Genomic DNA, 53,225 nt, shown 5'->3' with positions numbered 1-53,225 from the left:
CTAGCTCGCTTAGCTCGGCCGATGCCCTAGCTATAGCTAGTCTAATCTAAGCTTGGCGCGGACGATCGACCTGAGCAAACGGAGCCGCCGATGGACGCAACTGCTTCCCGGACGGTGGTGGCGGCTTTGCAGGGCGACGGATTGGGCACTTACAGATTGTCCGGAGAACCCCTGCAAAACGATTCTTATGCCCACGATCGGCGACGACACTTGCATTCCGCTTCGTAAAGGTATAAACGTTCCTACCATTGTGGTCGCTCTGGGTTTCATTCTGGGAACCCTCAACGGACCACGGCAGCGATGATAGGGACTGCTTCATGGACCTGCCTGAAAGGCTTGGCGAAATCGCCCTCAATTCGAAAAGGGTAGCCTTTCGCAATGCTAATATCGTTCGTGAACACGATGTTCTATGCGGAGATATTGTAATTGAAGGTGGGACAATCGGCGAGATCGGGAGTGCAACTTCGCGCGATGAGAGATCAATTGATTTCCAAGGGGACCTTCTAATCCCCGGTCTGATCGATTTACACACAGACAATGTCGAGCATCACTTTTTCCCACGCCCGAACGTATACTGGCCATCAGCACTGTCCGCAGTCCTTGCACATGACTGGCAGACACTTGGAGCCGGAGTTACCACGGTATTAGATGCCTTATCGCTGGGTGACTACAGCAGCTCTGGGAATCGCGCGACTGTCCTGAGGTCGGCGATTGATACGATAACCTATGCGCGCTCTTCGGGCTTGCTTCGGGTAGACCACTTTTTTCATTTCCGTTGTGAGCTCTCGGACCCGCATCTGATCGAAATTATCCAGCCTTACTTGCATCATCCGATCCTGCGGCTTTTCAGCGTTATGGACCACACACCCGGGCAACGACAATGGCGGGATCTGTCCATATTCCGGAACTACAGACGTGAGAAAAAGGGTATTGTCTGGACAGATAAGGAATTCGAAATCTATCTCGAACGTTGCCGCCAAACGCAGAGGGAGTGTGTACCAGGATTTCGCAAGGCAATTCACGAGGCCGCAGTCGCGCGAAGTCTCCCGATTGCAAGTCATGACGATACAACGCTCGCCGACGTAGAACAGTCACTCGGCGATGGAGTATCAATCAGTGAGTTTCCGACCACGATGGAGGCGGCGCGCAGGGCACGCGAACTAGGCATGCGCATCGTGATGGGTTCGCCTAATATTGTTCTGGGCGGCTCACATTCCGGCAACGTCAGCGCTGCACATCTTGCTGACGAAGGACTATTGGACATTTTAACTTCGGATTATGTTCCCTCGAGTCTGCTTCAAGCGCCATTTGTTCTTGCTGAGCGGGGCGTCCTTCTTCACGACGCTATCGCTATGGTCACAGCACGGCCCGCCGATGCGCTTCGGTTCACCGATCGCGGTCGAATTTCGCCAGGTCTTCGTGCCGATCTACTGCGAGTGAAACTTGTTGACGGTGTCCCGGTCATCCGGGGCATTTGGGTTGCTGGACAGCAATACCTTTAATCAGGGCAGCGTGATTCACGCGAAAAGAGCGAGGATTTCGGACTCACTATGCAGAATATCTCCGGGGAGGCGACACAACAAGAGCGGTCCAGTTGGATGGGCGTTCTCGCGCGGTCAAGGCGACAGGACATTGAAGATTTCTGGACCGAGCATGGCGATTACTTCGCGGTCGAGTGGCTCCGCAAGCCGCACACCGGTCTCGTGATGGTACGCGGCCGTGCCGGGGGTACCGGCAATCCGTTCAATCTCGGCGAAATGACTGTGACCCGTTGCGCTGTGCGGCTCGCAAACGGGATAGTAGGCCATGGCTATGTTCAGGGTCGCGATCGTCGGCATGCGGAATTTGCTGCCATTCTGGACGCACTCTTACAGCAGAGTGATTGCCGCAAGGATTTATTGGTCCGGGTGATAGAACCCTTGCGAGCAAGGCAAGCAGAACTACGTGTTGAGGGAAGCCGTAAGGCGGCGTCGACCAAGGTCGAATTCTTCACCCTGGTTCGGGGGGAGAACGCGGTATGAAACGCGACCTTGCAGCACCGGAGCTTCGGCCCGCCTTCGCCGATCCGGTATTCGACACTCAGGCCGTATTCCGGACGTTAATGTCGGCAGTAGCCTATCCGGGGCGGATTTTTCCGCTTGATCGGTCGGTGTCTGCACCCCACCCGCTGGACGTGGCAGCAACAGCGCTGTGTCTGACCCTCGCGGATTTCGAGACACCGATATGGCTGGATGGACGAGCCTCGTCGGATGAGGCGCGTTCCTACCTGCGGTTTCATTGCGAAGCGCCGCAGACGACAGACAAGAAGTCTGCACGTTTTGCCCTGATCGCCGATCCGTCATCTATGCCTCATCTGATGGACTTTCACCCAGGTGATGTGGAATTTCCCGACCGCTCCACGACACTGATCGTACAGGTGCCATCGCTGACTGAAGGCCCTACGGCCTCATGGTTTGGACCAGGAATCAATCAGGTGATTAAGCCAGGTATCGCAGGCTTGCCGGACTGGTTCTGGCCGGAATGGAACCTCTGTAGTGAGATCTATCCAATGGGCGTGGACGTGTTTTTCATCTCGGGCGACATGCTCGTCGGCCTGCCGCGTGCAGTTAGGGTGGAAGTGTAGATGGCCTATGTCGCTGTAAAGGGTGGCGAACGGGCCATCATCAATTCCCACAGGCTCATTGCTGAAGAGCGCCGTGGCAATCCCGACCTAGCGGAATTGACCATAAGCCAAATCAGCGAACAGCTTGGTCTGTCCGTTGATCGCGTGATGAACGAGGGCTCGATTTATGATCGCGACCTAGCTGCGCTGGCACTCAAACAAGCGCAGGGCGATGCGGTCGAAGCAATCTTCCTCTTGCGCGCCTATCGCACGACTCTTCCGCGTATCGCAGTCTCTAAACCAATCGACACAACGAGGATGACCGTTCGCCGCCGTATCTCGGCGACATTCAAAGACATCCCCGGCGGACAGGTGCTTGGACCGACCTACGACTACACCCATCGACTGCTGGATTTCGCGCTCGCAGCGGAATGCGGAATCGGAAAGCCCGAAGCAGAGCTCGCTGATGAGCCGCTCGATTCCGTCATTCCCCGCGTCATCGATCTGTTCGATGGCGAGGGTCTGATCGAAGCGGATATCTCCGAAAATGACGAGGAGGTTTTCGATCTGACGCGCGAGCCGATGAGCCTCCCTGCCGGGCGCGACCAGCGTCTCCAAAACCTTGCACGGGGCGATGAAGGCTTCGTGCTTGGGCTCGCATATTCGACCGCTCGCGGATACGGCGGCGCCCATCCCTTTGTTGGCGAGTTGCGCCTCGGTGAGGTTATCATCGAGATCGTGCCGGAAGACCTTGGGTTTCCGATCGAAATCGCTGAAGTTACCATCACCGAATGCCAGATGATAAACCAGTTCCGAGGCACCGCTGAACAGCCTCCACAGTTCACGCGGGGCTATGGACTGACTTTCGGCCATTGCGAGCGCAAAGCTATGTCGATGGCGCTGGTCGATCGCGCATTGAGGGCGCGTGAGCTGGGCGAGGATGTCCGATATCCAGCTCAGGACGAGGGATTCGTCCTTCCCCATACCGATAGTGTCGAGGCGAATGGCTTCGTCACCCATTTCAAGCTGCCGCACTATGTCGATTTCCAAGCCGAGCTCCAGCTCGTGCGTCAGTTGCGCGAGCAGCGTGAAGCAGATCAGGCAAAGGAGGCCGCGGAGTAATGTCCGGTCCTGGAAACAAACAGTGCGACACCGGCGATGGTTACAGCTTCGCCTATCTCGACGAACAAACCAAACGGATGATACGGCGCACTCTCCTAAAGGCTTTGTCGATCCCCGGCTATCAGGTGCCCTTTGGCGGACGCGAGATGCCGCTCGCTTACGGTTGGGGAACCGGCGGGATTCAGGTCACGGCCAGCATCATCGGGCCCGACGATAGGCTGAAGGTCATAGACCAAGGCGCCGACGATACCACCAATGCCGTTTCGATCCGCCGCTTCTTTGAGATCGTATCGAACGTCGCTACGACCGAACAAACCGCAGAAGCGACCATCATTCAGACACGGCACCGAATCCCTGAAGCGCCTCTCCAAGAAGGTCAGATTCTCGTCTATCAGGTTCCCCAGCCCGATCCCCTGCACAAGATCGATCCGCGCGAGAATGAAACTCGTAAGATGCACGCCTATGCAGAGTACGGCGCCATGCAGGTGACCCTTTATGAGGACATCGCCCGCTTCGGACGTATCGCCCGGACGTACGACTACCCCGCCATGGTCAATGCCAGGCATCTGATGTCACCAAGCCCGATTCCGAAGTTCGATAATCCTAAGATGGAAAACAATCCGGCGATCCAGCTGTTTGGAGCCGGGCGCGAAAAGCGCATCTATGCGGTGCCGCCCTACACATCCGTGCGCAGTCTTGATTTCGATGACCATCCCTTCGAGGTCCAGACCTGGAAAGGTTGCTGTGCCCTTTGTAGCTCGACCGTTTCCTACCTCGACGAGGTGGTCACCGACGATCGCGGAGGACGCATGTTTGTTTGTTCAGACACTGACTATTGCAACAAGCGCCAAGCGGACCGGGCGCTGACGACTGAAACCGGTGGGATTGTGGCTCCCGATGAGGGAGCCAAGCTATGAGCGCCGTTCGCAAACTCCAACAAAGGCCGGTGCTTCTGGAAGTTTCTGGAGTGTCTAAATCCTATGGTGGCCAGGTCGGCTGCCTCGACGTTTCCTTTTCCATTCGCCCGGGCGAAGTGCTGGGCATCGTGGGTGAAAGCGGTTCAGGGAAGTCAACGCTACTCGCATGCCTTTCAGGACGTCTTCAGCCCGACACCGGCTCCATCATCTACGACATGAAGGATCGCGGTCCTGTCGACATGCTGTTGCTGTCCGAACCCGAGCGGCGGCGCCTTGCGCGCACTGATTGGGGGATCGTCCACCAAAACCCGCGTGATGGGTTGCGTATGGATGTGAGCGCCGGTGGCAATGTCGGGGAACGTCCAATGGCCATCGGCGCACGCCACTACGGCAACATCCGTGCAGAGGCACAGGACTGGTTGCAGAAGGTTGAGATCGACCTCACACGCACTGACGACAAGCCCAGAACCTTCTCAGGCGGAATGCAGCAGCGACTTCAGATAGCCCGCAATCTTGTGACCAAACCCAGACTCGTCTTTATGGACGAGCCGACCGGTGGGCTCGACGTCTCGGTACAGGCGCGGCTTCTCGACCTGCTACGCGGCCTTGTACGCGAACTGGGCATCGCTGCCATTATCGTCACCCACGATCTTGCCGTGGTGCGCTTGCTCGCCGATCGCCTGATGGTCATGCAGCGCGGCCGCGTCATCGAGGAAGGCCTGACTGATCAGGTGCTCGACGATCCCCATCACCCCTATACGCAACTGCTAGTCTCGTCGATCCTTCAGGTCTGAGCGGCGGGAAGGAGACTTTCATCATGACCATCATCCGTCTTCACGCCAGAGGCCTCTCCAAGACATTCACGCTGCATACGCAAGGTGGAACAACGCTGCCAGTTTTCGAGGACATCGATCTGCAAGTTCGATCCGGAGAGTGCGTTTGCCTGCACGGTCCGTCTGGTGCCGGAAAGTCGACGTTGCTGCGCTCACTTTATGCGAATTACAAGCCGCAGTCTGGCTCTGTCATGGTGCAACATGACGGAGAAATAGTTGATATCACTGCAGCCGAACCATGGAAGGTCGTCGAGATCCGACGCTTCACTATTGGCTATGTCAGTCAGTTCCTGCGCGTCATTCCCCGCGTGCCAGTCCTCGATGTCGTCGCAGAGCCAGCGATAACCAACGGACGATCGGTTGAAGAGGCCCATGCCGCGGCGCGCACGCTGCTTACTCGCCTACGCATTCCCGAACGCCTCTGGTCTCTCGCACCAGCAACATTTTCAGGGGGCGAACAACAGCGCGTCAACATCGCGCGTAGCTTTATTGTCGCCTATCCAATTCTTCTTCTTGATGAGCCGACAGCCTCACTCGACGCCGAAAATCGGAAGACGGTGATTGAATTGATTTGCGAGGCGAAGGTACGTGGCGCCGCAGTTGTAGGTATTTTCCATGATGCCGAGGTTCGCGACGCAGTTGCCGATCGCTTGTTCGAGATCCGGTCTACGCACAGGGAACCCACCGAAATCCCTTGCAAGCCGGTGCCGGACTTACCCACGATTGAGGCGGTTGCGTGAATTCCGACCTATCGTCAGGCATAAGGTATGCCATCTACTATACGCCGCCGGAAAACCACGCGTTGACGCGTGCGGCCGCCGCATGGCTGGGGCGGAACGCTTTCTCCGAGGCGAGTGTGGCCCAGACCACCGTCGGCACAAGTGACTTTGCCCTGACAGCAGAGCCGCGTCGGTACGGATTTCATGCTACCATCAAGGCTCCCTTCCGTCTGAAAGCAGCGTATGAAGTTACTGACCTCGACCAGGCAATTGAGAGACTGGTCTGCACTTCGGCTCCATGCCCGATCGGCCCGCTTCGCATCAGTACACTGGGCGATTTCTTCGCACTTGTTCCATCAAGCCCCACCCCTGCGCTTGGCGAGTTGGCAGCACGAGTTGTGGTGGAGATGGATCGATTTCGGGCACCGATGGAAGAAGAGGAGCGACAACGCCGGCTGAGGACTTCTCTCGATGAGGTGGAGGCTGCGAACATGGCACAATGGGGATACCCCTACGTCTTGGAACGCTTTCGCTTCCATATGACTCTGACTGGTCCAGTGCGGCCTGAATTTCAAGAAGCCGTTTGGAAGCGTCTTACTGATACGTTCGCTCCTCTGCTCGATGAGGACTTCCGGCTCGATGCACTCTCGTTGTTTTCACAGGAAAGTCCTAAGGCCGACTTCGTTGTTCGATCCCGTTTCTTGCTCCAGGCCAAGGCGAGGAAGGTAATGGCATGATCGTCGGGGTAGGAATCACCGGTAGGATGGTGCTAATCGTTGGCCCGAGCGGTTCTGGCAAGGATACATTGCTTGACTATGCTCGGGAGCGGCTGCGACTTCATCCTGGCTTCAGGTTTGTCCGACGGATCATCACCCGGCCCGCCTCTCCGGGCGAAGACCACGAATCCGTTTCCGAGCATGAGTTTCAACGCCTAGTCTCACATAACGCATTCTCCTTGAATTGGACTGCGCACGGTCTTTCTTACGGCCTGCCAGCCGCCGTTGATCAATGGCTAGCAGACGGGACGGTCGTGATTGCGAATGGCTCGCGCGAGGTGCTGCCTCAAGCAAGATTGCGGTTCCCTCGCCTGCAAATCGTCAACATCACTGCACCGTCCGAATTACTTCAGCGGCGTCTAGCCGAGCGAGGCAGAGAGACGGGAAAGTCGATTCGGGACCGTCTAGCCCGGAGCGAAACGATCGAGGTTGTTGGGTCAGATGTTCACAATATCGACAATTCGGGACCTCCGGCTGTAGCTGGAGAAGAGTTCTTGAGGCTCCTCACATTCGGCGCCGATGGCGGAGGGGCGCACCTTGAGAATTCTTAGCGTGACATATCCTGGGCGCGGCAAGCTTGCCGTGAATTGGCGATGCCACCGACAATGCGCGCCCATCCCATGCCCGCTTCGCTCTGATCGCATGTAAGCAACCAGCTGGAGGAACGCATGTATATCGGAGTTGACCAAAACCCCAACAAGGGCCCCCTTTCAGGTATCACCGTCCTGGATTTCTCACGCGTCCTGGCTGGACCGTATTGCACCATGGTCTTAGCGGATCTGGGCGCTCGCGTGATAAAGATAGAAAAGTTCGGCACAGGTGACGACACTCGAGCCTTCGGCCCATTTGTCGAAGACGAGTCGGCTTATTTTATTTGCTTTAACAGAGGAAAGGAAAGCATCGTTCTAGATATTAAATCGCCGCGCGATCGGGAAATTCTAGAACAACTTTTAGACAAAGCGGATGTCTTGGTAGAAAACTTTCGACCTGGGGTGATGGATCGGCTGGGGTACGGTGCGGACCGGCTCGCAAAGACTCATCCGCACATCGTGTATGCTTCGATCTCCGGCTTCGGCCATACGGGACCGTTTAGCGATCTGCCCGGCTATGATATGGTCGTTCAAGCGATGGGCGGGGTGATGAGCCTCACTGGATGGCCGGACGGTCCGCCGGCGCGCGTAGGCACAAGCTTCGGCGATCTTGGCGCCGCACTGTTTGCCACGATCGGAATAGTCTCGGCACTCTACAAGCGGTCGCAAAACGCCCAGGGTACGCGGGTGGACATCGGAATGCTCGATTGCCAGGCCGCGCTCATGGAGACCGCGCTCGCTCGCTACGATGTTGAAGGGACGGTACCAGGCCGAACAGGCGACAGCCACCCGTCGCTCGCACCCTTCGAAAGCTTCGCGGCGAAAGATGGTCGCTTCGTCATAGCGGCGGGAAACGACACTCTATTCATGTTGATGGCCGATGCTCTTGAAGCGCCCCAGCTTGCACTTGATCCATTATTTACTAGCAATAACCTCAGATGCCGGAATCGATCAGACCTGATCAAGGCAATCGAGGCGATTACTTCTATCGAACCTATTCAGCATTGGATAGACAGATTAAACGCTGCTGGCGTGCCATGTTCACCGATTAACACAATCGACAAGCTTTTCGAGAACCCACAGCTCATCGCTCGCAGCATGATCATCCACGTTAAAGGCAATGGTAGTCGCGCCATCCGTACCGCTGGGAATCCGATTAGGTTGGGTGGTTACCCCCAGAACGATCCAGTAACGCCAGTCGTCGCACCTGGTTTAAATGAGCATCGCGAGCAAATACTAAGTGAACTGATGGCATCACTCGGTAGCTACATTTCTCGCGGCGATGATCAAGGCGACGTGTTGACCTAGATCTATTCTCCGCCGCGAGCGCTAAGTCGCCTAGTGTCTATTATCATCCTAAGGAGACTGTGTCATGACCACCGCCAATTCAGCGACTGCTCGTAAAACTGCTGAACCTACTGCTCCCCGCGAAGTCGCTATTGTCACAACGACAGAAAGTCCGGAAACAATTATTGTGGAACGACGTGAACGCGTTGGTCTCATAACACTAAACCGTCCGAAAAGTTTGAACGCTCTAAATAGCCGCCTCGCAGTTGAAGTACTCGCTGCACTAAATGGCTTTGATGCCGACGCTCAGATCGGTGCCATTGTAATCACGGGAAGCCCAAGAGCGTTCGCTGCGGGCGCTGACATTGCCGAGATGGCTGAGAAATCATTTTTCAACTTTTACATGGATGATTTTCTAGCGCCTTGGGACAAAATCGCCGCCATTTCGAAACCGATAATCGCGGCAGTAAGCGGCTTCGCGCTTGGAGGAGGCTGTGAGCTCGCGCTTTTGTGCGACATCATCATCGCCTCGGAGGATGCGCAGTTCGGGCAGCCTGAAATCAAACTCGGCATCCTGCCCGGCATCGGTGGTTCGCAGCGACTAACCCGCGCGGTAGGAAAATCACTCGCTATGGACTTGGTATTGACCGGTCGCACGATCGGTGCGGCCGAGGCGAAGGCGGCGGGGCTCGTCGCGCGCGTCGTTCCTGCGGCAGACCTTCTGCAGACAGCTTTGGAGGTCGCTCACACAATTGCTGCATACAACGCGCCGGCAGTCAAAATGGCGAAGGAAGCTGTCAATCGGGCCTTCGAGGGGTCTCTCGCAGATGGACTTCGTCACGAACGACTTCTGTTCCAATCAGCCTTTGCAACTGAAGGCCAGAAAGAAGGAATGAACGCTTTCGTCAACAAGCGGGCTCCTGTCTTCCGGCATCGTTGACGTTAGCACGCCCGAAGCAAAGACAACTCGCGCCGGTTCACTGCTGGTAGCGAACCGATAAATAACCCGCACAAGGGAGTTTGAGGAGGTGACTTTGACAGGGGGCCGCATACTCGACGGTGAGTACGACTATATCGTTGTTGGCGCAGGCTCTGCTGGTTGCGTGATGGCGAACCGTTTGTCCGCTCTCCCCAACAACCGAGTTCTGGTGCTTGAGGCGGGGGGCAACGATAATTGGATCTGGTTCCACATCCCCGTTGGTTACTTGTTCGCGATCGGAAATCCCCGCTCTGATTGGATGTTTGAAACCGGGAAAGAGCCTGGCTTAAATGGACGATCGCTGAAGTACCCGCGCGGAAAAGTCATAGGTGGATCATCAGCGATAAATGCGATGATCTCCATGCGCGGTCAAGCAGCGGACTACGACCACTGGCGTCAGCTAGGACTTGCCGGCTGGAGTTGGGATGATGTGCTCCCTATATTCAAACGGCTCGACAACCATTTCTTGGGTGACACCGAGCATCATGGCTCAGGGGGCGAATGGCGCGTGGAGCAGCCGCGGTTGCGTTGGGAAATACTCGACACCATCGCGAAGGCGGCCACAGAAATGGGAGTTCCGTGTACACAGGACTTCAATACCGGCGATAACACTGGAGTAGGATATTTCCACGTCAATCAGAGAAGCGGCCTTCGCTGGTCGGCGGCACGGGCATTCCTCAAACCCGCTCTGAAGCGGTCAAATCTACGGTTAAAGACGGGCGCTCTGGTCGAGAGGGTAATATTTAAAGACCGACGCGCTGTCGGCGTGCGCTTTCGTCTAAACGGCCACGTCATCGAGGCCAGAGCAAAGGGCGAAGTGATTCTGGCCGCCGGCTCGATAGGTTCCGCCCAAATTCTTCAACTCTCCGGCATCGGACCATCCGAGTGGCTTTCCCCCCATGGTATTGAGACGATTTTGCACAAGCCCGGCGTGGGCCGCAATCTTCAGGACCATCTTCAGCAGCGGGCGATCTACAAAGTGCGCGGCGTCAAGACGCTCAACGAAGCTTACCATTCCCTCATCGGCCGTGGCATGATGGGGCTCGAGTTCGCGTTGTTTCGACGTGGCCCCCTGACGATGGCGCCATCACAGCTCGGAATCTTCACGACCTCGTCGCCGGATTATGCGCGGGCGAACATTCAGTTCCATGTGCAACCTCTTTCGCTCGACAAATTTGGCGATCCATTGCATCGCTTCTCCGCCATCACAGTTGCAGCGTGTAATCTTAGGCCTGGATCCCGCGGAACAATCCGGTTGGTATCCGCCGATCCTCTCGACAAACCAGCTATTTCGCCAAACTATTTGTCGACCGCTGAAGACTGCCGCGTCGCGGCGGACGCCATCCGCACGACGCGGCGACTCATGAGGCAGCCAGCATTGCAGCGCTTCGCACCCGAAGAACATTTACCCGGACCTCTTGTTGATGACAGTGATAAAGCGCTCGCAAAAGCTGCAGGCGATATTGGAACCACGATTTTTCATCCGGTCGGCACCGCAAAAATGGGCCTTGCAAGTGACCCCACCGCGGTCGTTGACGAGCGCCTCCGGGTGATTGGTCTCAGCGCGTTGCGCGTGATTGATGCTTCAGTGATGCCCACTATCACGTCAGGGAATACAAATACTCCAACAATCATGATTTCTGAGAAAGGAGCACGGATGGTGTTAGAAGACGCAGGGAACATTCACTAAATCGACAACAGGTCGAGCTGTTTAATAGTGTTCCGGCTGCCAGCGTTTTCACGTGCGCGCTGCAACGTTTCGCTAGAAACACTCACGCATTTTTTTGCCGGATCTGCAATCAGCCCGTGGGAGCGATCCGGGTAGCCGCGATCGACCCTATCCCTGCACTCCAGTCGCCACTCGCAAATCCGCCCTCTGTGAGTGCTCTGTATCCATCCGGTGAAGCCTCACCGGAGGGGTACAGTGCTCCTTGCGGATTTGAGGTCTTGCAGGTCCGCCGACGCGCTACGATTACCTGGATCTTAGGTCCGCGGACCTAACTGGACTGTCAATCGGCTCGGATAATCAACAAATGCTGACCAATCCCACCATCGACATGCTGCGCGAACTCGGCCTTTCCGGCATGGCAAACGCGTTCCAGGAACTGGAGACGCAGCCGGAGGCAAGAGCCCTCCAGCACGGCGAATGGCTTGCCCTCCGGCTCGAACGGGAGGCGACAACGCGCCGTCAGAAGCGCTTCGAGGCCAGAGCCCGTGCCGCCAGATTACGTCATGACGCCCAGATCGAGAACGCCGATTTCCGGGCAACCCGCGGTCTTGATCGCAATCTCTTCATGAGGCTGGCGACATGCGACTGGATCAGACAGCGCCATAGCCTGCTCCTGATCGGACCAGCCGGCGTCGGGAAGAGCTGGCTGGCCTGCGCGCTCGGCCACAAGGCATGCCGCGAGGATCTCTCGGTCGCGTACCACCGTGTGTGCCGCGCCTCTTCGCCTCGCTCGCCCTTGCCCGCGGAGACGGCCGTTACGCGAAGCTGCTCAAGAGCCTGGTCAAAACGGACTTGCTTATTTTAGACGATTGGGGCCGGAGAAGCTCAACGACGAACAACGCCGCGATCTCCTGGAAATCGTAGAGGATCGCTACGAGAAGCGTTCCACCATCCTCACAAGTCAAATTCCCGTGGATCACTGGTATGAGCGCCTCTGGGTCTTTTTCGATATTTGTCGACGAACTCGTTTTCGGTCGCGTCCGGTATTCTATCGGAATAGGTGTCCGGTTTCGTCTCGGAATCACTGTCCGGAATCATTGGAATACGCAGCCGCACTCATCAAGCGGCCCCGGTCATCGCTGCTCGTTCAGGCCAAAGGCATGGTAAATCGAGGTGTCCAACTTCATACGGGCCGAATCCGTGCTTTACTCCTCCTTTTTTCGTGGTATATACCAGGCATTAGAAATTGGGGCCTTGGTCGGTTTCATGCGCGATTTACGAACAATGTGATCGAGCATGGCCCAGCATTGAGGCTGACCACGGTTGGGATCTTTTCCCTTAATCCTTCCTGGGCCAATTTGCCCGGCCCCATCGCGAGCATGACTATGATCGACAACGCGTTCGTTTTAACCCTGGCCTGCGAAGACAGAGTGGGCATTGTCGCCGCGGTTACGGCCGAGCTCGTGACGCTCGGTGCCAATATTGCCGAAAGCAATCAATTTTGGGATCGCCAGACCAATCGTTTCTTCATGCGCATCGCCTTCACGATACCCACAAACGTATCTCGAGAAGATATTGAGCGGTTGCTGAAATCGCCAATTGAACGCTTCGACATTAAAACTTCTTTGGCCAGCGAGGCTCGCAAACCAAAACTCATCATTATGGTCTCAAAATTCGACCATGCTCTGCTGCATCTCCTCTACCAGATTCGCGTCGGTCGCCTAAACGCTGAGGTGGCAGCCATTGTTTCCAATCATGAAGACAGCCGGCGTACTGCCGAACTTGAGAGCGTTCCTTACTGCTATTGGCCGGTAACAGAGGATACCAAGGCAGAGCAGGAACAGAGATTGCTCGAATTGGTGAAGGATGTTGGCGCCGACCTAGTGGTATTGGCGCGTTATATGCAGGTCTTGTCCGCGGACCTATCAAAGCGACTCTATGGAAAAGCAATCAACATCCACCATTCCTTCCTCCCCAGCTTCAAGGGCGCGAAACCCTATCACCAGGCTTTCGAACGGGGCGTCAAAATTATCGGCGCGACCGCCCACTATGTCACATCCGACCTCGACGAAGGACCTATCATCGAACAAGAAACCGAGCGGGTCTCGCACGCGATGAGCGCCGAGGATTTCGTCGCCGTTGGTCGGGACATTGAGAGCCGAGTGCTCGCGCGGGCGGTGAAAAGTCACCTCGAGCTCCGCGTTCTAATCAATGGTCACAAGACGGTCATTTTCTGAGAATTCCGCACGGTGTGAAGGTACTGGGGGCATGCACAGTGACTGAAATTATCGATGGGAAAGTGGCCAGCCAGGATGTGGTCGCGGAGGTGAAGCGGCTTTCAGCCGAATTGGCTGTATCTGGCGGAACACCGGGCCTCGCTGTGGTGATTGTCGGTGAAGATCCGGCAAGCCAGGTGTATGTGGCCTCAAAGAGCAGGATGGCCAGCGAATGTGGATTTCATTCTGTCCAGTATAGCTTGTCCTCCGATACTTCCGAGAACGAGTTGGTTGACCTAGTTTGCAAGCTCAACTTCGATCCACAAATTCATGGCATCCTGGTTCAGTTGCCCCTGCCGAGCCAGATCGACACTGGGCGCATTATCCAGGCAATTGCACCTGAAAAGGATGTCGACGGCTTCAACTTCATTAATGTCGGTAAGGTTGGGACGGGTGAGCTGGGAACCGCCTTCATACCGTGCACACCAGCCGGTGCGATGTTGCTGATCGAACGGGTCCGCGGGAAAGACCTTACCGGGCTAAACGCAGTTGTGGTCGGTCGCTCTAATATTGTCGGCAAGCCAATGGCAAGTCTCTTACTTGCTGCGAATTGCACCGTAACGATCGCACACAGACATACCCGCGATCTTGCCACTATTACGCGCACTGCTGACATTCTCGTCGTCGCGGTCGGTAAGCCTGAATTGGTGAAAGGCGATTGGGTGAAGCCCGGCGCCACTGTAATCGACGTCGGCATCAATCGCGTACCGGCGCTGGCGGACGGTACTCGAAGAACAACGCTAGTTGGCGACGTCGATTTTGGAGCAGTTAAGAGATCTGCAGGAGCGATTACTCCTGTACCCGGTGGCGTCGGTCCAATGACGATTGCCATGCTAATGGCTAATACCCTGGTCTCAGCGTACCGCGCGGTTGGAATGGTCGCTCCACGTTTCGATGAGGCGAAACGATCCCATATGGACGACAATCGATTCGATGTTGTTTAGAGATATACATTTTCCTGAAGCTTTAATTCGCCGGTAAACAACGCACGCGGTGTGCTGAGGTTTATCTGCACCTACGGTCCGCGAAGATTGATCATGAGGCCAATATCTCCGTGTCCGGAGTTCTACCTTTGCCACTGCAAGCAGGCGGATGCCCGGCACCGCACTCGCGAACATGCCCCCGCATTGGGGTGGAGCCTCTGAGATCGCCTCGATTTGGGAAGAACGCAGGAACATCCTTTACCCAGTGTGATATCTGGTATATACCAGTACAAGCTTCAATCACTAGGTGAGCATCATGAACGCAGTTCCGGCAAAGTCTCAGGTTGTCATTATAGGAGGAGGGATCGCCGGGTGCTCTACCGCCTACCATCTCGCCCAGTTGGGCTGGACGGACATCATTCTGCTGGAACGTGGGAAACTGACGTCTGGCTCAACGTGGCATGCCGCGGGGATGGTTGGGCAGCTCCGGTCCACCTCCAATATAACGAAGTTGTTGAGTTACTCAGTCGATCTATATGCACGCCTTGAAAAGGAGACGGGGCTTGCAACGGGCTGGAAAGCCAATGGGTCGCTTAGACTGTGTTGCACAAAGGAACGCCGCATTGAGTTTCTCCGGCAGCTAACGACTGCGCGATCGTTCGGGCTGGAGATGGAACTGCTGTCGCCGCGCGAAATTGAGACGCTCTGCCCAGGAATCGTGACATCTGATTTGGACAGTGGACTCTACGTTGCCTCGGATGGCGTTGCAAATCCATCGGATCTGGTGATGTCACTAGCGAAAGGCGCCCGACTGAAGGGGGTGCGCATATTCGAAGATACGCCGGTTTTGGACGTGGATGTTCGAGACGGTCGCGTTCGAGCCGTCACCACCACCGGCGGGCGGATCGAATGCGATGCTGTCGTTGTCTGCGGCGGGATCTGGTCGAGGGAACTAGCCAAGAGTGTAGGTGTGCGCCTGCCGATACAAGCTGCGCACCACCAGTATTTTGTCACTGAGCCGATCAATGGGTTGCGCCGAGAAATGCCATCACTGCGAGACCCGGACAACCTGACCTACTTCAAGGAAGAGGTTGGTGGACTGGTTGCTGGAGGTTATGAGGCAAATCCAATCAGCTACTCTGCAAAGCCATCGTTGAACGACGAGGAGTTCAAACTCTTTCCGGAATTCATGGACCACTTCGAGCAGTTTATGCCAGCAATGATGAGGCGTTTCCCAGCGTTGTCGGGTGTCGGCATAAAGAAATGGTACAATGGCCTCGAATCATTCACCGAGGACACAAATTTTATTATCGGCGAGGCGCCTGAGGTAAAGGGCTTCTTTGTCGGGTGCGGCTTCAATGCAATGGGCATTGCGGCAGGCGGGGGCGCTGGAATGGCGCTTGCTCACTGGGTTGCCCATGGCGAACCGCCATTCGATCTCTGGCCGGTGGACATTCGTCGATTCTCAGCTTTTCACGCCTCCGATCGAAACGTGTTGATTCGGTCGCTCGAGGGGCAAGGGCATCACTACGCAATGCATTGGCCGCACTTCGAGTTTCAAGCAGGGCGCCCATTGCGGCGTAGCGCGCTATATGACCGCCTTACGGAAGCAGGTGCTTGCTTTGGTGGCAAATCTGGTTGGGAGCGCCCCAATTGGTTTGCACCGGTTGGGGTGGAAGCCAAGGATACCTACACGTTTGAACGGCCCAACTGGTTTGAGCAAGTTGCAGCTGAACACCGGGCATGCCGCGAGTCCGCGGCTATCTTTGACCAGTCATCATTCTCCAAGTTCATGCTAGTCGGGCGGAACGCGGAGGAGGCGCTACAACGCATATGTTCCGCGGACCTCGGCCGCCAGCCTGGTCGGGTTACCTATACGCAGATGCTAAACGAACGTGGAGGGGTAGAATGCGACTTGACGATAACGCGGCTGTCGCAAGACAGCTATTACATTGTTACCGGCACGGCAGTTGGCGACCATGATCGCTGCTACATCACCAGCCAAATAAAACAAGATGAAGACGTCCACTGCATCGACGTAACATCAGCTTTTGGAGTGTTAGGATTGATGGGTCCTCTGTCGCGCGCAATTTTAGCGCAAGTGGCGGAAGCGGATCTCGACTCCAAATCTTTTCCCTTTGGACAATACCGGGAAATAATCATCGCGGGCGCTCCGGTTCGCGCGCTCCGAGTGACCTTCGTTGGCGAACTTGGTTGGGAGCTTCATATTCCAACCGAGTACATGGTTACAGTCTATGACGCGCTCAAGAATGCCGGCCAGCAATTTGGTTTGAAAGATGCCGGGTATCGCGCGATCGACTCTTTGAGGATCGAGAAGGGATTTTGCGTTTGGGGCGCCGAGGTGAGCCCGGATGACACGCCTCTGGAGGCAGGACTTCGATTCGCAGTTGCGTTCAACAAACCCACACCATTCACCGGGCGTGAGGCGCTCGTGCACCAACGCCAACGGCCGCTAAAGAGGCGGTTGGCTACCCTCGTCTCGGATTCTCCGGAAGTCATCTTGCTTGGACGCGAAACGATTTACCGAAACGGCGAACCGGTGGGTTGGCTTACAAGTGGAGGCTACGGCCATTCCATCGGAAAACCGCTCGGCTTGGGCTATATTCGCAATCCAGCGGGTGTCACGGACGACTATCTTCTCTCCGCACAATATGAATTGGAGGTTGCCGGCGAGCGCGTCTCGGCCACGATTGTGCTTGGAGCAGCCTATGATCCGAAGAACACCAAGTCTCGAATATAGTCTGCGGACATCTAATTATTGGCTTGTTCAAAATCCGCCGAAATGAGGAACTCAGCTAGCTCAAATCGCCAGTCCTGTCGATCATACGCGAACGGTTCTCCCGTGTGGTCAACCATCGTCTGGGTGAGGACAATTGTCGGCGATCCTTTCGACACGCTTAACAAATCCGCGTCCTCATCGGAGAGGAACGTGCCCCGTAGCGTTGCGTCCGCATGTCCCACGGTGATGCCGTAGACGTCTTGCCATAGCGACAGGATAGAGCCAGTTAATGGATGATCGAGAAAATTAGGAAAGCGCACGTGCGTTAGATACATGGTCTCGATAGCGGCGGGTCTATCACCCAACTGCAAGACCCGCCTTACAAATAGGGCCTCTTCATTTCTCCTCAGCTTCAGCTGCTCACGAGCAAATTCCGGCGGGATAATCTTCTCGGCACCAAGGAGCAACGCACGTGCGTCCCTACCCCGAACGGCCGCACTGTTGATGAAACTCACAGATTTCATTAATGCGAATTGTAGGCGGGCTTCGGCAACGAACCAGCCGCGCCGATGCGAGCGAGATACAAGGCCCTCGCTTTCGAGACGCTCATATATACGGCGGGCCGTCATGCGGCTTATGCGGCGATTGTCGCCCAATTCTCGCTCAGAAGGAAGCTTCGTTCCAGGCGCGGTAGCGCCTGATCTGATTTGTTCTGCAATGTCGTCGCAGATGATTTTGATGATCGGAATGGCATTGCCTTTGGTTGTCAATCTTTAGCTCCGATTTCGACGAAATGCATGAACCTCGCCCAAGCGATCGACGACTGTCTCATGCAACTGCATTTCTTAAGACCCTCCTGGAATCCTAGCACTCCCGCTGACGTTGTGTCACGCCTTTTGGTATAGACCAGATTGCAAGCTGATGGTAAAGACTGCACTGGATTAGCGGTAGGATGATAAGGATGACACCTTGCCCAACGCGATCACTTGAAAAGGCTGGCAGCGTCGCGGAGAGTAGGCATGCACTATTCGTTCGAGGCCTGCCGTGCTGGTCGGAGCCGATAGACCTGATCCCACTTTCTGGCGGGCTAAGCAATGTCTGCTTCAAGGTCGTCCACGGTTCCGCAAGCTTCGTCGCGCGCCTTGGGTGCGATGTGCCTGCTCATCATGTGATCCGTAACCGTGAGCTTGAAGTCAGCAAAGCAGCGGCTGCAGTTGGCCTGTCGCCGAAGATTGCTTACTCCCAACCAGGCGTGATGGTGTTTGATTTCGTCGAAGGCCACACTTTTCGCGAGGAAAACGTCAAGGAAAATATCTCGAGAATAGCCGACATCGTGCGAAACGCTCACCAAGAGCTTTATAAGCACGTCCGCGGCCCAGCATTCCTTTTTTGGCCTTTCCATATCTTTCGCGACTACGCTCAAACCCTGAGAGAAGGCGCAAGTCGAATGATGCCGCAATTGTCAACACTGTTGACGGCAGTTGATCGGCTCGAGAACGACGTGCATCCTACAGATCTTTGCGTCTGCCACAATGATCTGCTTGCGGGCAATTTTATCGACGACGGAAATCGTATCTGGCTCATTGACTGGGAATACGGCGCATATGGCGATCCATTCTTTGATCTAGGCAATATCGCGGCCTTGTCGGACTTCACGCGTGTGGAGGAAACCCGACTGTTGACGTCTTACTTGAACCGAGAACCCACCGAAGCGGATCGCCGGAGGTTCGACGCAATGCGATGTATAGCTCAGTGGCGAGAAGCTATGTGGAGCATGGTCTCGGAACTCCACATGAGCGTCGAAGGCGTCGACTATGTCGCCTATACCAATGATCACCTTGGACGTTTCAATAAAGCGTATGGCAAATATGCCGCGCGCTATCGAGGAACGTGCTAGCTATAGCTAGCGGCCGTTGAGGCTGTCTTTCGGGAGGTCGCCAAAACACAAATGATGCGCTCCATGTCGCGGCCATTCGCAATTCGCGGATAGCTATCGTCGGAGTCGTTGGGATGTCCTGTCACAGCGCAGCAGTCCCGCGGCCAGGCGCGGTCAAAGACCCCCCTTGAGTGGATCCACGATCTGGTATATACCACTCCTGTTGGTATACCCTTGGACATGCACGGCCGAACATGTTCACGGCTTGGGTTTCATTTCCTCACTGATCAACACCGCGAATGTACTACGCGACATGCTCACTTGGCGACCGTCGCCGTTGGATAACCTCACCCAAGGTCAGAGGTTTTGGTGAGACGAAACGTGTGACGGAGACGCGCGATCGGTTGATCTACAATTCAGCCACATGACTACTGAGGTGTGCGACCAAAGAATAAAAGCTGGCCAAACCATAAACACAAGAGGGAAACAATGACGAATATGAGAACAATATTTCGTTTTCTGACGGAGTCGACTACAGCAGTATCAGTTGCCCTTCTGCTGTTGTCGAGCCCATCGGACGCGATCGAGCCGGAGTCTACCGAGCCAATCAAGATCTCTCTCAATGACTGGTCGAGCCAGAACATATCGTCTTATATCCTGGGCGGGGTGCTGGAGAAACAGGGCTACGTTGTCGAGTACGTTCAGGCCGACGCTATGGCCCAATTCGCTGGTTTGGAGACCGGCGACATCACTATGCAGACAGAGATCTGGCCAACCACACAAGGCGATCGGTTTGCAGCGTCAATGGCAACAGGCAATTTGATCGACATGGGGCCGCTTGGTCTTAAGGCCCGCGAAGAATGGTGGTATCCGCTCTATATGAAGGAAAAATGTCCGGGTCTTCCCGATTGGCATGCGCTGTTGAATGAGGACTGTGCAAAAGCCTTTTCTACCCCCCAGACAGCATCTAAGGGCCGATATCTCGGGGGTCCAGTGACGTGGGAGGGTTTTGACGAAGAGCGAATTCATGCTCTCAAGTTACCCTGGACAGTCATCCATGCGGGTACAGATGCAAATCTCTGGGCTGAGCTCGATTCAGCTTACAAACGCAAGTCCCCTATCATGCTTTGGGTCTATTCGCCGCACTGGTGGCCGACCAAATTCCAAGGAGAGTGGGTCGAATTTCCTCCTTATACCGCCGAATGCTACGAAGCCAAGAGATATGACTGCGGAAAGCCTTACGGCGATATTCATAAGGCTGCATGGGCGGGCGGGGAGGCGACTTGGCCTCATGCCTACTCAATTCTGCGGAAAGTGGCTTTCGATGTCACAACCTATGCCGATTTAATCAAATCAGCTGACTTGGACGGCAAACAGGCGAAAGATGTCGCTGATCAATGGATAATGGATAATACCACCGTTTGGAACGAATGGGTGAAATGACCACCTTGATGTCTATTGATGTCTCGGAATATCCTTGCACCTAAACTTTGTTACTCAACGGACTCATCTTGGCCAGCCGACCCGCACGAAGGTGCGGATCGGCTCGAGGTGAGGAATGTGGTTTTGTCTTCTGCCTGCGTTGCGCGTCGGCGCGCGAGCAAGACACATTAATTGCACCAGCGCGGCTGCCTGGATCTCGAACGGCATGGCGGCGGAAGCCCATCCAAATCTGCCGACCCGGCAGAGGCGGTGCCTTGGACCAGCGCGCGCCTCGCGCAGTGGCCGGACCGTCGGCACCAACGCGCAGCAATAAGGAATGGATGAACGCTATATTCAGCGACTTTCGGGATGCGGACAAACGGGCCGCATCGCCGGCCTGATCCCTCGCGCTCAGTATAGCATCCGGAACTCTATCAATCACAGTTTCTCACTGAGCCTAACTGCCTCTTTGGCGGAATCCGGCCTGTCAGAATGAACGCCGGCATGAATCGCAGCTACCATGCTCGTTTTCATATTGCAGACCCGAGGAAGACGGGTTGCAAACTGCTTTCGTTTGTGCTGGTATAGACCAGATTTCTGCTGTAGACCAGACGTTTTGGAGCGTGCAATGACGGTGTTCCCCTCACAAGCGGAAATTGTAGTGATCGGCGGCGGCGTATTGGGGACGTCCATCGCTTTCCATCTGGCAAAGGCAGGCGCAAAAGACGTCATCCTACTCGAAAAAAACGAGCTGACCCACGGCTCGACGTGGCATGCGGCGGGTATGGTCGGTCAATTGCGTTCTTCCCGCAACTTGAGCCGCCTGCTGCAAACCAGCGTCAATATCTACGAAGGGCTTGAGGCAGAGACCGGGCTTGCGTCCGGTTGGCGGCGGACCGGCAGCTTAAGGCTTGCCTCCACTCCAGAGCGCCTTCTTGAGGCAAAGCGCTCCAACACCATTGCAAAGAGCGTTGGCCTGGAGGCGGCCATCATCACCCCAAAGGAAATTGCGGACCTGTTTCCGATTGCAGAAACAAAAGACGTCCTCGGGGCACTCTTCGTGCCAGGCGACGGCGTAGCCGACCCCACAAGCCTCACGCTCTCCTTTGCAGCTGGCGCGCGCAAACACGGGGTCAAGATCTTCCAACACGTGGCTGTTAACGGCTTTGAACGTAGCGGACGACGCATCAACGCAGTCCGAACTACTGAAGGTGACGTCAGATGTCGCATTGTGGTGAATGCCGCGGGCGTATGGGCGCGTGAGATTGGCAAATTGATGCAAGTTAATCTTGCGTGCTGCGGTCTCGTTCATCAGTATCTGATTACTCAACCGATCGACGGTATGGACTCGAATATGCCGTCCATGCGCGATCCGGATTTATCCGTTTACTACAAGCCAGAATCTAATGGATTGGTGGTCGGATGCTGGGAGCCCAACACCGCTGCATTTGATGCCAATCCTATCCCGGGTGCGTTCGGCCGGGAACTTCTTCCTCCCGCAATGGATCGGTTCGAGCCCTTTATCGAAGCCGCTATCAAACGTACCCCGCTACTCGCGGAGCTTGGAATCCGCGATGTGATTACGGGACCGATACCGTTCTCCGCGGATGGCGACTTTGTGATGGGTCCGATACCGGGATTGGAAAACACATTCGTCGCATCGGGTTGCGTCGTCGGAATCGCGGCCGGCGGAGGAATTGGCAAGGTGATGGCCGAATGGATCCTAGAAGGGCAGCCGTCAATGGACCTTTGGCCGGTCGATGCGCGCCGTTTCGGAGATCATCACGGTGCAAAGTCTTATCTCTTTCCAAGAGCAATTGAGGTCTACGGCGATCACTATCGACTTCAACCGCCCGGCCACGAGACCTCATCAAGCCGAGGCTTCAGACGAAGCCCTCTTTATTCTCTCCTCAAGCAGAAGCAGGCCGTATATGGCGCCAAGTTTGGCTGGGAACGACCGAATTGGTTTGCATCCGGTGTGGGCGAGGCGGTAGAGCGCCCAAGCTTCGATCGCCCCAATTGGTTTTCACCAGTAGCCGATGAACACAATGCGGTTCGCAATGCTGCTGGCATATTTGATCTCACTTCGTTTGCAAAGTATGAAATACATGGCCCTGATGCGTTCAACGTCTTGCAATTCTTATCTGTTCGCAACCTTGACAAATCCATCGGCGCCGTCAGTTACACTCAACTTTGCAACAAACGAGGGGGGATTGAAGCAGACGTTTCTATCACACGACTGTCACACAATCGCTTCTACTATGTAACAGGAACCGGCAACGGCGTTCGCGATGTCGAATGGATCAGGGCCAACGCGCCGGCAAACGCACAATTTGCGATCGAGGACGTAACTTCTGCTTGGTCTGTTTTGTTGGTAACGGGACCCAAGGCACGTGGAATAATCGCCGACGCTATCGAGGAAGGCGAAGGCGGTATCCGAAGTGGTAGCGAACTCAGTACTCTTACCATTGGCGCCGCACACGTCCGCGCCTTACCGATAAGCTTCGCCGGAGAAGTAGGCTGGGAACTACATGTTCCATCCGAATTTGCCTGCGATGTATATGAGCGCCTGCTGGAAGCTGGCGGCCCTCGTGGTCTTCGAAACGTGGGCTATCGAGCGCTCGACTCTTTGAGGATTGAGAAGGGCTATCGGTACTGGGGAAGCGACATCACACCTGACTACAACCCCTACGAGGCGGGGCTCGGCTTCTGCGTCGACCTAGATCGAGATCCGTTCTTATCCCAGGTAGCGCTGCGCGACGCCAAATTGCGAGGTCCGTCCAGACGACTTTGCACGTTCGTGAGTGATAAGCTTAGAAACGCTTTCGGTGGCGAAGCTCTGTACGTGGATGGTGAAATTGCAGGCGCGACCACGAGTGCGGCCTTTGCTCATTCGATCGGAAAGGTCGTTGTGAACGCATATGTGCCGTCGTCGTTAGTGAAAAATGGTGAATTCGAAATTGAGTGCTTCGGCGAGCGCAGCCAACTGATGCGCGCGACCCAGCGCGATCTTCTCAAATCAGTATAAGTTTCGGAGATCGATATGGAACACACAGATAATACCCGTCTTCAAGACACCCTAGCTCGAGTGCCGCAGTTGCGAGATTTTCCGCTGGATCAAATCGCCATCGTGAAAGTGGGAGGTCTTACAAATCGAAACTACAAGATTACCGTCGGCGCGGATTCGTATGTTTTACGGGTACCCGGGGAGGGGACCGAGCAATACGTCGACAGGCGTGCCGATGAGCAAGCGGGCCGTTTGACGTCCAACCTCGGGGTAAACGCGGAGCTCATTCATTATGAGCCGGGCACTGGCGTTCAGCTGACTCGCTACATCGATGGCGCGACTATGATGACTCCAGACCTCTTCAAAGACCTAGATTCATGTTCCAGGGCTGGAATGGTATTCGCCAAGTTGCATCGTTCGGGGGCTACATTTTACCAGGAATTCAACGATGTGCGAAAGGCGCAGGAATACCTGGATGTTCTGAAGCAGATGGGTGGGCGCTTCCCCGAAGGCTATGATGATTTACAGAAAGAAGCACTCGTTGTTCGAGGAGCGCTGCTCAAAGGAGCGCCGCCGCTTGTCCCGAGCCACAATGATCCGGTTCCAGAAAATTTTATCAATACCGTTGACAGAATGTATCTGCTCGATTGGGAGTTCGCAGGCAACAATGATCCGATGTGGGATCTCGGTGATCTCTCCGTTGAAGGCTATTTCGACGAACGGCAAGATAGAGCTATGCTGACCGCGTATAATGGCGGTGAATTCTCGGAACGGCTTTACAGCCGTATGATTTTGCAAAAGGCGATGGTTTTTCTGTTGTGGACACTCTGGGGAGCGCTTCAAGTGGCAAATAAGAACCCGCTCAAGCCGTCGGATATTCACTACCCGTTTGACGACTTCTGGGAATATACAATAGATCGCTTCACGCGTTGCAGGGAAATTATGGAGCGCCCAGACTTCGGAACGCATATCGATCGCGTGCGAGGCTAGTATACAGCAGCACGCGAGACCTCTTCTTCCAAGGCGCGCGCTTGACCGCTTTCGTCCACCTCCCACGAGCGCTTAGCAACATGCTGTTGCCGCCTTGGTTTGTTCTGCGATTACTCGACGTTGTTCCATGACGCTGGAAAGTCGCGTCAGTATTTTCGGAATGATCAATCAATCGCCCCAGGTTGGCGGATGGTTTCTGTCGCTGGTTCCTGAACCTTTTGCATTGGATGGAAAAAATGAAAATCCTTGTGCCCATAAAGCGGGTTGTGGATGCGAATGTTAAGGTCCGCGTGAAGCCGGATGGGTCGGCGGTCGAACTCACCAATGTGAAGATGGCGATGAACCCGTTCGACGAAATCGCCGTCGAGGAAGCCATCCGGTTGAAGGAAGCCGGGAAGGTGGACGAGATCATCGTCGTTTCAATCGGACCTCAGCAGGCCCAGGAAACGCTGCGCACCGCGCTCGCCATGGGCGCCGACCGTGGCATCCTGGTCAAGGTCGACGAGCAGGTGGAACCGCTGGGGGTGGCCAAGGTGCTGAAGGGGGTGGTCGAGGCCGAGCAGCCAGGGCTGGTCATTCTCGGCAAACAGGCGATCGACGACGACGCCAACCAGACCGGCCAGATGCTTTCGGCGTTGCTCGGCTGGAGCCAGGGCACCTTCGCCTCGAAGATCGCCGTCGAAGGCAAGAAGCTGAATGTGACGCGCGAAGTGGACGGCGGCTTGCAGACATTGAAACTGTCGATGCCAGCGATCGTCACCGCCGACCTTCGCCTCAACCAGCCGCGCTATGCCTCGCTGCCCAACATCATGAAGGCCAAGAAGAAGCCGCTGGACGAAAAAACCCCGGCCGACTACGGCGCCGACGTCAAGCCGCGGCTGAAGATAGTCAAGACCGAGGAACCAAGCGGCCGCAAGGCCGGCGTGAAGGTCAAAAGCGTCGCCGAGCTGATCGACAAGCTCAAGAACGAAGCCGGCGTGCTCTGAAGTTCAGAAAGGAAAAATGACCGTGGCCATTCTCCTCATCGCCGAGCATGACAACGAGACCGTCTCCGACCAGACCGCCAAGGCGCTATCGGCTGCGCTGAAAATCGGCCCAGAGGTGCATATCCTCGTCGCCGGCAAAGGCGCGAAAAGGGCCGCCGCCGCTGCAGCGAAGCTCGAAGGCGCCAAAAAGGTCCTGCTCGTCGAGGCCGACGAGCTGGAACAGAGCCTAGCCGAGCCGCTGGCGGCAACCGTCGTAGCGCTGGCCGGCAGCTATGACACGATCATCGCGCCGGCTACGTCTTCGGGTAAGAACGTCTCGCCACGTATCGCCGCCCTGCTCGACGTGGCGCAGATTTCCGAGATCATCGAAGTCGTCAGCCCGGACACGTTCAAGCGGCCGATCTATGCCGGCAACGCAATCCAGACCGTGCAGTCGACCGACGCCAAGAAGGTGGTCACAGTCCGCACTGCGTCCTTCCAGGCGGCGGCGTCAGGCGGTTCCGCTCCGGTAGAGACTGTGAACGGTGCCGCCAATCCTGGTCTCTCGACCTTTATCGACAACCAATTGTCGGACAACGACCGTCCGGAATTGACTTCGGCCAGGATCATTATCTCGGGCGGTCGCGCGCTCGGCTCTTCGGAAAAATTCCAAGAGGTCATCCTGCCAGTCGCGGACAAGCTTGGCGCCGCCGTCGGTGCCTCTCGTGCCGCGGTTGATGCGGGCTACGCCCCGAACGACTGGCAGGTTGGCCAGACCGGCAAGGTAGTGGCCCCCGACCTCTACATTGCGGTCGGCATATCCGGGGCGATCCAGCATCTTGCCGGCATGAAGGATTCCAAGGTCATAGTTGCCATCAACAAGGACGAGGAAGCCCCCATCTTCCAGGTCGCCGACTACGGCCTTGTCGGGGATCTCTTTGTCGTCCTGCCCGAATTAAGCTCCCAATTGGAATAGTATATTCGGCCCTGGGTACACCGTTCTGAGTATTATAATGATTATCAATGTCTTCCCGGATTCCTGCAGGCAAACGCGGCCTATCCTTCAAGTTCTTTTTCATCAGAACTTCTTAGGACATGTTATTCTATTCAAACAGATTTTATCTCGCTATTTGGCAATGCCATCCCTCCACACCGAAGCGTCCGTTACTATTGAAGGGCCGTACGACGTTCCGGCAGGGAGATTATGTAGATGAGAGCATCCGCAGGCCCGGAAAACACCGGGGATCGACCCCAGTCGACAAAGCTCGCATGCAGAGGACTCTGGAAGGTCTACGGCTCCAACGCTGCTCGAATCCTACAGCAAAGGAATTTCACTCCGACGTCCGAGCTATTGCAGAGTCATGGCTTGGTTGCAGCCTTGCGTGACGTTTCAGTAGATATTCGCGAAGGTGAGATATTTGTCATTATGGGATTGTCGGGCTCCGGCAAGTCAACGCTGGTTCGGTGCCTTTCCCTACTAATCGAGCCAACAGCCGGCCAGGTCCTGTTCGAAAACCGCGACCTTGTGACGGTTCCCGAAAAAGAGCTCATCTGGTTGCGGCGGCACAAGATGAGCATGGTTTTCCAGCATTTCGCACTGCTCCCCCATCTAACCGTGCTTCAGAACGTTGCCTTTCCGCTTGAAATTCAGGGCATAGGGCAGCCCACACGCGAATCCCGGGCGGCCGAGATGATCGAATTGGTCGGCCTGAAGGGTCGTGAAGGAAACTATCCGCGCGAGCTATCTGGAGGGCAGAGACAGCGAGTTGGAATTGCCCGATCGTTGACGACGGAACCAGAGGTTTGGTTCCTTGATGAGCCTTTTTCGGCGCTCGATCCATTGATCCGCCGCGAACTGCAGAATGAATTGCTTCGACTACAACGTATTTTGCGGAAGACCGTGATCTTTATAACCCATGATTTCGACGAGGCCGTTCGAATTGCCGATCGCGTTGCAATTCTGAAAGATGGGATTGTCGAACAGATCGGCTCTCCCGAACAACTCGTTCTGTCACCAGCTACGGACTACATCGCCGAGTTTACCCGACATGTTTCACGCGCCAAAGTCGTAACAGTTGCGGCAATCATGCAGCGCGATTGGCAAGGTGCTTCAGCCGCAAATCCTGTCAAATCAAACTGTCGAATCGAGACCGTTGCGCGTCAAGTCCTCGATAGTGAAGGGGCAACACGTGTGGTCGATGATGCCGGAAGAGTGGTGGGCGCCGTTAGTCGCGACGCCGTTCTTTCAGTGTTGTTTCCTGAGTCGTGATGATGTGGCAAACGGCAACCACAACGAACCAGAAAAACAGTTCAGTCTGGCTACTCGCTTTGGTTATCGTTGGCGTTTGGTTCACGACTAGCCGAATTGCCTGGGCAAATATTCCCCCAGAGGGGCCTCTTCTGCCTATCTCTTTGTGGATTGGCGCCGCAATGGATTGGCTAATCAAGGATGCCCACTTCGGGCCGGTAACCTTCCAAGAGGTTACTCGCGCTGCAGCGCGGATCATGAATTGGCCGCTCTCCGCCGCAAATGCCTTTCTGTGGAAAGGCGTCCCGATCACGAAGGAATTTAGAATTATGCCGGTCTCCTGGATCGGTGTTGTTTGTCTTATGACCTTAGTCGGGCACGCGATCGGGGGTTGGCGGCTCGCGGTCCTTAATCTTTGCTGCTTCTTGTATATGGTGCTTTTTGGGTTGTGGGAAAGCTCCATGATGACCTTTGCTTCAATCCTCGTGGCAGTGCCGCTGAGCTGCGCAGCTGGATTTTCCGTTGCAGTGGTCGTTTTCGGTAATCGCAAGGTGGAGGCGGCAACGCTTGTCATCCTCGATTTCATGCAAACCGTCCCGATATTTGCCTACTTGCTCCCTATTCTCTTTCTCTTCGGCTTCAGCCCCGTCTCGGCGATGCTCGGAACGATGATCTACTCAATGCCGGCAATGGTAAGGACAACGCTCCTTGCCTTTAAGACTACGTCGGATGAACTCATTGAGCTCGGGCGTGTTGTAGGTGCAACCAAGCGCCAGATGATTCGCAAGATACTCGTACCATCGTCGCGGCCACTGCTAACAGTAGGCATGAACCAAGTCGTCGTTCTTTCTCTCAACGCCGTCATCATCGCATCGATTATCGGCGCCGGAGGTCTTGGATTTGACGTTCTCAAGGCCCTGCGCACGCTCAATACAGGCCGGGGTCTCGAGGCAGGTTTTGCCATCGTTTTGATGGCCATCAGCCTTGACCGCCTCTCAATAGCCTATACTCAGCGCGTAGCGGATAGCCCTGTGCGAAATAGAGGCTGGATTGGTTATTTGGTTACTGGAATTGCGATCGCCATTCTTGCGATGGGTGCATCATATATATGGCCGTTTGCCCGTTCGGTCCCAGCCGAGATGCAGCTTTCTATCGCACCTTACGTTGCAAAGGGGCTGGATTATGTAACTATAACCTATGGTGATGCGATCGATACATTCACTGGATTCATGTACATTTATTTATTGAATCCTATTCGAGACATTGTTGTTGGATTGCCTTGGTTATTTGTTGTCTTTGGTCTGTCGGTCGTAGCATGGAAGTTGGGTGGCCCAAGGCTCTTGATAACCATCGTGGCTCTTCTTGCATTTATTTTGCTCACTGGCTTTTGGCGAGCATCAATGACCACGGTATACCTCATTGGCATCTCCGTAACGATCTCGCTGCTGCTGGGATTGCCCCTTGGAATAGCAGGCGCCCTAAATGATCGGATGTCCGCAGTTCTGGGGACTATCTGCAACACTTTGCAAACGTTACCTTCTTTTGTCTATCTGGTACCCGTCGTCATGTTATTCCATGTCGGTGATGTCCCCGCGATCATTGCTGTCGTTTTGTATGCGGTCACGCCTGTGATCCGGTACACGGACATGGGAATTCGGCGTGTCGATCCCGGTTTGCTCGAAGGGGCAAAGGCGATGGGCGCTAGCCGTATACAGACGCTTTTGAAGATTCGCTTACCGATGGCAATGCCGGAGATTCTGCTGGGTCTCAACCAGACAATAATGCTAGCGATTTCAATGCTTGTTGTCACGGCTTTGGTTGGCACGCAAGATCTCGGTCAAGAGGTCTATATCGGTCTTAGCCGCGCCGATACCGGTCGCGGGCTAGTAGCGGGCATCTGCGTGGCATCGCTGTCAATAATTGTCGACAGGCTAATCCAAACATATGCCAACCGTCAAAAGCGGGCACTTGGATTGGAATAACCGAAACGAACCATGCATGGGCCGGACCGCTACCCTTGTGCGGAACCATTGCCACTGCTGTCTGGCCCGGCCAAAGATCGTCATCTGATCGGGCTTGCAGCCTAGTCTGCCGCCCAAGAAAAATTGAGCGGGCTACCGCCGGCCTAGTTTCGCACCACCAATGGCCCCATTGTCAGCGAATTGACGCTGTCTGTAACTGGCCCAGGTCCATGCTTGGCGGTCTCGGGCCGACGGACTTGGTGAGCCCTCATGTGTCTCTATCCACGAACCTCGCGGAGATTTTTCGGCACAAGCACACTCACGCCTGAGTTACCTAATACCCCCGAGAATGGTGCCGGCGGGAGGCGATCCGTTGCCACCGTCAACGCCTGGGTGATCGGATACGTCCGCACGGCGGCACGCCTACCGAACTTGCTGCTGTCGGCCAAAATCACAAGCCTGCTCGCTCGGCGTAACACCAGGCGCCGCAAATTGGCTTCTTCCTCCTCGAAATCCATCCAGCCGAGTTCTGAATCGCATGCTCCGATTCCAACAAGAGCGAGGTCGAACGCAAAACGTTCGATGTAGCTGATAGCATCTTGGCCGCTCATCGCGTTGTCACCCTTACGGACGATGCCCGGCGCGACCCGAACACGAATTCCCGGCGATTGAGAAAGGCTCGCGGCGATATCAAGTGAATTCGTGGTGACGGTCAAATTGGCCCGACCGATCAGATGGCGAGCGCAAGCGGATTGTGTCGAACCCGCATCGATGAAAATCGACATTCCATTTTCAGCGAGATCGGCGGCAACTGCACCGAGTAAGGATTTCTCGCGAGTACGGACGCGGGCTCTCTCTGCGACAGTCGGTTCCTGATCGACATGGAACGGCACTGCCCCTCCGTGGATACGACGAACGAGACCTTTTGCCTCAAGATCAGTCAGATCCCTCCGTATCGTCTCGGTACTAACATCTAACGATTGCGCGATCGCTTCGACGCGAACCCGGCCATTCGCAGCGAGCTGTCGCCGTATCTCATCTTGGCGGTAGTTGGTGGACATTGTGGCATTCCTTTAGTTTATGCCACGAGATCACACAACGGCATTTCGCGGCTATCTGCGAGGCCAGTCACGCTCTGTCCGCCTTCTAGATCCTAGCCAGCCGTTTCCCCCAAAGAGAATAGCAGGCTGTCGTAAATGGCAATTGACACACTGACTGAAATGTTGGAAATGTTGGAAATGTTGTTTTTCTAGTACCGCTGACCGCCCCGGCGTGATCCCTCACACCAATCGGGAACCCAATGTTCGACTACGGCATGTTTAAGTTTTCATCGAAGGAGGAGGTGATCGAGAAGTCGATTGCTTACTGGAATCCTGGGAAGACGAAGTTCTGGAGAGATGCCGGCATAGACCTCGTTATCGACAAGCGGGAGGGCTACGTCATTCATGATATGGACGGGAAGCGCCTGATCGATCTCCACATCAACGGCGGCACGTTCAATTTTGGCCATCGCAATGCCGAACTAATCGACACGCTGAAGACCGCGCTCGACCATTTCGACATCGGCAATCATTGGTTCCCGTCTGTCGCTCGTACGGCGTTGGCTGAGGCCCTAGTGAAGGTCTGCCCGGGTTTTGATTACGCCTTCTTTGCGCCAGGCGGCGCCGAGGCTGTCGATGTGGCGATCAAGTCGGCCCGTTATGCTACCCAACGACGCAAGATCGTATCGATCATAAAAGGCTATCACGGTCATTCCGGCCTTTCGGTGGCCACTGGGGATGCGCGCTTTTCAAAGATATTTCTGTCGGATAGGCCCGAAGAGTTTATCCATGTGCCGTTCAACGACCTCACCGCAATGGAACGCGCCCTTTCGTCGCGAGACATTGCAGCCGTGATTTTGGAGACGATTCCTGCCACCTACGGCTTTCCCATGCCGCACGACGGGTACAATCAGTCGGTCAAGGCGCTGTGTGAACGATACGGGGCACTCTATATCGCCGATGAAGTTCAGACAGGCCTACTGCGCACCGGTGAGATGTGGGGGTGGCAATCCTACGGCGTACAGCCTGACATCTTTGTCAACGCGAAGGGGATCAGCGGCGGCATCTATCCATTCGCGGTCACCATGCTTACCAAAAGGACTGGTGCGTGGATGGAAGAGGACGGTGCAGCACATATTTCGACCTCTGGTGGCGCTGAGCCCGGCTGCTTCGTCGCTTTGAAGGTGCTTGAAATCCTGCAGCGGCCTGAAGTCCGCGCGAACGTCCATTATCTCACTCGATATTTCGGTGATGCTTTCAGAGACATGATCCAAAATGATGGCGATGTCGTCGTGGGTCTGCGTCAAAAAGGCGTGGTCATGGGAGTCGAGTTTGCTCACCCCGAAGGGGCTGTTCACGCTTCACGCGCGCTCTATGAAAATGGTGTCTGGGCGATCTTCTCGTCTCTCGACAAGCGCGTTCTGCAATTTAAGCCCGGAGTGTTGATGTCATCCACCCTGGCGGAGGAGGTCGTGGATCGGTTTCGTGTCGCCCTCCCGCGCATGCGCGAGCTTATCTCGCAGGCCCCCTCCGTGCGTGCCGCCGCTTAGGTGATCAATGGCTACCGAGACAGCAAAACTGAATTTCTCATCGCATAGCGACACCCACGGCGCGATGCTTGATCGCGCCCGATGGGCTGCGACGACGTTCGCCCGATACGACCCCGTAGCGACATTGAAGATCGCCAAAGCCGTCGCTCAAGCGGCACACAGCCAAGCAGCGCGCTATGCCGAATGGGCAGTGAAGGAAACCGGTTTCGGTGTTGTTGAACACAAGCGCCTGAAGAACGAGTTGTGTTCTCTTGGAATATTCGACACCTACAAGGACACAGATTGGACCGGCCCAGCGATTGATGGCGATCGCAGACTTGTTCGTATCGGTCGACCTGCTGGTGTCATCCTCGCACTGACGCCATCGACAAACCCGGTCGCAACTGTGTTTTTCAAGACCATCCTTGCCCTTCTCACGCGCAATGCGATCGTCATCTGTCCGCATCCCGCTGCAAAAGCATGCTGTGCCGATGCAGCCGATTTGCTCGCAGCAGAGGCAGTGAAGGCGGGTGCCCCCGACGGGGTAATCCAAGTGGTGCGGGAACCGTCAATTCCAGTTATCGAAGGTCTGATGGGCGATGAACGCGTCGATCTCGTCGTCGCGACGGGTGGGCCGGCGGTCGTCCGTGCGGCATATCGCTCAGGCACGCCCGCCTTGGGTGTGGGACCAGGCAACGGACCGGTCTACGTCGACTCCAGCGCGGACCTTACGGCCGCGGCAGCACGGATAGTCGAAAGCAAGTCGTTCGACAATTCAATCTTGTGTACCAATGAATCGGTCGTGCTTGCGGAGAAAGGCATCGCCAATCAACTCCTCGATACACTGCGGACAGCTGGAGCACATCTTTGCTCTCCCAGCGAACGCGAGAAGCTGCGGGCGTTCCTTTGGAATGACAAGGGGTTCAATGTCGACGCTATCGGTAAGGACGCTTCGATCATCGCCCGAGCCTGTGGCTTTACCATCGCGAGCAATGCCAAGGTCCTGCTTGTCCCCATTGATCGCCTGCTGCCTGAAGAGCATTTCACACGCGAGAAACTCTGTCCGGTTCTCGGATTCGCACCTGTGGGCGGAGTCGACGAAGCAATTCGTGCTGCTCGCTCGATGACCCGCAAATCTGGGGGTGGCCATTCGGCGGCTATCCACTCCCAGAATGAAACGACGATCATGGCTTATGCCGCTGCCGTGCCTGCCCTTCGCACGGTTGTGAACGCACCCTGCTCTCAGGGGGCCGCCGGTTTCGGCACTAATCTTGGTCCGACGATGACGATCGGGACAGGTTTCATGGGCGGCAGCGCGCTCGGCGAAAATCTCACGCCGGCTTCGCTCATGAACTGGAGCAGCATTGCTTACCCCACCGATGAGCGTTTGCCCTTCGGCAATTTCGAGGGCCTGACTCCATGGAAGACGCCAAGTTCAACAGTCTCGGTCCCCGCGCAACCCGCACGATCTGCGCCCGCACCTCACGAACTGGCGCTGCTGCGTGAGCAGATCCGCTCTCTCGTCCGCGAAGAGCTCAAATCAGCCCTAGGTCGGACATAAATCATGGCAAAACTGCGCTCCTTCATATTCATCGATCAGTTGCAGCCGCAGACCATGTGCTTCATGGGTTCATGGATTCGCGGTTCCCTGCCGCGAACCAATATGGCTGCTCAAATCATCGAGGTAGCTCCCGGCCTCGACATTGAGGCGTTGACGGACGTGGCGCTGAAGGAGGCCGAGGTGCAGGCCGGCATTCTCGTCGTGGAACGCCAGTTCGGCTATTTGGAGATCCATTCGCGGTCGACAGCTGCAGTGCGGGCCGCCGGCGCGGCGGTGCTAAGAGACATTCAGGTGTCGAGTGATCAAGCCCTGAAACCGAAGGTTCTGGCGTCGCGCATCGTAACACGCCTCGATCCGCTGCACGCATTCCTGATCAATCGAAACAAGGGCGGTTCCATGGCTCTTGCTGGCGAGACGCTGTTCGTCCTGGAAATGGAACCGGCAGCGTACGCAATTCTGGCCACGAACGAGGCCGAGAAAGCAGCAGACATCAAGGTAATTGATTTCCGCATGATCGGCGCCACTGGTCGGGTATATCTGTCTGGCACGGAAGCAAGTGTGCAGGCAGCAGCATCGGCCGCGCAGTCGGCCCTGGAGATCGCGTGATGGGCGCGCTCGATCCCAATGTCCTTCGGCAACTTGTCAGCGAAGCTGTCCGCGAGGCACTCGCAAGCCAACCTTCCACGCGTCCGGAAGTGGTATCGATCGCGACCGACTCCGACCTGCGGCGTTTCGTCGACCGGATTGTCACGTTGATGGACGACCCTGCCACGGCAGTACAATTGCGCGACGGCACCATCGCTTTTCAACTGGATCCGGATCGCAGCGACAGCCCGGCTGTCCGTTCGGGGTCGGCCCCCGCAAATAAGATAGCACCACTCTCGGGAATTGTCGGTGAGAAGATCATCAATGGCGCCGAAGGGAAAGAGCTGGTGCTTGGCCCCGACGCCGTCGTTACGCCGATCGCTCGTGACCGAGCTCGCGAACGCGGCATATCGCTGATCCGGAGGCAGACATGTTGAAGGCCACTGTCGTTGGAAGTGTCTGGTCTACAAAGCGTGTCGATGAAATACCCGTCGGCTCAATATTGGAGGTTGAGGTCGAGGCCGGGGCTCGCCTGCTGGCCTTCGACCCGCTTGGTTGCGGAACGGGGGAGCGCGTTATCATTGCGACCGGTTCGGTCGCAGCTGCGTGGTTCAAAGGGGCGAACCCGCCGATCGATGCGCTCATCATTGGGTCCATAGATGAGGAAACATGATCGAGAATCTAGCGCAACTCGATCGGCCGCCAGGCCAACGGGGCGGAGTCTTCGCCGCAATTTAAACCAAGCAACTAAACTGGAGAACATCATGTCGAATGCAATAGGAATGATCGAAACGAAGGGATACGTCGCTGCGCTCGCGGCCGCCGACGCGATGGTGAAGGCAGCCAACGTTTCTATCGTGGGTCGCGAGGAAGTAGGCGACGGGCTTGTCGCTGTTATCATCAATGGCGACGTAGGCGCCGTGAAGGCCGCGACCGAAGCTGGGGCTGAGGTTGCGGGTCAAGTCGGGACGGTGGTTTCCGTTCATGTGATTCCACGCCCTCATGCGGACGTCACGAAATTCTTCGCCACACCTACGAAGTAGACCGGGGTAGACCTTGAAAACGCCGCGCACGACCGCTGAGACTACCCGACCTCGAAATGAAGTTTCGAAGCCGCTTGCTCCCGTGCGAGGTGGCGACCTCCGCGTCTACCTCATGCTGGAAAACCTGCAGCCACAGTTTGCAGCTTATCTGGGTACTCCAACACGTGCCCGTGGCTATCCAGCTCTTGCCGGGCAGCATTCCCTGATCCTCGAGGTCGCGCCAGGCCTCATGATTGAGCGCGTGATCGATCTCGCGCTCAAGCAGGACCCGGAGCTCGAGCCTGGGATTCTCTTCGTCGAACGCCAGTTCGGTGTGCTGGAGATCCATGGAGATGATGGTGCGAGGTTGGAACGGGCGGGACAGGCGATTCTCAGCGGACTAGGACTTTCGGCGGAGCAACAGCTGCGGCCACGTATCCTGTACACGGACAAAATTGAAAGAATAGCGGACCAGCACGCGATCATTATCAATCGAAATCGACAGGCTTCAATGGCGCTGCCCGGCGAAACGTTGCTTGTCTTCGAAATGGTTCCCGCGCTCTTCGCGACACTTGCCGCGAACGAGGCAGAAAAAGTCAGTCCTGGACTGACCCTCGTTGATGTCCAGATGATCGGGGCGGCAGGCCGCGTCTATATGTCGGGCAAATCCGATGATGTCGATCGGGCGCTGCTACACATCGAGGCAGTGCTCGCTCGTGTGCAGGGCCGGGATCACAATTGACGAATCCTATCGAGGCGAACCTATCCCGGCAGTCCTCGGAAGCGACTTTGGAACTCTCGCCTCAGGTACTTAAAGCGCTTTGAGAGCAGCCCTGTAAATAGGAGGCGGGGTGAAACGCAAAGGCGATCGGATAGGTAAGAATGTTGGACTTTATCGGCGCGGTCGCTCTATTGCTTTGGGGCCTACGTATGGTCAAAACTGGTGTGACCCGCGCCTTCGGCGCGAGGTTACGTCGGTGGATCGCGGCTGGCACACGCAATCGGCTGATGGCCTTCGGCGCCGGCTTTGCCGCGACGATGGCCCTGCAGAGCAGCACGGCTACCGCTCTGATGACGGCTTCGTTTGCCGGCAGCGGCTTCATGAGTTCGGCGATGGCGCAGGCCGTCATGCTCGGCGCCAATGTAGGGACCAGCCTCGTCACCCGCATCCTCGCCTTCGACATCCACTGGCTGGCACCGCTACTGATTGCAGCCGGGGTCGTCACGTTCACTTGCAGCGAGGCAAAGCAGCCAAAGGGGATCGCCCGCGCGGTGCTAGGCCTCGGCCTGATGCTCCTGTCGCTCCACCTATTGGGACAGTCTACCGAGCCATTGCGGCAGTCGGCGGTTCTGCGCGCCCTGATGGCTTCACTTGAAGCCGTGCCGGTGCTGGCTGTTGTTGTCGCGGCCGCGCTAGCGATTGCCTCATCCTCCAGCATGGCCGTTGTCCTTCTCATCACGTCGCTGGCGGCCAGCGGAACGCTCAGTCCGGGCCTCAGCCTTGCACTTGTGCTCGGCGCCAATCTCGGCGGCGCCGTTCCTCCGATACTCGCGACGCTGGTCGACGGGCCGCTGGCGCGCCGCGTCACCGTCGGCAACTTTCTGGCTCGAGCAATCGGCTGTATGATCGTCGTGCCTTTTGTCGATCAGGCGGCTTTGGGCTTGTCCAGCGTTGCCGCGGGTCCAAGTCAATTCGTTGTCGACGCCCACATCGCCTTCAACCTCCTGCTGGCTGCGGTACTGCTGCTGCTGCTTGGTCCGTTCGCCGGTGCGATGCGACGGGCCCTTCCCGAAGCTGGCATTCCCGGCAGCGGTCCAGAGCATTTAGACAAGGGGAGCCTCGATGACCCAACTGTGGCGCTCGCCTGCGCGGCGCGCGAGACGCTGCGGATCGGCGACAAGGTAAAAGCGATGCTGCAAAACAACCTTGAGGCTCTGCGCCGCAACAACACAAAACTTTGCGCGGACATTGCCATGATGGACGATGAAGTCGATCGGCTGAACGATTCAGTAAAACTCTATCTTGCAAGTCTCGACCGCACCGTCCTCGATGATAAAGACACGCAGCGCTCCGCGGAGATCGTTTCCTACTCCATCAATCTCGAGCATATCGGGGATATCGTCGACAAGAACTTGCGAGAGCTCATCGAGAAAAAGATCAGGAACCAGCTGACCTTCTCGGCGGAGGGCGCTTCCGAAATCGAAGAATTTTACGCCGTCACCATCGAGAATTTGCGCCTTGCCCAGAGCATTCTCGTGTCAGGCGACGCAAAGCTCGCCCGCCGGCTGGTCGAGGCGAAGGTCGATATCCGGCATCTTGAGGAGCGGTCGGCCGAGAATCATCTCAACCGGCTTCGCGACGGGCACATCGAAACTCTCCAGACCAGTTCGCTTCATCTCGACATCCTGCGCGACCTAAAGCGCATTAACGCTCATATAGCGGCGATCGCCTATCCTATTCTGAAGAAAGCTGGCGTTTTGCGTGAATCTCGTCTGCTCGAGACTACCAACCCGGGGGGACGCGCAAGTTGAGCGCCGCGCATTCCGACCAGGGCCCTGGAATCCTGTCAAGCAGGGCGACAGCCGAGATCGAGTGCTCGCTCGGTACAGAAACACTGCCACAATCAATTGACGAAATAACAACAAGGGAGCGTTCATCGATCCCACTATGACATGGTGAGCGCTTTTCGGCGATCGGTGCGGCACACTTCGCGCCGGAGAGGTTCACGACCATCACCCACTGCTAGCCCGAGCGAGGTACACGCATAGGCACGCAACAAAACGAGGAGGTTGATGTTGCCAGCAAAACTAGAACGCGTCCTGGACGATCATCTGGATGGATTGATCGACGCAATGGAGCTCGCGCGGGATGAGCCCTCGATCAAGACCGCGCTGCAGGAATTCGCCACGGATTCCGGCTTCGAGCACTTTGCCTATTTCAGCGTCCGGGTATCGGATGCGCGAGGGCTGTCGAACTACCCCCTGAAATGGCAGGAACGCTACGTGTCGAATAACTATGTGACATTGGATCCGGTCATCGCGCAGGCGAAGCGTCTGATGCGGCCCTTCACCTGGTCCATGAAACAAATGCAGTCGCTCGGCCGAGCAGAGCGGAAGTTCTTCGACGAGGCCGCGGAATTCGGAATCCGGTCCGGCATCTCAATCCCGGTGAAAGCCGGTTTTGGCCGCACCGTCATGCTCACGCTTGCGACAAATCGGGACGAACCTGGACCCGTTGTGGTCCGAGACGTCGCTCTTGCCGCGACAGCGGTGGCGTTTGTCCACATCAGCCTGATCAGGTTGTCCGCGAAACTCCCAAGAACAGGGCAGACCGACCTGTCGCCCCGGGAAGCGACCTGCCTGGCCTGGGCATCGATCGGCAAGACGATGAACGAGACCGCGAAATTGCTGACGATCTCCGAGCGCTCGGTACGTTTCTATCTCGAGCAGGCACGCGACAAACTCGGCGCCAACAATGTCGCCCACGCCGTCCGTCTCGCGGTAGAACGCGATCTCATCTGACGTCCGGGAACGGTTCGGACACACCCGCACCTGGCACATTGGGAACGTGACCAAGGCCATCGACTAGCGCGGCAACAACGGCCATCTGAGCGCGATTGTTCAGCATGGCGCGAACGTAGGCTTGATGGAAGTCGGCAGCGTTGTCGCCCCCGGACTGTTTTGCCGCCATCCACGCCGAATACGCGGTTTCTGCTATTTCCAGAAGACGCCGGTGTTCACCGATCGACTCGTGAGTGAGCTTCTCAAGCTGAGGTTGGTCGAGCGGCCGTATTAATTCGGCAAGTGCGGCCGATAGCTCGTCATTTGGTGATTTCATGTCGGCTCGATCGGCGGTCATGATACTCCAAGCAGATTGGTCCGCGGTGCGCCCCCCGCCGACGATAATCCTGTGCACCCAAGCCAGGAGTTAGAAACCGCGCCTACGGCGGCCCTATGACTTTTAGACCCCATGCTCCCTCCGCCCAGGTGCGCGTCACCTGCCGCCGCCAGAATGCGACCGCAGTACGATATTCACTGGCACGACAATAGGAGGGAAATGATGACAACTACCTACTATATCGGACTGGATGTCCACAAGGACACAATTTCCGCCGCGGTAGCTTACGCCGGCCGGGAGGAGGCGTGATTCTTCGGGCAGATTGCCAACACGCCGGAGGCCGTCACAAAGCTGGCAGCGAATTTCAGCAAGGACAATGCCCAGCTCCATTTTGCCTATGAGGCCGGCTGCTGCGGTTACGGCGTCTATCGCCATATATCGAACCTCGGGCACCGCTGCGATGTGGTAGCTCCTGGCCTGATCCCAGTTCGCCGAAGCGAGCGAGTAAAGAATGATCGTCGCGATGCCTTGATGATCGCACGATTATTGCGTGCAGGCGAGCTGACCCCCGTTTGGGTCCCCGACGAGGCGCACGAAGCGATGCGCGACCTTGTGCGGACACGGCATGATGCCGTTCTCCCGTTTCGAGCGGCCAAGCCAGCTCATGGCTTACGTTGGCCTCGTCCCTGGGAAGACTCAGTGGCAGTCGAACGCGCCGTGGCGGAATTACCAAGGCAGGCAATGACGCCGTTCGACGTGTGCTCGTCGAAGGTGCCTGGAACTATCGAATGCCAGCCCGGATCAGCAAGAACATGATGGAACAGCAAAAGCGTTTGCCCGCAGAGGTAAGAGAAATCCCGTGGAAGGGACAGGTGCGCCTTCACCAGCGCTATCGCGCCATGATGGCTCGCGGAAAAAAGTCGACGGTCGTAGCAACCGCCATCGCCCGGGAGATGCTGGGCTTTGTCTGGGCAAGCGGCTGCTACGTTCAACCCTCCCACGCCTGAACGAGGTGGTCGAGACGGCTTTTGGTGGTGGCGTGCTTCCAACGGCAGGAGAATCCTTGTGCCTCGGTGTTGGGTAGAACGTTCACGTATCGACGCCCGTTTTTAGACAAAGGCAGCTCCGCGACGAACCAGGGTCCTGCGGCAGGCATAGAGCTGAACCCGCGCATAAGAGTGTGATCAACCGTCGCTACGGGCGGCGATCCTCTCGCGCGTTCGACCGCACCCTCATGCGCTCCTCAATACTCCACGGTCAGTTCGACGCGATCTGCGCACCAGCGAGTCTCGGAATAGCTTATTGGCACGCCATCTGGATCGACATCAATCTTGCGAGTAATTAAAATCGGACGAGACATCGGCTGGAAGAGCTTTCGAGCCTCATCTTCGGTCGGCGGACGAGAACTGATGCGGGTCGTCCTCCTTCGATAGTCCTCAATTCCGTAGTACTGATACGTTTTAGTAGTGCTGCTCAGTTCGGTGTAGACGCGTGTAATATCAGGAAATCGCTTCGCGGGGAAATACACGTCACCCGTGGCAATAATTACCTTCCCAGCGAACGAGTTCACCTCTATGTGGGTCACCAAAGCCCCATCTGAGAGGTTGAGTGCTGTTCTCACAGGATCGAGCGGCAAGAGCTCCTGACTTCCTACAACCTGATAAGCGGGATCCCGGTTTTGATCCATCAGGTTCTGCGAGAAACGCGTGCGCGAAGAAATTCGATAATGCACGATCTCATCATGCACAAACGTACCCCGGCCCTGTTCTATACGCACTAAACCTCTGGCTTCAAGTCCGGCCATGGTTTGGCGAAGCGTGTGCCGGCCAACCGAGAAGCGCGCCATTAGCTCAGGTTCTGTCGGCAGTTTTGATCCGGGTGGGTAAACGCCGGCGATAAGTTCGTTCGAGAGAACGTCTTCAATTTGCTTCCACACAGCCGGCCCAGGCTTTCGGCCGAGTAGGCGTCGCTCATCGGTGTTACGATACTTAAGGGGCATAGCTCACCTCGGGAATTTGTCCAAGGGTGCCTCCAACTGTCTGTCGTGTCATAATATCGTAATCATCCGGATGTTTAAAGCCCTCGTACTCTTGCTGCCGGTGCCTCCAGGCAGCTGTCTATGGTCCCTTACTTACTCGTGCCGTAAAAAAAAGGAACTGTTTCAATGTATCGATCTCGCAGTGCGGGAGTGATGGTGCTTGCTCTTGGCGCCTTCGCCCTCTTCTCGTCGCCCGCTTTGAGCGAGACGCTCCGGATATCTCATAACCTTGGCCTTGGCGGGCGGGAATCGCTCGACCCGGTTTCTCCGAATCGCTTCCTTCCAGCGATTGCGATGATCTACGATCGGCTGGTCAATCCTGGCAAGAACGGATTGCCAGAGCCTTCCCTGGCCCTATCGTGGAATAGCTCGGCTGATTTCACTGAGTGGACGTTGAAGCTTCGAGAAGGGGTCCGCTTTCACAATGGTGAGCCGTTCTCTGCGGAAGACGCCGCGTTCTCGCTAAAACGCATATTGAATCCAAAGCTCGCCAGCCCTGTTCGTTCCTTCCTCGGCATTATCGACAGCGTTGACGCCGTCGACGCAACAACGCTTCGCGTGCAGCTCAAGCAAGCGCACGCCGATTTTCTGATGCTCCTTACGGACTATCGCGTTCGAATGGTCTCCTCGAAGGCGGCACATGGCGATCTGGATGCGGTCTTAGACAGCGGCATTGGCACCGGCCCGTTCAAGCTGTCGAAGCTCGACGCGCGCAATACCACGGTCTTGGCCGCCAATCCCGAACACTGGGAGGGGAAGCCCGGCGTTGAAGAGGTAGATATCATTGCTATTGCCGATCAGGACGCCCGCAATCAGGCGCTGCTTGCGGGTCAGATCGATCTAGCAAGTGTAGCGCCAAACGAAGTGGGGCTGTTCAAGACCAACAAGCAGTTTGTCGTCCAGCAAGTTCCCGCCGGCAAATTCAACCCTATCGTTATGCGCACGGATGTCGCCCCATTCAACGACATCAGGGTCCGTAAGGCCCTGAAGATGCTCGCCGATCGCGAAAGCCTAAGAAAGCTTGTCATCGGAGACGCAAATGGTAGCCTCGCTTGCGATGAGCCGGTCTGGCCCGGCGATCCCTACTTTAATTCGAGCATTACCTGCCCTACTGACGTGGAAGGCGCGAAAAGGTTGCTCAGTGAAGCCGGATATCCTAACGGTTTATCGCTCGACCTCTATACAGCCTCCGTCGAACCTATCATGATCCCTCTAGCGGAGGCTTACCAAGCGCAAGCCGCCAAGGCTGGGGTGAAGGTCAATGTCAAGGTCGTTCCCGCCGACGGCTACTGGACCAATGTATGGATGAAGCCGAACCGGCCGTTCGTCGTCGGAAACTGGGGTCAAAGAGCCGCAGACCAGGTCTTGAACGAGGTGTTTCGCGCTGGTGCGAAATGGAACGAGACGGCTTGGAACCGGCCAGACTTCGAAGCCCTGCTCGATCAGGCACGCAGCAGCGCAAGCTTTGAGGAACGCAAGTCGATCTACGGCAAGGCGCAAGCGGTGCTCGCTGAGGAAGGTGGCCAGTTTATCCCGTTTTTCCGGAACGAGACGCGGGTTTACTCCTCGTCCGTCGATAACGTTAGCCATGTTCCAGACAACATGCTGCCCTGGCACAAGATCACCAAGAAATAGGCATCAGTTCAATGACCATGTTGCATGCGCTTTTTTCACGCGTGCTTTCTCTGTTCTTGGTCTTGTGTGTATGTTTCTTTGCACTTGAGACTTTGCCCGGCGATGCTTGCACGGCTTTTCTCGATCAGGACGCCCGCGATCCGGAACTGCTGCAAATTTGCCGGGCGAATCTAGGAATCGATCAGCCCATTCTCGTTCGTTTCGGCGAATGGGCTGAAGCCCTCATGCGCGGAGACCTCGGCACTTCCCTGACGCGCGATCGTCCAGTATCGGAGGTAATTGCTCCCGAGCTGCGGAATACCTTCCTGTTGGCATTGGTCTCCGCAATCGCATCGGTGCCGCTTTCAATCATTCTTGGCATCATTGCAGCCACAAGGCCTGGCTCGCGCCTCGACATGACCTTGTCGGCGGTTTTTCTCATCGCAATGACATTGCCGGAGTTCATTATCGCGACATGCATGATCTTTCTTTTCGCCATCTCGCTACAATGGTTCCCGGCAGTTACGATCGTTCCAACAGGCGCGCCTGTTCTCGACATGCTGCCCAACATCGTACTTCCAGTCGTCACACTCTCGCTTGTTATGGTCGCCCATACCATGCAAGTCGTGCGTTCACGTGTCATCGGGATCTTGGAAAGCGATTTCATCGAGGCTTGTTGGCTCCGCGGCTTTTCATATTGGCGAATCCTTTTTGGCCACGCCTTGCCAAGCGCGCTTCCGCCAGCGCTGAACGTCATTGCTCTCAGCCTAGCGTCGCTTTTGGGGGGCGTCGTCGTGATCGAGCGCGTGTTTAACTATCCCGGCCTGGGCACCCTGACGCTGCAAGCTATCCATGATCGGGACATGCCGCTGGTTCAGGGCGTGGTTGTGGTCTTCACGCTAACTTACACAGGCCTCAGCCTCCTAGCGGACACGATTTCGACTTTGCTGGACCCGCGAGCGGGAGCAAACAACCATGCTTGAACCAGCCAGCATCACGGACGGCGCTGTCGGCTCGGCGGATCAAAAGGGCCTCAACGTCAACTCTTCACCCAAAAGGTCGTTTCAAAAACTCCTGAGGATCATCCTCTCCACACCTTCGGGAGTAGTAGGGTTTGGGGTCGTCGCCGCGCATGTTGTGGTCGCGTTGATCGCTCCGGCCATTGTTCTGCATGATCCACTCGCCCAGGATCCCAACCAGATCATGGCGGCCCCAAGCTGGACCCATCCCTTTGGAACCGACCTGCTTGGCAGAGACGTATTGTCTCGCACACTTGAAGGCGGAAGAGTGGCTATCGCCGTCACCGCCTTGAGCGCGCTGCTCGCCCTCATCGGCGGCGCTGCCATTGGGATCACCGCCGCAATGCGTGGTGGCTGGTTCGACAGTTTGACGATGCGGCTCGTCGAGTCCATCGGTGCGCTACCCTATCTTCTGTTCCTACTGGTTCTGGCGAATGCCTTCCCGGGAAGCGCGTTCGCGCTCGTCCCTGCGCTGGCAATCTTCTACAGCACCAGCATCGTGCGCGTATCCAGGGCGGCGGCCTTGAGCGTGGCGTCAGCGGACTTCGTTACTGCCGCTCGCGTCAGGGGAGAGAAGGCTATTACCGTCCTTCTCCGGGAGGTGCTCCCCAATGTGCTAGACGTCGTTTTGGTCGATGGAGCTTTGCGCTGGGCAAGCATGCTGCTTGGCTTTAGTTCGCTTTCGTTTCTCGGCTTCGGCGTGGCGCCACCGACTCCCGATTGGGGCCTAATGATCTCTGACGCTCGAAACGTCATGGCTATCGCCCCCTGGGCGGTGTTTTGGCCGTGCGTCGCGCTGTCAACGCTGATTTTGGGGGCGATCTTTCTTGCAGATGCGGCAAGCAAGGCCGTCGGACTCCAACGGGCACCGGAAGGACTCAATCCATGACCCCTTTTCGCAACAACCGCGCAGGATCTCTAATCGACGTCGCTGGGCTGAGTGTTGCGACCACAAAGAGTGTCGGCCTCATTTTGGAAGATGTCGGCCTAACGGTTCAGAGAGGTGACGTCGTCGGCATCGTTGGTGAATCCGGGAGTGGAAAGAGCACGCTCGCACTCGCATTGTTAGGGCATTTCAAGACGGGCCTCCGCCCGGTGTCTGGCAGTGTTCTAATCGATGGACGCGATGTCGTCTCGGCTCCGAAGGCCGATATTGTGAGCCTTCGACGGCACCTGGTGAGCTATGTGCCCCAAAATGCCGGCCTTTGCCTCACACCCACCAAGCGTATCGGAGCCGCCATCGAGGAAATCTCGCATCTTCAGGGGGAAAGGTCGGCGAAGAAAAACCGGTCGCGTGTGGTTGAGCTTCTCGAGGCCGTAAGGCTTCCAAACGCTGAAGAGCTAGCCGCCCGTTACCCGCATGAATTGTCGGGCGGTCAGCAGCAAAGATGCGCGATTGCGATGGCGCTTGCTGCAAACACGGAGCTTCTCATACTCGATGAACCGACCTCCGCGCTCGACGCGACAACGGTCAACGAGCTGTTGAGCCTCCTCCGAAAGCTTATCGTCGAACGCGGCCTTACAATAATTTGCGTAACACATGATATGCGCGTTGTCGCACGACTATGCACTCAAGTCGCTGTTATGCGGAAAGGCAGGCTTGTCGAGCAGGGGCGTTGCCAAGCGATCTTGAACACACCGCAACATTCTTACACCCAGATGTTGCTTAGCGCGCAGCTTGGGTTTCGCGCACGGAGGGAAGAAGACCTGCCTCACAGTGACGGCCACGCTTGTCTCAACGTCTTGGATATCAGGGACGTTACCGTACGCTATAAACCTCGCTCGCCTTTGTTGGGCCTCTGGCCTTCTGACCGACGAGGATCGGCGGCGGCGGCTCTGCAGGACGTAAGTTTCTCTGTCGAAAAGGGAAGGATCGTTGGCGTCATCGGAGAGTCCGGGTCCGGCAAGTCCACTCTTTTGAAGTCCATTGCCGGCGTATCGACGCCGTCTGCCGGCGAAATGGTTTTCATGGGAGGTGAGGATCTTGCTAAGCTAAAGACGAGATCGACGAGCCTTCGTCGCAGCATCCAGCTCATATGGCAAAACCCTCTGGCAGCATTGAACCCAAAGCAGACGGTGTTCGACGCCATTGATGCCCCATTGCGTCTCTACTTCAAAATGTCCGGCACGAGACGGCGGGCACGTGCAGCTGAACTTCTGGCACAAGTCAAACTCACTGCAGAGTATCTGGACCGTTTTCCGGCCGAGCTGTCGGGAGGACAAGCCCAGCGTGTGGCAATCGCGCGCGCGTGCGCGGCCGAACCCGAAATCATGCTGTGTGATGAAATCACGTCCGCGCTCGACGTTTCGGTCCAAGCCGCCGTACTCGATGTCATCAAGGGCATCCGGAGTCAAACGGGATGTTCTTTCGTATTCGTATCTCACGACTTGGCGGCTGTAGCTTCGATCGCTGACGAAATCGTCGTTCTCAAAGACGGGGTGATCTGCGAGGCAGGGCTGACCAACCGCATTCTTCATAACCCGTCTCATCCCTACACCAAACGTCTTCTCGAGGCCTTCGCCGGCACAGACGCAAGGTTCTCATTCGCCGCATGATCACCATGAACATCCTGAGCAGCGCCCGCCGCTACGCTATGTGTTTCTCTCGTAGCTCACCCGCTAAGCCACGCAGCAGCACAGTGGTTCGGCTCTGCCACTGTCGAAGGTGCGTCTGCTCAGCGTTTTTGCCGCTCAGCGGATGAGGTGGAACTGACGGCAAAACCCAAGCGATATGGTTTTCACGCCACGCTCATGGCGCCGTTTTACCTCGCAAAGGTGTGGATCGCAAACACTTGGAGCACGCTATCGGGGAATATGCGAGTTGCGAGCGACCATGCCCGATCGGTCCGATGCGTGTCGGATTACTAAGGGGCGTCTTCACTCTTTTGCCGCGTGAGGAAACCCTTATCCAGCGGGGCTTTGCCTCTCGCATCGTTTCCGAATTCAACCCTTTCCGCGCCCCTTTGACCAGCCACGACCTCCAAGGCAGTTTCACCCGGCGCTCGACGAGAGGGAAATTACGAACCTTGCCCAATGGGGTTATCCGTTTGTCCTATCACCAACCCTTTTTGAGCAGGAGCGACCGGCTGCCGACTTCGGCGCCCTGTCGAGATTCCAGTTTCGACAAGGGAGGACGGGGTAATGACTGACTGCAACCACAAGGGAATTTTGGTTCGTCTCGTAGGCCCGAGCCGAGCCGGCAAGGACACGCTGCTGAAACTGGCGAAGATCGAGCTGGCCAACGACGAACGTTTCGTTTTCGTGCGTAGAACCGTTACTCGTTCAGCCCGTAAGGACGAGGACAGCGAACCTCTTTCGGATCATGCCTTTCAACAAGCCTCGAACGTGGAGATTTCTCTCTGCATTGGCGCGCGCATGGCCTCTCGTACGGGTTGCCCGTGGCTATCGACGAGTGGCTGGCGGCTGGACGGGTTGTGATCGCAAATGGTTCACGCTTCGCTTTGAGCCAAGCCGGCGAGAAATATCATCGCTTGAAGATAATCAACATCTTTGTGCCGCCAGACTTGCTGATTAATCGGCTGCAAAAGAGGGGGCGCGAGGACGGCGATGCTCTTGTAGCGCGCTTGAACCGAAGCAACGCCCTCGACTTAAGCGCTTTTGATGTCTAGGAAATCGACAATTCCGGCGCACCAAGCCAAGGCGCAAGAACTCTCATCCTCAAGCTTGTTGGTTATGTCGACCGTACCGACAGCGAGAAAGATTCCCCTCTCTGAAAAGGTTAAATCAATGCCAAGCAAAAAGCTCATCTTGATCATGATTGACGGCGTTAGCGCGGACTACTTCGACACGCATCGAAATCGCCTGCCGCATCTCTCCCAGCTTGCGGATCGCGGCTATCGGGTCAAACGCATGAAATCGCCGGTACCAGCAGTTTCGATGCCAGGAAGAGCATCTTTGCTGACGGGCGTTGCCGCAGACAGGCACGGTATCTACGGAAACCGGTTGCGTCAGGATGGACAATTCAATCCGGCAGACGCCAAAGATGTTCGCGTACCTACGATCGCGACCCTGGCGAGCGCGGCGGGCCTCGACGTTGCATGCGTCGGACATGCGCTGATAAAGCCGGAGGATGTATCTTTGTACGTCCCGCCATGCTGGATGAGGGATAGCGGCTTCACCAAGGTGACGGCGACGGGCCGAGATGTGTCGCTGCTAAAGGTCAAGGATCCGCTTCAACGCCTCGCCGGCGTTTCACTGCCATTCGGCGATTATGCTTCGATCACCGACGCGTCGATGGGGCCTTCCGAATATTCCGTCGCCGACCGCCAGATCGTTTCTGCCGCTGCGGCACTTCTGCGTTCGAGTACCGCACCCGAGGTGATCATCACTGAGATCAACGTGACTGACTCAGCTCAACATTTTCATGGCTACGAGAGCGATGAAGCACATGCTGCAGCGGAGTTTGCTGATGGCCTCGTGGGCCTCTGCCTTGATAGCCTGCGCCAGAACGCGACAGGTGACCAATACAATATTGCCATCGTCAGCGATCATGGACATGAAGCGATCTCAAAGACGATCTACGTCGATCGCCTGGTTCCAAATCTCGTTTGCGATACCGAGGGATCGACTGTCCATGTCTTTGTCGATAACGTATCCGAACGCAGCTATGCGGAAGAGAGGTTCGCGTCTATCGGCGCGGTAAGCTTAAGCCGCTCCTATCTGCCAGCAGAACTGCGGGATCGCGTGGCCTCGTTTGCGGCCCCATCCGGTTACGACTTCGCGCCGGCGCCGGGTGGCGCGGCACCAAAAGCGCTCACCGGCGACTCTGACTACAAGTCTATGCACGGTCTACAGCCTGGTAACCCAGCTGACGATCGGTTCTGCCTGTTCTTCGGACCCGACGTGCCGAACGGTCTCGCCGAGACGGCGGAGGCAGAGAGCTTTGCGCCTACGGTCGGTGCGCTCCTTGGCCTCTCGCTGGACGCATTTCCCGCATCTCCCTTGTTCGTTCCGGCACCAGGGTTCCCGAAGGCCTGAGCCTGCACCGCTCGAACATCAATAGCGGCCATCCAGCCGGACACTCGCTCGAAGCGCAATTGAAAAAAGAGACAATTATGGCACAGGAGGCGACCGGCGATCCGGTCATCACACACTACACCCACAAGCAGGCGCTCGAGATCCTTGCCGCCTGCCGTCCCGACGCAATCAAAGCGCTGGCGGAGCGGTTGCTCGACGACATTGGCGAGGTCACCGTCATAAGCAACCGGACCGGACTTGCCACGCTGCCTTATCAGGACACCGTTAAGGGGACCGCATTCCACTTGGGCGAAGTACTTGTCGCCGCGGCGCATGTCCGGCTGTGCGATCACGACATGGAAGGCTACGGCGCCGTCGTCGGTCGCGACCTCGAGCATGCGATGGCCATGGCTGTAACCGACGCTGCGATTGCGGGCGGCCACCGTTGCAATGTGATCTCCGAGTTTCTCGATGCCGAACAAAGGCATCAGGAGGAAACCGATCGCGAGCGTCTCTAGAAGGTCGAGGCCACCCGCGTCCAGATGGAGACTTTCTGATGACCCTCTCCCTTCTTCCGACGGCTGACGACAGCCGCACCAACGCCAGCTTCGAAGAGCTGATGTGGGCACTGAGCCGCCCCGGCCTCATTCGAACTTGCCTGCCGGCGGGCTCTCCGTGATCGCCGAGAGCTTGCTCGACCGCGAATGCACTTTCTGTGTCGAGAGCGATCAGGATCTGGATCGCGCTTTCGCCATCACCGGCGCCCGTCGGGTACCGCTTGCCGAGGCCAACTATGTCTTCGCACCGCTTGCAACTGCGGAAGAGGTGGCAAGGCAAGCGGTCTTGCGGATCGGCACCCTCGCCTATCCGGACGAGGCGGCCACCTTGTTTGCGCCTGTCCGTTTCGGATTTGGTCAGGAGTTACGACTGACCGGTCCCGGCATCAAGGACAGCTTGACGGATCGCGATCGACGGCATTGACCCGAACTTTTGGGCAATGCGTGCGCGGGCAATCCGTTATCGACTCGGCTGGGATCTTTATCTCGTCGACGGCGACCGCGTCGTTGGCATCCCGCGCTCCACCAAAATCGAGGTGCTCTGATGGCCTATGTAGCAACCCGTGGCGGCGAGCACGCCATCAACAGGCGGAACGGCTTTATCGTGACGATCTCGGCACGATCGGAAAAGATCGCGTCGACGCCATCCGCAACAACCTTCCCTATTTGATCGATCGCTTGATGGGCGAGGCCTCGCTCTACGAACCCGATCTTGCGGCTTTGGCGCTGGCCCAGGCGGGCGGTGACCTTTATGGAAGCCGTGCTCCTGCTGCGCGCCTATCGCACGACCCAGCCGCGCATCGCCGTCGCCGACCCGGTCGCTCAGCCAGACCTCTTCACCGTCCGCCGCATATCGGCAGCGTTCAAGGACATTCCCGGCGGTCAGATCCTTGGTCCCACGCTCGACTATTCGCACCGCCTACTGCAGGTCGGCGTGCTGATGGGCGAGGATTATTCGCCGGAACCGGTCGTCCCGGCAACAGAGCCGGCGCCCGCCACACAGCCGTCGCTTGCGGCTTGGCAACAGGCGGCGAACGTGCCGCGGGATAGTCTTCTAATCCTCTGTTGCGGCGCCGATCCCGGAAAGATCGATCCGGATGCCAGCCTTGTTGGGATCCTCGTCGCTCAACGGCGGATCGGGCAGGCCCTCCTCGGGAGCGTCTTCGAGTTCGGCCGCGCGTCCATCTTCTTTTTGCGTCGAGGGTTCATCGGGCTTCGGTGTGGCTATATGGACATCGCCGGGGTCCGGCTCGGTGAAGACCGACCTGCCTTCGAAAGTGCCGCTTCGCCAGGCAACAATCGCGTCCTCGAACGCCTCGTCGGCCGGTGCTCCATACCATTTCGCGACGATCCGATAGACCTTGCCGAAGAGCGCCGTTCCCAGGCCGATGTTGGCGCACGCATCGACCAGATCTGGTTTCAGCTCCGACACGTCCTTAATGCCAAGTCCTGCCGGATATTGCGTGACGCCAACGCGGACAACAGCTTGTCCGACATAGCGGCGTACCAGGGCCATAGCCTCCTCGGGCGTGGTCGCCGGCGGCGCGAGGATCATGCGATTGCCCGATGTGATGGAGACCCCGAGCGGATTGTCCGATCCCACTGTCGCGATGAACTTCTCGACAATCGCGGGTCTCAGGCGCGGGTCAGCGCATTGCTGGATGAGGGCGGCATCGATCACAAATGGCTTCCTCAGATGTTGAACGCGATGACAAGAGGCAAGCCGAACAGCCGCGCCCACGCTTGCGAACTCGCCTTCTGGATGGCGACAATGTTGGTGTTCTCGGTCCACCAGCCATTGCCGGTAGCGACGATGAGATCGGGCGAATAGAGCAACGACTGGATGATCGGCCAGACGATCAGCTGTTCATAGCAGATCAGCGGTGCGACACGGTCGCCACGGAGTTCGACGACAGGATTGACGAAGAGGTGTGCCCGTGCCCCGCCACCTTCTCCCGTCCAGGCCAGCCAAGGCTGCCACATCGACACCGGGACCGGCATCCTCTCCCGGTAGAGGATTCTTGTCCCCCGGCCGCTGATCTCCATCATCACGTTGTCGTAGGCGTCCCGGTCGACGATAGCCGCGCCGGCGACGACAGTGATATCGGTCCCCTCAAGCTCACGCGTCCAGAGTCGTTCGACCGTCGGGGTCCAGATCCCGAGGGCGCTCTCCGGCAGCACGACAGTTTTCTTAACGCCAGCAGCATCGGACTTGACCAGGCCAATCGTTTTAAGCTGCTGTTCGTAGCCCGCATACTGGCCGGCAACGCCTCGGAATTGCGTGTCGACTCCCGTCCATCCTGACGGTAGGGAAGGGGGCGTCCAGGTAGTGGCGGACCAGGCGCAAAGTCCTCCCAAGACTGCGACCGCGATCGGCCACCTACTTGTCGTCATGACGAGCACGATGATCGCGGTCGCGACCAATCCGGCCCATCCAAAACCGGGAAACAGAACGCCGGCGGCCGCGATCGGATGTGCCCAGCCGACAATACCAAATGGCGGAACACTCATGACGATCGCCGCGACGCCATAGCGGGCTGTCTTGCTCACGCCCGGCCGTCGTGTCCAGGCCGCAGCATGAACGATGACGAAGACGAGAGAGGCAGCAACCCAAAACCCAATTCCGAGAACTAGGTCGGCACCGTAGAAATTTGTCACGCCTTGCGGCAGCCCATGCGATGCTCCGAGGAAATATCCCGCCGCGGCTAGGGCCGCCAACATCCTGTTGGGCGCCATTGCCCACAGGGCTGGGAAGAACATCGCCGCGGGCAAGTGAACTGGGTTGCCGTTCCATCCAACTAGGCCGCTAGCGGTGGCAGCGAGAACGAGAATGGCGCCCACGGCGGAGTGTGCGGCGCGCGACGGACGGGAGAGGACGGTTGCTACCATGGTTTACGCAAGAATCCTCTGGCTGCTGCCGTTGCGCGTGCCAACCGACACAGGCGTGAAGCCAGCGGAAAGAGTTGGCTTTCGGCTCGTCAGTTTCGGTGAGGTGGGTCTTTGGAGCGACCCGTCATATTTGACGGGCAGGGACTTCCTGCAGGCCCAGCCGCCGTCCGTCGTGAAGCGCAGCGATATGTCCCGACTAAGCGCTCGGCTGGCGGCTCTTGCGATATCAAACCCGGTTAGGGATGCGACGTCGCCAGCAAGCGCTCCTTTCTGATATTCGACCTGTGGCCGGGTCGGCAGCACCGAACTGCCATAATGCTCGGCCATGCCGGCATAGGTGCGGTTTACCTGCGGGTCGTAGCGGCAGGCCTTGATGATGGCGACCTTGGCATTGTCGGGAACCAACAGAGCCGGCGCGCCGCCGAACGCTTCCAGTGCATTGACGTGACACCCCAGCCAGTCCGGAAGTGTCTCACTCCAGCGCGCTTCCGCATAGGATAGGCTCGAAGCGCCCAACACGGCCACGAACAGATGCGCCTGGCGCGTCTTGCCCTCAGCCGGTCGACGATCACCGTCACCGTATCGCCGGCATAGTCGACGAAGAGCTTGTCGCCGGCGGCATGGTTCTGCCGCTTACTGGCAGGTTGGATGCCC

At 56.8% G+C, this 53,225-nt stretch carries 49 protein-coding genes and 4 pseudogenes (1 of these 53 running past the window's edge); 46 read left to right on the top strand and 7 right to left on the bottom strand.

All coding sequences use genetic code 11. The annotated features are described in order from the left end of the window. The first annotated feature begins 317 nt into the window (after window positions 1–317). The 16 genes and pseudogenes from IQ26_RS20960 to IQ26_RS20885 all read left to right on the top strand — a co-directional run bounded on the left by IQ26_RS20960 (window position 318) and on the right by IQ26_RS20885 (window position 17,454). Window positions 318–1,502 (top strand): alpha-D-ribose 1-methylphosphonate 5-triphosphate diphosphatase, encoded by a 1,185-nt coding sequence (locus IQ26_RS20960; RefSeq protein WP_145720247.1) that lies wholly within the window; start codon window positions 318–320, stop codon window positions 1,500–1,502. Between the two features lie 48 nt (window positions 1,503–1,550). Further along, a complete protein-coding gene (gene phnG, locus IQ26_RS20955; RefSeq protein WP_145720246.1) occupies window positions 1,551–2,021 on the top strand; it encodes a phosphonate C-P lyase system protein PhnG in 471 nt (156 codons plus the stop codon). Continuing rightward, window positions 2,018–2,623, top strand: a complete 606-nt coding sequence (gene phnH / locus IQ26_RS20950; protein ID WP_145720245.1) for a phosphonate C-P lyase system protein PhnH — start codon at window positions 2,018–2,020, stop codon at window positions 2,621–2,623. The genes phnG and phnH overlap by 4 nt, the downstream gene beginning before the upstream one ends. Then, a complete protein-coding gene (locus IQ26_RS20945; RefSeq protein ID WP_145720244.1) occupies window positions 2,624–3,724 on the top strand; it encodes a carbon-phosphorus lyase complex subunit in 1,101 nt (366 codons plus the stop codon). It abuts the gene before it with no gap. Further along, window positions 3,724–4,641, top strand: a complete 918-nt coding sequence (locus IQ26_RS20940) for an alpha-D-ribose 1-methylphosphonate 5-phosphate C-P-lyase PhnJ (RefSeq protein WP_145720243.1) — start codon at window positions 3,724–3,726, stop codon at window positions 4,639–4,641. Before IQ26_RS20945 ends, IQ26_RS20940 begins: the two co-directional genes overlap by 1 nt. Further along, a complete protein-coding gene (phnK, locus tag IQ26_RS20935; RefSeq protein ID WP_145720242.1) occupies window positions 4,638–5,435 on the top strand; it encodes a phosphonate C-P lyase system protein PhnK in 798 nt (265 codons plus the stop codon). The genes IQ26_RS20940 and phnK overlap by 4 nt, the downstream gene beginning before the upstream one ends. Window positions 5,436–5,458: 23 nt before the next feature. Then, window positions 5,459–6,214 carry a phosphonate C-P lyase system protein PhnL gene (gene phnL, locus IQ26_RS20930; protein WP_145720241.1) on the top strand — a complete coding sequence of 252 codons (756 nt, stop codon included), beginning with the start codon at window positions 5,459–5,461 and terminating at the stop codon, window positions 6,212–6,214. Next, on the top strand, window positions 6,211–6,930 hold the full coding sequence (locus IQ26_RS20925) for a DUF1045 domain-containing protein (RefSeq protein WP_145720240.1): 720 nt from the start codon (window positions 6,211–6,213) through the stop codon (window positions 6,928–6,930). The genes phnL and IQ26_RS20925 overlap by 4 nt, the downstream gene beginning before the upstream one ends. Beyond that, a complete protein-coding gene (gene phnN, locus IQ26_RS20920; RefSeq protein ID WP_145720239.1) occupies window positions 6,927–7,520 on the top strand; it encodes a phosphonate metabolism protein/1,5-bisphosphokinase (PRPP-forming) PhnN in 594 nt (197 codons plus the stop codon). The genes IQ26_RS20925 and phnN overlap by 4 nt, the downstream gene beginning before the upstream one ends. A 117-nt stretch (window positions 7,521–7,637) precedes the next feature. Next, on the top strand, window positions 7,638–8,867 hold the full coding sequence (locus IQ26_RS20915; RefSeq protein WP_145720238.1) for a CaiB/BaiF CoA transferase family protein: 1,230 nt from the start codon (window positions 7,638–7,640) through the stop codon (window positions 8,865–8,867). A gap of 64 nt (window positions 8,868–8,931) precedes the next feature. Next, a complete protein-coding gene (locus IQ26_RS20910; RefSeq protein ID WP_145720237.1) occupies window positions 8,932–9,786 on the top strand; it encodes an enoyl-CoA hydratase in 855 nt (284 codons plus the stop codon). Window positions 9,787–9,880: 94 nt separating this feature from the next. Beyond that, window positions 9,881–11,515, top strand: a complete 1,635-nt coding sequence (locus IQ26_RS20905) for a GMC family oxidoreductase (protein ID WP_240547184.1) — start codon at window positions 9,881–9,883, stop codon at window positions 11,513–11,515. A 343-nt stretch (window positions 11,516–11,858) separates the two neighbouring features. Further along, window positions 11,859–12,483 (top strand): annotated as a pseudogene (istB, locus tag IQ26_RS20900) (IS21-like element helper ATPase IstB); the annotation flags it as partial. Between the two features lie 396 nt (window positions 12,484–12,879). Further along, window positions 12,880–13,731, top strand: a complete 852-nt coding sequence (gene purU / locus IQ26_RS20895) for a formyltetrahydrofolate deformylase (protein ID WP_145720254.1) — start codon at window positions 12,880–12,882, stop codon at window positions 13,729–13,731. Between the two features lie 38 nt (window positions 13,732–13,769). Then, complete coding sequence (gene folD, locus IQ26_RS20890; RefSeq protein WP_145720236.1) at window positions 13,770–14,714, top strand: bifunctional methylenetetrahydrofolate dehydrogenase/methenyltetrahydrofolate cyclohydrolase FolD; 945 nt, start codon at window positions 13,770–13,772, stop codon at window positions 14,712–14,714. Between the two features lie 292 nt (window positions 14,715–15,006). Continuing rightward, window positions 15,007–17,454: a GcvT family protein gene (locus tag IQ26_RS20885; RefSeq protein ID WP_407660222.1), complete on the top strand. Its 2,448-nt coding sequence runs from the start codon at window positions 15,007–15,009 to the stop codon at window positions 17,452–17,454. 11 nt (window positions 17,455–17,465) lie between these two features. On the opposite strand, the gene IQ26_RS20880 is transcribed toward IQ26_RS20885, so the two are convergent. Further along, window positions 17,466–18,203 (bottom strand): GntR family transcriptional regulator, encoded by a 738-nt coding sequence (locus IQ26_RS20880; RefSeq protein ID WP_145720234.1) that lies wholly within the window; start codon window positions 18,201–18,203, stop codon window positions 17,466–17,468. A 182-nt stretch (window positions 18,204–18,385) separates the two neighbouring features. On the opposite strand from IQ26_RS20880, the gene IQ26_RS20875 reads away from it, so the two are divergent. The 8 genes from IQ26_RS20875 to IQ26_RS20840 all read left to right on the top strand — a co-directional run bounded on the left by IQ26_RS20875 (window position 18,386) and on the right by IQ26_RS20840 (window position 29,923). Further along, complete coding sequence (locus tag IQ26_RS20875; RefSeq protein WP_145720233.1) at window positions 18,386–19,330, top strand: choline kinase family protein; 945 nt, start codon at window positions 18,386–18,388, stop codon at window positions 19,328–19,330. A gap of 468 nt (window positions 19,331–19,798) precedes the next feature. Further along, a complete protein-coding gene (locus IQ26_RS20870; protein WP_240547183.1) occupies window positions 19,799–20,752 on the top strand; it encodes an ABC transporter substrate-binding protein in 954 nt (317 codons plus the stop codon). Between the two features lie 607 nt (window positions 20,753–21,359). After that, window positions 21,360–23,759, top strand: coding sequence for a GcvT family protein (locus IQ26_RS20865; RefSeq protein WP_145720232.1), 2,400 nt, complete (start codon window positions 21,360–21,362; stop codon window positions 23,757–23,759). Window positions 23,760–23,774: 15 nt separating this feature from the next. Further along, entirely contained in the window at window positions 23,775–24,728 is a 954-nt protein-coding gene (locus IQ26_RS20860; protein WP_145720231.1) for a choline/ethanolamine kinase family protein, read from the top strand. 236 nt (window positions 24,729–24,964) lie between these two features. Further along, window positions 24,965–25,714: an electron transfer flavoprotein subunit beta/FixA family protein gene (locus IQ26_RS20855; RefSeq protein ID WP_145720230.1), complete on the top strand. Its 750-nt coding sequence runs from the start codon at window positions 24,965–24,967 to the stop codon at window positions 25,712–25,714. Between the two features lie 22 nt (window positions 25,715–25,736). Next, complete coding sequence (locus IQ26_RS20850; protein ID WP_145720229.1) at window positions 25,737–26,669, top strand: electron transfer flavoprotein subunit alpha/FixB family protein; 933 nt, start codon at window positions 25,737–25,739, stop codon at window positions 26,667–26,669. Window positions 26,670–26,903: 234 nt separating this feature from the next. Further along, window positions 26,904–27,962 (top strand): quaternary amine ABC transporter ATP-binding protein, encoded by a 1,059-nt coding sequence (locus IQ26_RS20845; protein WP_145720228.1) that lies wholly within the window; start codon window positions 26,904–26,906, stop codon window positions 27,960–27,962. Beyond that, on the top strand, window positions 27,962–29,923 hold the full coding sequence (locus IQ26_RS20840) for an ABC transporter permease (RefSeq protein WP_145720227.1): 1,962 nt from the start codon (window positions 27,962–27,964) through the stop codon (window positions 29,921–29,923). Before IQ26_RS20845 ends, IQ26_RS20840 begins: the two co-directional genes overlap by 1 nt. A gap of 257 nt (window positions 29,924–30,180) precedes the next feature. Here the strand turns inward: IQ26_RS20840 and IQ26_RS20835 are convergent, their stop codons facing one another. Continuing rightward, window positions 30,181–30,963 carry a DeoR/GlpR family DNA-binding transcription regulator gene (locus tag IQ26_RS20835; RefSeq protein WP_145720226.1) on the bottom strand — a complete coding sequence of 261 codons (783 nt, stop codon included), beginning with the start codon at window positions 30,961–30,963 and terminating at the stop codon, window positions 30,181–30,183. A 239-nt stretch (window positions 30,964–31,202) separates the two neighbouring features. Here IQ26_RS20835 and IQ26_RS20830 point away from each other — a divergent pair, with 239 nt between their 5' ends. The 9 genes from IQ26_RS20830 (at window position 31,203) to IQ26_RS20790 (ending at window position 39,161) form a co-directional block, all read left to right on the top strand. Beyond that, window positions 31,203–32,492, top strand: a complete 1,290-nt coding sequence (locus tag IQ26_RS20830; RefSeq protein ID WP_145720225.1) for a class-III pyridoxal-phosphate-dependent aminotransferase — start codon at window positions 31,203–31,205, stop codon at window positions 32,490–32,492. Window positions 32,493–32,499: 7 nt separating this feature from the next. Next, complete coding sequence (locus tag IQ26_RS20825; RefSeq protein ID WP_145720224.1) at window positions 32,500–34,032, top strand: aldehyde dehydrogenase family protein; 1,533 nt, start codon at window positions 32,500–32,502, stop codon at window positions 34,030–34,032. A gap of 3 nt (window positions 34,033–34,035) precedes the next feature. Further along, window positions 34,036–34,638, top strand: a complete 603-nt coding sequence (locus IQ26_RS20820) for a BMC domain-containing protein (RefSeq protein ID WP_145720223.1) — start codon at window positions 34,036–34,038, stop codon at window positions 34,636–34,638. Continuing rightward, window positions 34,638–35,054, top strand: coding sequence for a hypothetical protein (locus IQ26_RS20815; RefSeq protein WP_145720222.1), 417 nt, complete (start codon window positions 34,638–34,640; stop codon window positions 35,052–35,054). Before IQ26_RS20820 ends, IQ26_RS20815 begins: the two co-directional genes overlap by 1 nt. Further along, window positions 35,048–35,290 carry a EutN/CcmL family microcompartment protein gene (locus IQ26_RS20810; protein ID WP_145720221.1) on the top strand — a complete coding sequence of 81 codons (243 nt, stop codon included), beginning with the start codon at window positions 35,048–35,050 and terminating at the stop codon, window positions 35,288–35,290. The genes IQ26_RS20815 and IQ26_RS20810 overlap by 7 nt, the downstream gene beginning before the upstream one ends. 91 nt (window positions 35,291–35,381) lie before the next feature. Continuing rightward, window positions 35,382–35,660 carry a BMC domain-containing protein gene (locus IQ26_RS20805; protein WP_208760191.1) on the top strand — a complete coding sequence of 93 codons (279 nt, stop codon included), beginning with the start codon at window positions 35,382–35,384 and terminating at the stop codon, window positions 35,658–35,660. A 112-nt stretch (window positions 35,661–35,772) separates the two neighbouring features. Beyond that, window positions 35,773–36,381, top strand: coding sequence for a microcompartment protein (locus IQ26_RS20800; protein ID WP_145720220.1), 609 nt, complete (start codon window positions 35,773–35,775; stop codon window positions 36,379–36,381). A 140-nt stretch (window positions 36,382–36,521) separates the two neighbouring features. Next, window positions 36,522–38,171, top strand: a complete 1,650-nt coding sequence (locus tag IQ26_RS20795) for a Na/Pi cotransporter family protein (protein WP_145720219.1) — start codon at window positions 36,522–36,524, stop codon at window positions 38,169–38,171. 264 nt (window positions 38,172–38,435) lie between these two features. After that, on the top strand, window positions 38,436–39,161 hold the full coding sequence (locus IQ26_RS20790; protein WP_162458030.1) for an autoinducer binding domain-containing protein: 726 nt from the start codon (window positions 38,436–38,438) through the stop codon (window positions 39,159–39,161). Here IQ26_RS20790 and IQ26_RS20785 read toward each other — a convergent pair. Next, the gene (locus tag IQ26_RS20785; RefSeq protein ID WP_145720217.1) at window positions 39,154–39,498 is read right to left on the bottom strand and encodes a transcriptional repressor TraM; all 345 of its coding nucleotides are present in this window, start codon (window positions 39,496–39,498) and stop codon (window positions 39,154–39,156) included. The two genes, IQ26_RS20790 and IQ26_RS20785, sit on opposite strands and share 8 nt — an antisense overlap. 198 nt (window positions 39,499–39,696) lie before the next feature. Between IQ26_RS20785 and IQ26_RS20780 the strand changes: the two are divergent. Continuing rightward, window positions 39,697–40,484, top strand: a pseudogene (locus IQ26_RS20780) (IS110 family transposase). A 236-nt stretch (window positions 40,485–40,720) separates the two neighbouring features. Here IQ26_RS20780 and phnF read toward each other — a convergent pair. Further along, window positions 40,721–41,476 (bottom strand): phosphonate metabolism transcriptional regulator PhnF, encoded by a 756-nt coding sequence (gene phnF / locus IQ26_RS20775; protein ID WP_145720216.1) that lies wholly within the window; start codon window positions 41,474–41,476, stop codon window positions 40,721–40,723. Between the two features lie 165 nt (window positions 41,477–41,641). On the opposite strand from phnF, the gene IQ26_RS20770 reads away from it, so the two are divergent. The 12 genes and pseudogenes from IQ26_RS20770 to IQ26_RS40490 form a co-directional block, all read left to right on the top strand. Beyond that, window positions 41,642–43,150, top strand: a complete 1,509-nt coding sequence (locus IQ26_RS20770) for an ABC transporter substrate-binding protein (RefSeq protein ID WP_145720215.1) — start codon at window positions 41,642–41,644, stop codon at window positions 43,148–43,150. Window positions 43,151–43,161: 11 nt separating this feature from the next. After that, window positions 43,162–44,112, top strand: a complete 951-nt coding sequence (locus tag IQ26_RS20765; RefSeq protein WP_145720214.1) for an ABC transporter permease — start codon at window positions 43,162–43,164, stop codon at window positions 44,110–44,112. Beyond that, a complete protein-coding gene (locus tag IQ26_RS20760; protein ID WP_145720213.1) occupies window positions 44,105–45,037 on the top strand; it encodes an ABC transporter permease in 933 nt (310 codons plus the stop codon). The genes IQ26_RS20765 and IQ26_RS20760 overlap by 8 nt, the downstream gene beginning before the upstream one ends. Next, window positions 45,034–46,704, top strand: a complete 1,671-nt coding sequence (locus tag IQ26_RS20755) for an ABC transporter ATP-binding protein (protein WP_145720212.1) — start codon at window positions 45,034–45,036, stop codon at window positions 46,702–46,704. The genes IQ26_RS20760 and IQ26_RS20755 overlap by 4 nt, the downstream gene beginning before the upstream one ends. 221 nt (window positions 46,705–46,925) lie before the next feature. After that, complete coding sequence (locus IQ26_RS41525; protein ID WP_407660219.1) at window positions 46,926–47,297, top strand: DUF1045 domain-containing protein; 372 nt, start codon at window positions 46,926–46,928, stop codon at window positions 47,295–47,297. After that, window positions 47,290–47,586: a hypothetical protein gene (locus IQ26_RS20745; RefSeq protein WP_145720211.1), complete on the top strand. Its 297-nt coding sequence runs from the start codon at window positions 47,290–47,292 to the stop codon at window positions 47,584–47,586. The genes IQ26_RS41525 and IQ26_RS20745 overlap by 8 nt, the downstream gene beginning before the upstream one ends. A 309-nt stretch (window positions 47,587–47,895) precedes the next feature. Next, window positions 47,896–49,146: an alkaline phosphatase family protein gene (locus IQ26_RS20735; protein ID WP_162458027.1), complete on the top strand. Its 1,251-nt coding sequence runs from the start codon at window positions 47,896–47,898 to the stop codon at window positions 49,144–49,146. A gap of 77 nt (window positions 49,147–49,223) precedes the next feature. Continuing rightward, entirely contained in the window at window positions 49,224–49,643 is a 420-nt protein-coding gene (locus IQ26_RS20730; protein WP_145720208.1) for a phosphonate C-P lyase system protein PhnG, read from the top strand. 38 nt (window positions 49,644–49,681) lie between these two features. Continuing rightward, complete coding sequence (locus tag IQ26_RS41120) at window positions 49,682–49,804, top strand: hypothetical protein (protein ID WP_276316438.1); 123 nt, start codon at window positions 49,682–49,684, stop codon at window positions 49,802–49,804. Further along, entirely contained in the window at window positions 49,801–50,106 is a 306-nt protein-coding gene (locus IQ26_RS20725) for a phosphonate C-P lyase system protein PhnH (RefSeq protein ID WP_162458026.1), read from the top strand. The genes IQ26_RS41120 and IQ26_RS20725 overlap by 4 nt, the downstream gene beginning before the upstream one ends. A 16-nt stretch (window positions 50,107–50,122) precedes the next feature. Continuing rightward, complete coding sequence (locus IQ26_RS41115; RefSeq protein ID WP_145720206.1) at window positions 50,123–50,227, top strand: phosphonate C-P lyase system protein PhnH; 105 nt, start codon at window positions 50,123–50,125, stop codon at window positions 50,225–50,227. Window positions 50,228–50,433: 206 nt separating this feature from the next. Continuing rightward, window positions 50,434–50,598, top strand: a pseudogene (locus IQ26_RS40490) (carbon-phosphorus lyase complex subunit PhnI); the annotation flags it as partial. Window positions 50,599–50,736: 138 nt separating this feature from the next. On the opposite strand, the gene IQ26_RS20710 reads toward IQ26_RS40490, so the two are convergent. The 3 genes and pseudogenes from IQ26_RS20710 to istA form a co-directional block, all read right to left on the bottom strand. Further along, window positions 50,737–51,363, bottom strand: coding sequence for a TraH family protein (locus tag IQ26_RS20710; protein WP_145720205.1), 627 nt, complete (start codon window positions 51,361–51,363; stop codon window positions 50,737–50,739). A gap of 11 nt (window positions 51,364–51,374) precedes the next feature. Next, on the bottom strand, window positions 51,375–52,571 hold the full coding sequence (locus tag IQ26_RS20705) for a conjugal transfer protein TraB (protein WP_145720204.1): 1,197 nt from the start codon (window positions 52,569–52,571) through the stop codon (window positions 51,375–51,377). Between the two features lie 281 nt (window positions 52,572–52,852). Then, window positions 52,853–53,225, bottom strand: a pseudogene (gene istA / locus IQ26_RS20700) (IS21 family transposase) (its annotated part continues 159 nt past the right edge of the window); the annotation flags it as partial.

Source organism: Mesorhizobium tianshanense, from assembly GCF_007830515.1.
GTDB lineage: Bacteria > Pseudomonadota > Alphaproteobacteria > Rhizobiales > Rhizobiaceae > Mesorhizobium > Mesorhizobium tianshanense.
Note: the sequence above shows the minus strand (reverse complement) of the source record. Positions and strands in the feature narration are given on the sequence as shown.

What these genes read in the sequence shown, in the direction of transcription:
- IQ26_RS20795 (WP_145720219.1), top strand. Translation starts at nt 36,522, where the DNA reads ATGTTGGACTTTATCGGCGCGGTCGCTCTATTGCTTTGGGGCCTACGT.
- IQ26_RS20910 (WP_145720237.1), top strand. Translation starts at nt 8,932, where the DNA reads ATGACCACCGCCAATTCAGCGACTGCTCGTAAAACTGCTGAACCTACT.
- phnN (WP_145720239.1), top strand. Translation starts at nt 6,927, where the DNA reads ATGATCGTCGGGGTAGGAATCACCGGTAGGATGGTGCTAATCGTTGGC.
- IQ26_RS20770 (WP_145720215.1), top strand. Translation starts at nt 41,642, where the DNA reads ATGTATCGATCTCGCAGTGCGGGAGTGATGGTGCTTGCTCTTGGCGCC.
- phnH (WP_145720245.1), top strand. Translation starts at nt 2,018, where the DNA reads ATGAAACGCGACCTTGCAGCACCGGAGCTTCGGCCCGCCTTCGCCGAT.
- IQ26_RS20760 (WP_145720213.1), top strand. Translation starts at nt 44,105, where the DNA reads ATGCTTGAACCAGCCAGCATCACGGACGGCGCTGTCGGCTCGGCGGAT.
- IQ26_RS20820 (WP_145720223.1), top strand. Translation starts at nt 34,036, where the DNA reads ATGGCAAAACTGCGCTCCTTCATATTCATCGATCAGTTGCAGCCGCAG.
- IQ26_RS20865 (WP_145720232.1), top strand. Translation starts at nt 21,360, where the DNA reads ATGACGGTGTTCCCCTCACAAGCGGAAATTGTAGTGATCGGCGGCGGC.
- IQ26_RS20870 (WP_240547183.1), top strand. Translation starts at nt 19,799, where the DNA reads ATGACGAATATGAGAACAATATTTCGTTTTCTGACGGAGTCGACTACA.
- phnF (WP_145720216.1), bottom strand. Translation starts at nt 41,476, where the DNA reads ATGCCCCTTAAGTATCGTAACACCGATGAGCGACGCCTACTCGGCCGA.
- IQ26_RS20745 (WP_145720211.1), top strand. Translation starts at nt 47,290, where the DNA reads ATGACTGACTGCAACCACAAGGGAATTTTGGTTCGTCTCGTAGGCCCG.
- IQ26_RS20875 (WP_145720233.1), top strand. Translation starts at nt 18,386, where the DNA reads ATGATAAGGATGACACCTTGCCCAACGCGATCACTTGAAAAGGCTGGC.
- IQ26_RS20940 (WP_145720243.1), top strand. Translation starts at nt 3,724, where the DNA reads ATGTCCGGTCCTGGAAACAAACAGTGCGACACCGGCGATGGTTACAGC.
- IQ26_RS20800 (WP_145720220.1), top strand. Translation starts at nt 35,773, where the DNA reads ATGCTGGAAAACCTGCAGCCACAGTTTGCAGCTTATCTGGGTACTCCA.
- IQ26_RS20705 (WP_145720204.1), bottom strand. Translation starts at nt 52,571, where the DNA reads ATGGTAGCAACCGTCCTCTCCCGTCCGTCGCGCGCCGCACACTCCGCC.
- purU (WP_145720254.1), top strand. Translation starts at nt 12,880, where the DNA reads ATGATCGACAACGCGTTCGTTTTAACCCTGGCCTGCGAAGACAGAGTG.
- IQ26_RS20825 (WP_145720224.1), top strand. Translation starts at nt 32,500, where the DNA reads ATGGCTACCGAGACAGCAAAACTGAATTTCTCATCGCATAGCGACACC.
- IQ26_RS20945 (WP_145720244.1), top strand. Translation starts at nt 2,624, where the DNA reads ATGGCCTATGTCGCTGTAAAGGGTGGCGAACGGGCCATCATCAATTCC.
- phnG (WP_145720246.1), top strand. Translation starts at nt 1,551, where the DNA reads ATGCAGAATATCTCCGGGGAGGCGACACAACAAGAGCGGTCCAGTTGG.
- IQ26_RS20860 (WP_145720231.1), top strand. Translation starts at nt 23,775, where the DNA reads ATGGAACACACAGATAATACCCGTCTTCAAGACACCCTAGCTCGAGTG.
- IQ26_RS20855 (WP_145720230.1), top strand. Translation starts at nt 24,965, where the DNA reads ATGAAAATCCTTGTGCCCATAAAGCGGGTTGTGGATGCGAATGTTAAG.
- IQ26_RS20815 (WP_145720222.1), top strand. Translation starts at nt 34,638, where the DNA reads ATGGGCGCGCTCGATCCCAATGTCCTTCGGCAACTTGTCAGCGAAGCT.
- IQ26_RS20960 (WP_145720247.1), top strand. Translation starts at nt 318, where the DNA reads ATGGACCTGCCTGAAAGGCTTGGCGAAATCGCCCTCAATTCGAAAAGG.
- IQ26_RS20810 (WP_145720221.1), top strand. Translation starts at nt 35,048, where the DNA reads ATGTTGAAGGCCACTGTCGTTGGAAGTGTCTGGTCTACAAAGCGTGTC.
- IQ26_RS41115 (WP_145720206.1), top strand. Translation starts at nt 50,123, where the DNA reads ATGCGTGCGCGGGCAATCCGTTATCGACTCGGCTGGGATCTTTATCTC.
- phnL (WP_145720241.1), top strand. Translation starts at nt 5,459, where the DNA reads ATGACCATCATCCGTCTTCACGCCAGAGGCCTCTCCAAGACATTCACG.
- IQ26_RS20840 (WP_145720227.1), top strand. Translation starts at nt 27,962, where the DNA reads ATGATGTGGCAAACGGCAACCACAACGAACCAGAAAAACAGTTCAGTC.
- IQ26_RS20830 (WP_145720225.1), top strand. Translation starts at nt 31,203, where the DNA reads ATGTTCGACTACGGCATGTTTAAGTTTTCATCGAAGGAGGAGGTGATC.
- IQ26_RS20730 (WP_145720208.1), top strand. Translation starts at nt 49,224, where the DNA reads ATGGCACAGGAGGCGACCGGCGATCCGGTCATCACACACTACACCCAC.
- IQ26_RS41120 (WP_276316438.1), top strand. Translation starts at nt 49,682, where the DNA reads ATGACCCTCTCCCTTCTTCCGACGGCTGACGACAGCCGCACCAACGCC.
- IQ26_RS20805 (WP_208760191.1), top strand. Translation starts at nt 35,382, where the DNA reads ATGTCGAATGCAATAGGAATGATCGAAACGAAGGGATACGTCGCTGCG.
- IQ26_RS20785 (WP_145720217.1), bottom strand. Translation starts at nt 39,498, where the DNA reads ATGACCGCCGATCGAGCCGACATGAAATCACCAAATGACGAGCTATCG.
- IQ26_RS20765 (WP_145720214.1), top strand. Translation starts at nt 43,162, where the DNA reads ATGACCATGTTGCATGCGCTTTTTTCACGCGTGCTTTCTCTGTTCTTG.
- IQ26_RS20835 (WP_145720226.1), bottom strand. Translation starts at nt 30,963, where the DNA reads ATGTCCACCAACTACCGCCAAGATGAGATACGGCGACAGCTCGCTGCG.
- IQ26_RS20915 (WP_145720238.1), top strand. Translation starts at nt 7,638, where the DNA reads ATGTATATCGGAGTTGACCAAAACCCCAACAAGGGCCCCCTTTCAGGT.
- phnK (WP_145720242.1), top strand. Translation starts at nt 4,638, where the DNA reads ATGAGCGCCGTTCGCAAACTCCAACAAAGGCCGGTGCTTCTGGAAGTT.
- IQ26_RS20755 (WP_145720212.1), top strand. Translation starts at nt 45,034, where the DNA reads ATGACCCCTTTTCGCAACAACCGCGCAGGATCTCTAATCGACGTCGCT.
- IQ26_RS20735 (WP_162458027.1), top strand. Translation starts at nt 47,896, where the DNA reads ATGCCAAGCAAAAAGCTCATCTTGATCATGATTGACGGCGTTAGCGCG.
- IQ26_RS20845 (WP_145720228.1), top strand. Translation starts at nt 26,904, where the DNA reads ATGAGAGCATCCGCAGGCCCGGAAAACACCGGGGATCGACCCCAGTCG.